The sequence below is a fragment of the Marilutibacter penaei genome, assembly GCF_014145395.1.
In the GTDB taxonomy this organism is placed as follows: Bacteria; Pseudomonadota; Gammaproteobacteria; order Xanthomonadales; family Xanthomonadaceae; genus Marilutibacter; species Marilutibacter penaei.
In genome coordinates this window covers 1-56094 of record NZ_JACHTE010000006.1, presented here as the reverse complement: position 1 = coordinate 56094, position 56094 = coordinate 1, and the positions used below count along the sequence as shown (strand labels likewise).

Annotated in this window: 53 protein-coding genes (1 of these 53 only partly in view); 22 read left to right on the top strand and 31 right to left on the bottom strand. The window is 69.3% G+C overall.

Going from position 1 to position 56094, the window contains the following annotated elements:
• On the top strand, positions 1–1725 hold the 3' portion of the coding sequence (locus H4F99_RS09240; protein ID WP_220481110.1) for an SLC13 family permease. 129 nt of this gene lie to the left of the window's left edge; only the last 1725 of its 1854 coding nucleotides appear in the window; its start codon lies off the left edge, out of view; the stop codon is at positions 1723–1725.
• Between the two features lie 8 nt (positions 1726–1733).
• Here H4F99_RS09240 and H4F99_RS09235 read toward each other — a convergent pair whose 3' ends face one another.
• Complete coding sequence (locus H4F99_RS09235) at positions 1734–2834, bottom strand: PA0069 family radical SAM protein (RefSeq protein WP_182669454.1); 1101 nt, start codon at positions 2832–2834, stop codon at positions 1734–1736.
• 74 nt (positions 2835–2908) lie between these two features.
• On the opposite strand from H4F99_RS09235, the gene cls reads away from it, so the two are divergent.
• The 3 genes from cls to H4F99_RS09220 all read left to right on the top strand — a co-directional run bounded on the left by cls (position 2909) and on the right by H4F99_RS09220 (position 5487).
• Positions 2909–4333 (top strand): cardiolipin synthase, encoded by a 1425-nt coding sequence (gene cls / locus H4F99_RS09230; protein ID WP_182669665.1) that lies wholly within the window; start codon positions 2909–2911, stop codon positions 4331–4333.
• 109 nt (positions 4334–4442) lie between these two features.
• The gene (locus H4F99_RS09225; protein ID WP_246371658.1) at positions 4443–4715 is read left to right on the top strand and encodes a hypothetical protein; all 273 of its coding nucleotides are present in this window, start codon (positions 4443–4445) and stop codon (positions 4713–4715) included.
• A gap of 7 nt (positions 4716–4722) precedes the next feature.
• Entirely contained in the window at positions 4723–5487 is a 765-nt protein-coding gene (locus tag H4F99_RS09220) for a pyridoxine 5'-phosphate synthase (RefSeq protein WP_182669453.1), read from the top strand.
• 79 nt (positions 5488–5566) lie between these two features.
• On the opposite strand, the gene H4F99_RS09215 is transcribed toward H4F99_RS09220, so the two are convergent.
• From H4F99_RS09215 to dnaA, 12 genes are all read right to left on the bottom strand, one after another.
• Entirely contained in the window at positions 5567–5974 is a 408-nt protein-coding gene (locus H4F99_RS09215) for an ExbD/TolR family protein (RefSeq protein ID WP_182669452.1), read from the bottom strand.
• Between the two features lie 226 nt (positions 5975–6200).
• A complete protein-coding gene (locus H4F99_RS09210) occupies positions 6201–6611 on the bottom strand; it encodes an ExbD/TolR family protein (RefSeq protein ID WP_182669451.1) in 411 nt (136 codons plus the stop codon).
• Between the two features lie 12 nt (positions 6612–6623).
• The gene (locus tag H4F99_RS09205; protein WP_182669450.1) at positions 6624–7043 is read right to left on the bottom strand and encodes an ExbD/TolR family protein; all 420 of its coding nucleotides are present in this window, start codon (positions 7041–7043) and stop codon (positions 6624–6626) included.
• 39 nt (positions 7044–7082) lie between these two features.
• Positions 7083–7832: a MotA/TolQ/ExbB proton channel family protein gene (locus tag H4F99_RS09200; protein WP_182669449.1), complete on the bottom strand. Its 750-nt coding sequence runs from the start codon at positions 7830–7832 to the stop codon at positions 7083–7085.
• A 93-nt stretch (positions 7833–7925) separates the two neighbouring features.
• A complete protein-coding gene (locus tag H4F99_RS09195) occupies positions 7926–8603 on the bottom strand; it encodes an energy transducer TonB (RefSeq protein WP_182669448.1) in 678 nt (225 codons plus the stop codon).
• A gap of 152 nt (positions 8604–8755) precedes the next feature.
• Entirely contained in the window at positions 8756–9970 is a 1215-nt protein-coding gene (locus H4F99_RS09190; protein ID WP_182669447.1) for a tetratricopeptide repeat protein, read from the bottom strand.
• Positions 9971–10118: 148 nt separating this feature from the next.
• A complete protein-coding gene (locus H4F99_RS09185; RefSeq protein WP_182669446.1) occupies positions 10119–10961 on the bottom strand; it encodes a M48 family metallopeptidase in 843 nt (280 codons plus the stop codon).
• A gap of 88 nt (positions 10962–11049) precedes the next feature.
• The gene (locus H4F99_RS09180) at positions 11050–11859 is read right to left on the bottom strand and encodes a CPBP family intramembrane glutamic endopeptidase (RefSeq protein ID WP_182669445.1); all 810 of its coding nucleotides are present in this window, start codon (positions 11857–11859) and stop codon (positions 11050–11052) included.
• Between the two features lie 18 nt (positions 11860–11877).
• Entirely contained in the window at positions 11878–14340 is a 2463-nt protein-coding gene (gene gyrB, locus H4F99_RS09175; RefSeq protein WP_182669444.1) for a DNA topoisomerase (ATP-hydrolyzing) subunit B, read from the bottom strand.
• 132 nt (positions 14341–14472) lie between these two features.
• Entirely contained in the window at positions 14473–15576 is a 1104-nt protein-coding gene (gene recF, locus H4F99_RS09170; protein WP_182669443.1) for a DNA replication/repair protein RecF, read from the bottom strand.
• A gap of 216 nt (positions 15577–15792) precedes the next feature.
• Positions 15793–16893 (bottom strand): DNA polymerase III subunit beta, encoded by a 1101-nt coding sequence (gene dnaN, locus H4F99_RS09165; RefSeq protein ID WP_182669442.1) that lies wholly within the window; start codon positions 16891–16893, stop codon positions 15793–15795.
• 315 nt (positions 16894–17208) lie between these two features.
• Entirely contained in the window at positions 17209–18531 is a 1323-nt protein-coding gene (gene dnaA / locus H4F99_RS09160) for a chromosomal replication initiator protein DnaA (protein ID WP_182669441.1), read from the bottom strand.
• Positions 18532–18821: 290 nt separating this feature from the next.
• On the opposite strand from dnaA, the gene rpmH reads away from it, so the two are divergent.
• The 3 genes from rpmH (at position 18822) to yidC (ending at position 21225) form a co-directional block, all read left to right on the top strand.
• A complete protein-coding gene (rpmH, locus tag H4F99_RS09155) occupies positions 18822–18962 on the top strand; it encodes a 50S ribosomal protein L34 (protein ID WP_149351984.1) in 141 nt (46 codons plus the stop codon).
• 25 nt (positions 18963–18987) lie between these two features.
• Positions 18988–19473, top strand: a complete 486-nt coding sequence (gene rnpA, locus H4F99_RS09150) for a ribonuclease P protein component (protein WP_343064182.1) — start codon at positions 18988–18990, stop codon at positions 19471–19473.
• 75 nt (positions 19474–19548) lie between these two features.
• Positions 19549–21225 (top strand): membrane protein insertase YidC, encoded by a 1677-nt coding sequence (gene yidC, locus H4F99_RS09145; RefSeq protein WP_182669440.1) that lies wholly within the window; start codon positions 19549–19551, stop codon positions 21223–21225.
• 84 nt (positions 21226–21309) lie between these two features.
• Here yidC and H4F99_RS09140 read toward each other — a convergent pair whose 3' ends face one another.
• Positions 21310–22722, bottom strand: a complete 1413-nt coding sequence (locus H4F99_RS09140; RefSeq protein ID WP_182669439.1) for a coniferyl aldehyde dehydrogenase — start codon at positions 22720–22722, stop codon at positions 21310–21312.
• 123 nt (positions 22723–22845) lie between these two features.
• Between H4F99_RS09140 and H4F99_RS09135 the strand changes: the two genes are divergently transcribed.
• The 8 genes from H4F99_RS09135 (at position 22846) to H4F99_RS09100 (ending at position 33065) form a co-directional block, all read left to right on the top strand.
• On the top strand, positions 22846–23388 hold the full coding sequence (locus H4F99_RS09135) for a gamma carbonic anhydrase family protein (protein ID WP_182669438.1): 543 nt from the start codon (positions 22846–22848) through the stop codon (positions 23386–23388).
• Positions 23389–23455: 67 nt separating this feature from the next.
• Positions 23456–24160 carry an RDD family protein gene (locus H4F99_RS09130; protein WP_246371655.1) on the top strand — a complete coding sequence of 235 codons (705 nt, stop codon included), beginning with the start codon at positions 23456–23458 and terminating at the stop codon, positions 24158–24160.
• Positions 24157–25182, top strand: a complete 1026-nt coding sequence (locus tag H4F99_RS09125) for a stage II sporulation protein M (protein WP_182669437.1) — start codon at positions 24157–24159, stop codon at positions 25180–25182. Before H4F99_RS09130 ends, H4F99_RS09125 begins: the two co-directional genes overlap by 4 nt.
• A complete protein-coding gene (locus H4F99_RS09120) occupies positions 25179–26783 on the top strand; it encodes a DUF4129 domain-containing protein (RefSeq protein ID WP_182669436.1) in 1605 nt (534 codons plus the stop codon). Before H4F99_RS09125 ends, H4F99_RS09120 begins: the two co-directional genes overlap by 4 nt.
• Positions 26780–28261 (top strand): DUF4350 domain-containing protein, encoded by a 1482-nt coding sequence (locus tag H4F99_RS09115; protein WP_182669435.1) that lies wholly within the window; start codon positions 26780–26782, stop codon positions 28259–28261. Before H4F99_RS09120 ends, H4F99_RS09115 begins: the two co-directional genes overlap by 4 nt.
• Before the next feature lie 107 nt (positions 28262–28368).
• A complete protein-coding gene (locus H4F99_RS09110) occupies positions 28369–29310 on the top strand; it encodes an AAA family ATPase (RefSeq protein ID WP_182669661.1) in 942 nt (313 codons plus the stop codon).
• A complete protein-coding gene (locus H4F99_RS09105) occupies positions 29307–30650 on the top strand; it encodes a DUF58 domain-containing protein (protein WP_343064181.1) in 1344 nt (447 codons plus the stop codon). Before H4F99_RS09110 ends, H4F99_RS09105 begins: the two co-directional genes overlap by 4 nt.
• A gap of 183 nt (positions 30651–30833) precedes the next feature.
• Positions 30834–33065 carry an NADP-dependent isocitrate dehydrogenase gene (locus tag H4F99_RS09100; protein ID WP_182669434.1) on the top strand — a complete coding sequence of 744 codons (2232 nt, stop codon included), beginning with the start codon at positions 30834–30836 and terminating at the stop codon, positions 33063–33065.
• A gap of 168 nt (positions 33066–33233) precedes the next feature.
• Here H4F99_RS09100 and H4F99_RS09095 read toward each other — a convergent pair whose 3' ends face one another.
• Both H4F99_RS09095 and H4F99_RS09090 read right to left on the bottom strand, forming a co-directional pair.
• Positions 33234–34007, bottom strand: coding sequence for a rhomboid family intramembrane serine protease (locus H4F99_RS09095; protein ID WP_182669433.1), 774 nt, complete (start codon positions 34005–34007; stop codon positions 33234–33236).
• A gap of 69 nt (positions 34008–34076) precedes the next feature.
• Positions 34077–35033: a TerC family protein gene (locus H4F99_RS09090; RefSeq protein WP_182669659.1), complete on the bottom strand. Its 957-nt coding sequence runs from the start codon at positions 35031–35033 to the stop codon at positions 34077–34079.
• Positions 35034–35310: 277 nt separating this feature from the next.
• On the opposite strand from H4F99_RS09090, the gene H4F99_RS09085 reads away from it, so the two are divergent.
• Positions 35311–36480 carry a class I SAM-dependent rRNA methyltransferase gene (locus tag H4F99_RS09085; RefSeq protein ID WP_182669432.1) on the top strand — a complete coding sequence of 390 codons (1170 nt, stop codon included), beginning with the start codon at positions 35311–35313 and terminating at the stop codon, positions 36478–36480.
• Between the two features lie 253 nt (positions 36481–36733).
• Here H4F99_RS09085 and H4F99_RS09080 read toward each other — a convergent pair whose 3' ends face one another.
• Together H4F99_RS09080 and H4F99_RS09075 are read right to left on the bottom strand one after the other, a co-directional pair.
• A complete protein-coding gene (locus H4F99_RS09080) occupies positions 36734–37588 on the bottom strand; it encodes a hypothetical protein (RefSeq protein WP_182669431.1) in 855 nt (284 codons plus the stop codon).
• A gap of 112 nt (positions 37589–37700) precedes the next feature.
• A complete protein-coding gene (locus H4F99_RS09075) occupies positions 37701–38435 on the bottom strand; it encodes a hypothetical protein (RefSeq protein ID WP_182669430.1) in 735 nt (244 codons plus the stop codon).
• A gap of 348 nt (positions 38436–38783) precedes the next feature.
• Between H4F99_RS09075 and H4F99_RS09070 the strand changes: the two genes are divergently transcribed.
• On the top strand, positions 38784–39158 hold the full coding sequence (locus H4F99_RS09070; protein WP_182669429.1) for a helix-turn-helix domain-containing protein: 375 nt from the start codon (positions 38784–38786) through the stop codon (positions 39156–39158).
• Between the two features lie 238 nt (positions 39159–39396).
• Here the strand turns inward: H4F99_RS09070 and H4F99_RS09065 are convergent, their stop codons facing one another.
• A complete protein-coding gene (locus H4F99_RS09065; protein WP_182669428.1) occupies positions 39397–39747 on the bottom strand; it encodes a GFA family protein in 351 nt (116 codons plus the stop codon).
• Between the two features lie 104 nt (positions 39748–39851).
• On the opposite strand from H4F99_RS09065, the gene H4F99_RS09060 reads away from it, so the two are divergent.
• Positions 39852–41318, top strand: a complete 1467-nt coding sequence (locus H4F99_RS09060; RefSeq protein ID WP_182669427.1) for a DNA recombination protein RmuC — start codon at positions 39852–39854, stop codon at positions 41316–41318.
• A 47-nt stretch (positions 41319–41365) separates the two neighbouring features.
• Here the strand turns inward: H4F99_RS09060 and H4F99_RS09055 are convergent, their stop codons facing one another.
• The 7 genes from H4F99_RS09055 to H4F99_RS09025 all read right to left on the bottom strand — a co-directional run bounded on the left by H4F99_RS09055 (position 41366) and on the right by H4F99_RS09025 (position 46335).
• Entirely contained in the window at positions 41366–41734 is a 369-nt protein-coding gene (locus tag H4F99_RS09055; RefSeq protein ID WP_182669426.1) for a hypothetical protein, read from the bottom strand.
• Positions 41735–41794: 60 nt separating this feature from the next.
• A complete protein-coding gene (locus tag H4F99_RS09050; RefSeq protein ID WP_182669425.1) occupies positions 41795–42883 on the bottom strand; it encodes an MlaA family lipoprotein in 1089 nt (362 codons plus the stop codon).
• 36 nt (positions 42884–42919) lie between these two features.
• Entirely contained in the window at positions 42920–43204 is a 285-nt protein-coding gene (locus H4F99_RS09045; RefSeq protein ID WP_182669424.1) for an STAS domain-containing protein, read from the bottom strand.
• A complete protein-coding gene (locus H4F99_RS09040; RefSeq protein WP_182669423.1) occupies positions 43204–43860 on the bottom strand; it encodes an MlaC/ttg2D family ABC transporter substrate-binding protein in 657 nt (218 codons plus the stop codon). The genes H4F99_RS09045 and H4F99_RS09040 overlap by 1 nt, the downstream gene beginning before the upstream one ends.
• Before the next feature lie 37 nt (positions 43861–43897).
• Complete coding sequence (gene mlaD, locus H4F99_RS09035) at positions 43898–44446, bottom strand: outer membrane lipid asymmetry maintenance protein MlaD (RefSeq protein WP_182669422.1); 549 nt, start codon at positions 44444–44446, stop codon at positions 43898–43900.
• Between the two features lie 354 nt (positions 44447–44800).
• Complete coding sequence (locus H4F99_RS09030; RefSeq protein WP_182669421.1) at positions 44801–45550, bottom strand: MlaE family lipid ABC transporter permease subunit; 750 nt, start codon at positions 45548–45550, stop codon at positions 44801–44803.
• Positions 45550–46335, bottom strand: a complete 786-nt coding sequence (locus H4F99_RS09025; protein ID WP_182669420.1) for an ABC transporter ATP-binding protein — start codon at positions 46333–46335, stop codon at positions 45550–45552. The genes H4F99_RS09030 and H4F99_RS09025 overlap by 1 nt, the downstream gene beginning before the upstream one ends.
• A gap of 182 nt (positions 46336–46517) precedes the next feature.
• Here H4F99_RS09025 and H4F99_RS09020 point away from each other — a divergent pair, with 182 nt between their 5' ends.
• The gene (locus H4F99_RS09020) at positions 46518–48425 is read left to right on the top strand and encodes a DUF885 family protein (RefSeq protein WP_182669419.1); all 1908 of its coding nucleotides are present in this window, start codon (positions 46518–46520) and stop codon (positions 48423–48425) included.
• Positions 48426–48653: 228 nt separating this feature from the next.
• On the opposite strand, the gene H4F99_RS09015 is transcribed toward H4F99_RS09020, so the two are convergent.
• A complete protein-coding gene (locus tag H4F99_RS09015) occupies positions 48654–49079 on the bottom strand; it encodes a hypothetical protein (protein WP_182669418.1) in 426 nt (141 codons plus the stop codon).
• 184 nt (positions 49080–49263) lie between these two features.
• On the opposite strand from H4F99_RS09015, the gene H4F99_RS09010 reads away from it, so the two are divergent.
• Positions 49264–50277, top strand: coding sequence for an aldo/keto reductase (locus H4F99_RS09010; protein WP_182669417.1), 1014 nt, complete (start codon positions 49264–49266; stop codon positions 50275–50277).
• 55 nt (positions 50278–50332) lie between these two features.
• Here H4F99_RS09010 and H4F99_RS09005 read toward each other — a convergent pair whose 3' ends face one another.
• On the bottom strand, positions 50333–50548 hold the full coding sequence (locus H4F99_RS09005) for a hypothetical protein (protein ID WP_182669416.1): 216 nt from the start codon (positions 50546–50548) through the stop codon (positions 50333–50335).
• 177 nt (positions 50549–50725) lie between these two features.
• Between H4F99_RS09005 and H4F99_RS14495 the strand changes: the two genes are divergently transcribed.
• Both H4F99_RS14495 and H4F99_RS14490 read left to right on the top strand, forming a co-directional pair.
• Positions 50726–51013, top strand: coding sequence for a BrnT family toxin (locus H4F99_RS14495; protein ID WP_182669415.1), 288 nt, complete (start codon positions 50726–50728; stop codon positions 51011–51013).
• On the top strand, positions 51010–51237 hold the full coding sequence (locus H4F99_RS14490) for a BrnA antitoxin family protein (protein WP_182669414.1): 228 nt from the start codon (positions 51010–51012) through the stop codon (positions 51235–51237). Before H4F99_RS14495 ends, H4F99_RS14490 begins: the two co-directional genes overlap by 4 nt.
• Before the next feature lie 39 nt (positions 51238–51276).
• On the opposite strand, the gene H4F99_RS08990 is transcribed toward H4F99_RS14490, so the two are convergent.
• From H4F99_RS08990 to H4F99_RS08980, 3 genes are all read right to left on the bottom strand, one after another.
• Entirely contained in the window at positions 51277–52698 is a 1422-nt protein-coding gene (locus tag H4F99_RS08990) for a carbohydrate-binding protein (protein ID WP_182669413.1), read from the bottom strand.
• A gap of 573 nt (positions 52699–53271) precedes the next feature.
• Positions 53272–54384 carry an alpha/beta hydrolase gene (locus H4F99_RS08985; protein ID WP_182669412.1) on the bottom strand — a complete coding sequence of 371 codons (1113 nt, stop codon included), beginning with the start codon at positions 54382–54384 and terminating at the stop codon, positions 53272–53274.
• 221 nt (positions 54385–54605) lie between these two features.
• The coding region (locus H4F99_RS08980) for an AAA family ATPase (protein WP_182669411.1) at positions 54606–56094 on the bottom strand (1489 nt) is incomplete at its 5' end.

Genomic DNA, 56094 nt, shown 5'->3' with positions numbered 1-56094 from the left:
ACCGCCATGCTGAGCCTGCTGGCGCTGGTGGTGACGGGCATCCTGGACTCGAAGCAGGCGCTGTCGGGCTTCGCCAGCGAGCCGGCGATCATCGTCGCGGCGGTCTTCATCATCTCAGGCGGACTCGCCGCGACCGGCATCACCGAGCGCATCGGCCAGTGGATCGCCCGTGTCGGCGGCCACAGCGAGAGCCGGGCGATCGCGGTGGTGATGCCGGTGGTGGCCGCGCTGTCCTCGTTCACGCACCACGTGATGGTGACGGCGATGATGCTGCCGATCCTCAGCCGGTTCGCGCGGGCGCGCGGGCTGTCGGTGTCGCGGCTGCTGATGCCGATGTCCTTTGCCGCTTCGCTGGGGACGACGCTCACCCTCGTCAGTGCGCCGGCGTTCCTGCTGGCCAACAACCTGATCCAGCGCACCGGCACCGAGGGGCTGGGGATCTTTTCGATCACGCCGATCGGCATCGCCCTGGTGCTGATCGGCATGGTCTACATGCTGCTCACGCACTGGCTGTTGCCCAAGCGTGGCTCCGACAGCAGCGACGACGAATACCTGCGCCTGGACCGCTACCGGACCGAACTGCTGGTCGTCGAAGGATCGCGCTGGAGCACGCGCCCCCTGTCCGACCTGCGCAAGGCGCTGGGCGAGAAATTCCGCCTGGTCGGCTGGATGCGCGACGGCCGGCTGCGCAAGGACCTGGGCGAGTCCAGCCCGCTGATCTCCGGCGACGTGCTGCTGGTGGAGGCCTCGGCCGACACCCTGGCGTCGCTGCACGACGACCCGGGCCTGGACCTCAACGCGGTGGCGCGGTTCGGCAGCACCGTGACCGGCGACGGCGAGGCACAGCTGGTGCAGGCGGTGGTGGCACCGGGCTCGGAGTTCATCGGCCACTCGGTGCGCGAACTGGATTTCTCGCGCCGCTTCCATGCGGTGATCGCCGGGCTGTGGCGACGCGACGCGACGATCGCGCCGCGCATCGCCGATGCCCGCCTCCGCGAAGGCGACCTGCTGGTCCTGTGGGGCAAGCCCGCGCGCTTCGCGGAACTGGCCGCGCATCACGGCTTCCTGATGCTGGTGCCGTTCGCCGGCGAGGCCAAACGACGCATCCGGGCGCCGATCGCCCTGATGGTGATGGGCGCCACCATCCTCGCCGCCGCCACCGAGTGGCTGCCGGTGCCGCTGGCGTTCCTGCTCGGCGCGGTGGCCATGGTGGCCACGCGCTGCGTCGACATCGAACAGGCCTACCGCGAGGTCGACGTGCGCATCTTCGTGATGATCGCCGGCGTGATCCCGCTGGGCATCGCGATGGAGCAGACCGGCACTGCCGCCCTGCTCGCCCAGGGCCTGCTGCAGGTGGTCTCGCAATGGTCGCCACTGTCGATCCTGCTGGTGATGTTCGCCGCGGCCGGGCTGCTGTCGCAGGTCCTGTCGGATGCCGCGACCACGGTGCTGCTCGGGCCGATTGCGATCTCGCTGGCGCAGTCGCTCGGCCTTCCGGTGACGCCTTTCGTGGTCTGCACGGCCCTTGGCGCGGTCGTGACCTTCCTGATCCCGATCGGGCACCACGGCAACCTGCTGATCCTCGGGCCGGGCCAGTACCGCTTCAGCGACTTCATCCGCATCGGCCTGCCGCTGTCGATCCTGCTCGCGCTGACCAGCGCCTGGATCGCCCGCTGGCTATGGCTGGGCGGTCCACTGATGCCCGGTGGCTTCGGCGGGGTCTGAGCGCCGGCTCAGAACAGCTCGCGCTGGGGCGAGTCGGGCCGAGGCGGAACGAAACGGCTGCAGTCGAGCGGCGGCAGGCGGGCATATCCGAGTCGCCGGTGCGCCCGCTTGAAGCGTTGCGCGATCAGCTCGGCGAACGGGCCTTCGCCGCGCATGCGGGTCCCGAAGGTGCTGTCGTAATCCTTGCCGCCGCGCATCTGCTGGACCAGGCTCATGACGTGCGCCGCGCGCTCCGGATAGTGCACCGACAGCCACTCCCGCCACAGTTGCCGGAGTTCGTGCGGCAGGCGGAGCAGCACGTGGCCGGCCGAAGCGGCGCCGGCCTCCCGGGCGGCTTCGAGGATGGCTTCGAGCTCGTGGTCGGTGATGCCCGGGATGACCGGCGCCACCAGCACGCCCACCGGCACCCCCGCCTCATGGAGCGCGCGGATGGCGTTCAGCCGGGCATGCGGGGCGGACGCGCGGGGCTCCATGCGGGCCGACAGGCGATTGTCGAGCGTGGTCACCGACAGGTAGACGGTCGCCAGCCGGTCGCGCGCGAGGTCCGCGAGCAGCGCGAGGTCGTCCAGGACCGCCGCGCTCTTGGTCACGATGCTGACCGGATGCCGGCACTCGGCCAGCACGTCCAGGCAGGCACGGGTGATGCGGTAGCGGCGCTCGCTGGGCTGGTAGGCATCGGTATTGATGCCGAGCGCGATGGGTGCGCAGCGGTAGGCGCGCCGCCCCAGTTCGTCGCGGAGCCGTTCGGCGGCATTGGTCTTCGCGAACAGCCGGGTCTCGAAGTCCAGGCCGGGCGACAGGTCCAGGTACGCATGGGAGGGGCGCGCGAAGCAGTACGCGCATCCGTGCTCGCAGCCGCGGTACGGGTTGACCGACTGGCTGAAGCCGACGTCCGGCGACGCGTTGCGGCTGATGATGGAGCGGGCGCGTTCCTCGCTGACGCGCGTCGCCGGGTTGGGCGTGTCCGCCAGGGCCTCGCCCAGCGAGCCCCAGCCATCGTCGGCGCCTTCCACCCGGGTCACCGCGAAGCGTCCGTCCACCTGCGAGGGCGCCCCGCGCCCCTTCACGCGGCGTGGATTCGGTTCGCGCGGTTTCCGGGCATCATCCATGCACCTAGGCTACGCCGCGCCCGTCGCACCCTGCGCGACCGGGGACGGCTCGTTCATGCACCGGAGGGTTCCCCCTGATCGCATTCTGGCACTCGTTCTTCGAACTTCCGCGCATCGAGCTGTGGCTGGCGATCGGCTGGCTGGTGTACCTGGTGTGGATCGGCGGCTGGATCATCCTGCAGAAGCGGGAGCCGGTCGCGACGCTGAGCTGGCTGATCAGCCTGGCCGCCCTGCCCTATCTCGGCTTCCTGATCTACTACTTCCTCGGTCCGCAGAAGATCCGGCGCCGTTCCGCGCAGCGGCAGCTGTCGCGCGCTGCGCTCCCGGCCCCACCGGCGGGCCTGACGCCCGATCCCGACGCGGTGGAGCTCGCCCGCCTCGGCCAGTCCGTGACCGGCCTGCCGCCGACGACCGCGTCCGAGGTCCAGCTGCTCGTGGACGGCGGGGCCAAGTACGCGGCCCTCATCGACGCCGTGCGCGAAGCGCGGGAACACATCCATCTCGAGTACTACATCTTCAATCCGGACTGCATCGGCACCGAGCTGCGGGATGCGCTGGTCGCCCGCGCGCAGGCCGGCGTCAAGGTCCGCCTGCTGATCGATGCGGTGGGATCGGGGAAGTGCAAGCACACCTTCCTGAAGCCGTTGCTGGACGCCGGTGGCGAGGTGGCCTGGTTCCACCCGATGCGGCTGAAGTTCCTGTGGAAACGGCCGTGGCTGAACCTGCGCACGCACCGGAAGATCGTGGTGATCGACAGCCGGGTGGCCTTCACCGGTGGCATCAACATCACCGACGAGGAGGACGAGCGGCGGCGCGACGACGCCTACCGCGACCTGCACATGCGGCTCGAGGGCAACGTGGTGCTCGAGCTGCAGCTGGTGTTCATCGAGGACTGGGCCTACGCCACGGGCGAACCGCCCCTCCAGCTCGCCCACCCGAACCGGGTGATCGGCAAGGTGCCCGCCCAGGTGGTGGTCAGCGGCCCGGATTCGCCGTGGGAGGCCATCCATCGGCTGCATGTCAGCGCGATCCACGATGCGCGCAGGCGGGTGTGGCTGGTCACCCCCTATTTCGTGCCCGGGGAAGCGGCGCGGATGGCGCTCACGTCCGCCGCGCTCGGCGGACTGGACGTGCGCCTGGTGGTGCCCAAGATGAGCGACAGCCACCTGGTGACCTATGCCGCCCGGTCCTACTTCGACGAATTGCTGCAGGCCGGGGTCAAGATCTACGAGTACGGCCCGCGGATGCTGCACACCAAGGCCCTGCTGTGCGACGACGACCTGGTGCTGCTGGGCAGCGCGAACTTCGACCACCGCAGCTTCCGGCTGAACTTCGAAGTGTCCGTGCTGTTCCGGGACAAGGGGCTGTGCGCGCAGGTGGCGGAGCTGATCGAAGGCGAGTGCGACTATGCCTGCCAGGTCCAGGACGAACGCGACCGTGCCCTGTGGCGCGTGCGCCTGCCCGAGGCCCTCGCGCGGCTGGTGTCGCCGCTGCTGTGAGGGGGAAGCCCGGCGACCGACGGATGGCCGCAGCACCGGGCTGGCCGGGCGCGAGGGCAGGCACGGCCCGGGTACACTCGTGCCCACACCCCGCCCGGATCGCACCGAGATGATGCCCTGGCTGTTCCTGCTGCTCGCTTTCGCCGCGCTGGCGGCGGCTTTCCTGACCAGTTCGCCCGGCGTGCTGGCCCTCTGCCTGCTGCTGTCGCTTGGTTTCACCGTCGCGTGGGTGATGGGGCTGCTGGCACGTCGGGTCGGCGATGCCAGTCGCGACGTGGCCACCATCGTCGATACCGCCGAGCTGCAGCGCCTGCGGGAAGCCGCCGAGGCCCGGCGTCGCGCCGAGGCGGTGACGCCGCCCCCCGCGCCCCCTTCGAACTGAGGGCCGCGTGACCGTCCTCAGCGTCAACGTCAACAAGATCGCGGTGCTGCGCAACTCGCGCGGCGGACGGGAACCGGATGTCGTGGCCGCCGCGCGGGCCTGCCTGGATGCCGGCGCGCACGGGATCACGGTCCACCCGCGTCCCGATGCCCGCCACATCCGCGCTGACGACGTATACGCGCTGGCCGAGCTCACGCGTGCGCGAGGCGTCGAGTTCAACCTCGAGGGCAACCCGTTTGCGCCGCCCCGCCCCGGTTATCCCGGCTTCCTCGCCCTGTGCGAGCGGACCCGTCCGGCCCAGGCCACCCTGGTGCCGGACGGGGATGCACAGCTGACCTCGGACCACGGATTCGATTTCGTGAAGGATGCCGTCCAGTTGCGCCCGCTTGTGACGCAATTGAAGGGCATGGGCTGCCGGGTCAGTCTGTTCGCGGACGCCCATGGCGACCCGGCGACCTGCACCATCGCGCGCGCCAGCGACTGCGGCGCGGACCGCGTCGAGTTGTTCACGGGGCCCTGGGCCGAGGCGTTTGCGCAGGGTGAGCCGGAGCGCATGCTGGAGCGCTTCGCCGGGGCCGCGATGCGCGCGCAGGCCGCAGGTCTGGGGGTCAACGCCGGCCACGACCTCAACCAGGAGAACCTGCAGGCGTTCCTGGCGGCCGTGCCCGGCGTGCTGGAGGTCTCAATCGGTCATGCGCTCGTGGCCGAGGCCCTGTATGCGGGCTTGTCGACCACGGTGTCCCGCTATCTCCGCCTGCTCGGGGACGGCTGAGCGACGCCCCGGGTCCAGACGTCGGCGTCAGCCGGATCGGCTTGGGGGTGGGCACGCCCACCCCGCCACCTCCAACCGGTCAGCGCCCCTGGGCGATGTGGGTGACGCCGGCTTCCCGTGCCGCCGAAAGGGCTCCAGCGAAGGCCTGGTATTCGGCATCGCCACTCGCCGCAATCTGCAGCACGCGCTCGGGATGGCCCGCGAAACGATCCGCCAGTGCCGAGCCCAGCGTCGACCGGTCATGCGCCACGCCGTCGAGCAGGTAGCTCCCGTCCGCCGTCGCGAGCAGCTGGACGGGCGAGTCCGTCGGCGGCGTGGCCTCCGTATTGGGCTGCGGCAGGCGTGTCAGGAGGGTCTGGCTGGCGATGGGCGCGGTGACCATGAAGATCACCAGCAGGACCAGCATCACGTCGACGAGCGGGGTTATGTTGATCTCGGCGAGGGCGGCCTGACCACGGCTGCCGTCGGCGTAGAGCGTGCTTGCCATCGAACACCTCCTTGATCCGTCGGGAACGACGGGCGTGTGCCCGCCTGGATCCACGCTGCGCCCTCGAAGATGAACACGCGCTGGACGAATCCAGGCAGCGCCGGCCAGGGCGAAGGCCGGGCCCCGGTGCCGGGCCGCGGACCCTCGCCATAAAAAACGCCGCCCCGGTGGGGCGGCGTTCAATTCCTGCTACACGACGGTAAGACGTCGATCGGGTTCTGTCTGATCAGTTCTGGACGAACCCGATCTTCTGCATGTCGGCATTCTTGGCCGCGGTCAGGACCTTGGCCAACACGCCGTACGCGGCATCACCGCTGGCGTCGACCTCCAGCAGGGGCTGGTTGGTCGGGTCGTTGGCCACTTCCTGCAACATGCGCTGCTGGAGCTGGGTCAGCGGAACCGGCGAGTCGTTCCAGTAGACCGTGCCGGTGCCGTCGATCCGCAGCCGGATCGGCGGCGGCGGATCAGTGGTGGTGGGTGGCGGATTGGTGCTGCGTTGCGGCAGCGCGATATCCACCGGATAGCTGGCAATCGGTGCGGTGACCATGAAGATGATCAGCAACACCAGCATCACGTCCACCAGGGGCGTGACGTTGATGTCGGCCATCGCACCGCTGCCACCAGTCGTAAAAGCCATGGCTGCGCTCCGTTAGTTTTCGCGATCGGCAATGGTGACGAAGCCGACCTTGCGCATGCCCTGGGCTTGCGCGGTCTTCACGACCTCATCCACGATGCGATAGCGGGTGGTCTTGTCACCACGCACGTTCACCTGGGGCTGCGGGACCTTCTGGGCCTCGACCGACAGACGGCTCTCCAGCATCTCCTGGGTGACCGGCTCGTCGTTCCAGAACAGCGAGCCGTCATCCTGGATGGCGACCGTGATCGGTGCCGTGTCCAGCGGATCCTGCTTCTTCTCCAGGTTGGCCTCCGGCAGGTCCACCTTGACCTTGTGGGTCATCAGCGGCGCGGTAATCATGAAGATGATCAGCAGCACCAGCATCACGTCCACCAGGGGCGTGACGTTGATGTCGGCCATTGCGCCGCCGCTACCACCAGAACTCATAGCCATCGTAGAACTCCCGGATCGCGTGTGTGACGAGTGGACCTATCAGCGCTTGGCGCCGAGGTCGCCCACGCGCGAACCCGTGGCGAAGAAGTCGTGCAGGTCGTGCGCGAACGTGTCGAACTTGTTGTTCGTCACGCGGTTGGCACGGGTGAAGAAGTTGTACGCGAGCACGGCCGGGATCGCGACGAACAGACCGATCGCGGTCATGATCAGCGCCTCACCCACCGGGCCGGCGACGGCGTCGATCGATGCGTTGCCGGTCATACCGATGCGGATCAGGGCGTGGTAGATGCCCCAGACCGTACCGAGCAGACCGACGAACGGGGCGGTCGCACCGACCGAAGCCAGCAGTGTCAGGCCCGACTCGAGGCGCGAGCTCTCGCGGGTGACAGCCTGGCGCAGGGCGCGGTCGACGAACTCGGAGCGGTTCAGCGACTCGACCAGGCGCGAGCCCTCGTGTCGCTGGTGGTGCGACGCGGCCTGCGCAGCGTCCAGCGCGATCTTGGAGAACGGCTCGCTCTTGGGCTGCTCTTCCATGAAGCGGATCGCATCCTGCGCGTTCGGGGTTTCCCAGAACGTCGCCATGACGCGGTCCGTGCTGGAACGCAGGCGCATGTTGCGGACGAAGTTGTAGATCATCCAGTAGATCGACATGGCAGACATGGCGATGAGGGTAAGGAACACGATCCACGCCAGCGGATCGAAGTGCTGGATCATGTTCGCGAAGCTCATCTGCTGGAGGGCTTCGGCGTTGGAGCCTCCGGCAGTGGCGGTGGTGGTTTCCTGCAGCATGACGCTTACCTTTGAAATGTCGTGGAAGGAATAACTGTTACTGGAAAAGGTGTAACGGGTACAGCTCGGGTGTTGCTCGAATCCGACGCAGGCTTACTGCGGAACGAAGTCGACCGGAACGCGGACCTTGGACGGAACGTTGACACCGTTGCGCTGCTCCGGATTGAAGCGCCACTTGCGGGCGGCTTCCATCGCGGCACGATCCAGATTTCGGTTGCGGCTGGACTGCTCGACGGAGACGTCGAGCACGTTGCCCTGGGCATCGATGCTGATGACAAGGACGACGGTACCACCCACGCCCCGGCGCAGCTCCTGCGGCGGATACCGCGGCGGATTGCGCTGGCGCGACGACGGATCGACGCTGGAACCGATATTGGTGGCGGGCGGCGGCGGCGACGGCGGGGCCGGCGGCGGAGCCTGGACGTCGACCGGGCTGGGCTCGTCGAACACCACCGGCGGATCCTCCGGCGGCGGCGGCACCGGGGTCGGCTGCGGCGGCGCGATCTTCGGCGGCGGCTTCAGCTCCTTCGGTGGCTCCGGCGGCGGCGGCGGCGGCGGCGGCGGCGGCGGCGGTGGCTTGATGATGTTGACGAGCGTGACTTCTTCCTTCTCCTGCTTGGCAGGAGGCGGAGCCATCGGCGCGAGCAGCAGCAGCAGGGCTGCTACGTGCACGGTGATCGCCATGGTGATGCCCGCGATGCGGGCCCAGTTCAGGCCGTCGTCGCGATCGTCGTTGTAATGGGCGTGCTGGATTTCGAGGTCTTGCGTCATGCGCCGTCAGCTCGGGGAGGTGTTTCCGCAACGTCTGACGCCGCGGGCGTTGAACCGATCCGGAGAGCGCTTGCACGCTGCCCGAACCTCCTAGGTTATACCAAAATGCGGCGTGATGAACCAGACTGCGTGCCGTCTTTTGGTCGTATTGATCAGCCCCCCGGGAGGGCCAGGATCGTGTCCGCGTCCTTGGCGCTGCGCACCCCCTTGGCCTTGGCCTGGCGGGCGGCTTCCTTGGCCTCGGGAACGCGATCCTCCTGCCAGAGGATGCGCGCGAGGTTGAGGTAGGTCTCGCCGTCGTCGTCCAGCGGCGCAGCCTTCTTGTAGGCCTCGATCGCGGGCGCGACCTGGTCGGAGAAGTAGAGCGACTGGGCGAGGGCGAGGTTGTTCTGGAAGCTGTTCTCCAGGATGCCCTTCTGGAAGCCTTCCTGGATCACGCCGGCGGCCTTGGCCTCGTTGCCGTCCATGTTGAGGTAGGTGCTGTAGAGCTGGCGGTATTCCTGGTCGGTCGTCAGCTGGCCGGACGCGCGCAGGCCCTCCAGGACCTCGGCGGCCTTGTCGAACTGCTCGCCCTGCTGGTAGGTGGCGGCCAGGTTCATCTGGGCGCGCTTGTCATCCGGTGTCTTCGCGGCGATCGACTCGGCGAGCGCGGCGGCCTCGGCCGTCTGCCCGGTCTCGAAGTAGGTCGCCATCAGCATCTGCTGCCAGTCGTTGCGCGGCTCGGGGCTGGCGTCGATGGCCTGCTTGAGCACGGTGGCAGCCTCGGGATAGCGCTCCATGCGGTACAGCGCGTTGCCCTTGACGATGAGGTGCTCGGGATTGGTGCTGCGGGTCTCGGCGAAGAACCGGTCGATGGTGGAGAGCGCGGCGTCGTACTGCTCTTCCTGCAGCTGCAGCTGGGCCATCATCAGCATCGCGCCGTAATGGCCGTTGTTGTCGAGACCGTTGTAATCGATGGCCTGCTGCAGGCTGGCGATCGCGCCGGCGCTGTCGTCCCGGTCGTAGTGGACCTGGGCACTGATCTGCGCGGCGAAGGCCTTGTCGTACTCGTTGGCCTTGTCGCTCGCCATGATCTCGTTGGCGACTTCCAGCGCCTTGTCGCCCTCGTCCTTGTCGTAGTAGTCGACCATGCGCTGGAGACGCTGGCTCATGCGCGAGGACGCCTTCGTGCCGGGCTCCTCGCGCGTGGCGTCGGGGTAGGCGTCTTCGGTGGCCTGGCTGCTGCTGTTCTCGCCCTGGCGCTCGCGGCGCTGCTCGGAACGCTCGCGGGCACTCTGGGCACTGGCGTCGGACACGCTGCCCAGCAACAGGATCGCGCCAACCGCGGCGGCCAGCAGGTTGAGGGGACGGGCGTTGGATGGGCTCATCGGGCTACCTTCTCCATATCGTTCCGGGCGGGGCTTCGAAAAACCCTGCACCGTCGGGGGCGGTCACGCTACCAGAAACGGATGACAGGGTGCTACGGGGTTGCGCTGGCTCGGATTCTGGTGTTGCACGGGGGATTCGTGACTCCCATCAACCACACTTCGGCGTACGGCCGGCGGCCTGGGCCTGGCGGTAGGTGGGCGCGAGGCCATCGGCGCGACGCTCGAGTTCACTGATGCGGGTACCGGGACTGGGGTGCGTGGACAGCCATTCAGGCGGCTGGCCACCCCCTTCTTCCATCATGTGCTGCCACAGGTCGACGGCCTGGTGGGGGTCGTAGCCGGCTTCGGCCATCAGGCGCTGGCCCACGACGTCGGCCTCGCTCTCCTGGGTACGGTTGTTGGGCAACAGGAACACGCCCTGCACCGCGGCACCGCCGAACTGTTGGGTGGCGCTTGCGGCACCCTGGCCGTACTGAGATCCGACCAGGGCCCCCAGCAGGCCCAGGCCGGTCTGGGCGCCGACCTGGCGGGTGATCCGTTCATCATGGTGGTGGGCGATCACGTGCCCGATCTCGTGGGCGATGACCGTCGCCAGCTGGTCCTGGTTCTTCGCGACTTTGAAGATGCCGTCGTTGACCCCGATCTTGCCGCCCGGCAACGCGAACGCATTGGGCGAGGGGTCAATGAACAGGGCCACGTCCCAGCCGCTGGCCTGTCCTGCCGGCAACTGCCGGGTCAGGCTGTCGACCACGCAGCGGACATAGCGGGTCTGCGCGGCGTTGCCGCTGATCCGGCCCTGCTGCTTGGCCTGGTCGAAGGCCTGGATGCCCATCTGCTGCAACTGTTCCTGGGACACCGCGCCCACGACCTGGGTGCGGCCGGTCGGCGAGGTGGTGGTGGCGCAGCCGGCCAGCAGGAGCGTCAACACGCCCCCGACGGCAAGTGCGTACCAGGCGGGACAGGAAGCGGGTTGGGGACGGGCAGGGTGCATGCAACCTCCAGGCAGGGACAGGCCCTTGTAGCGGAAAGCGGATTAACACGGTGTAATCCGCCGGCCGTGGAGGGTGGGTGTAGACCGCTCAGCCGGTACCCGCGACCAGCAGCGCGACGGCGAGCGCGTTGTTCAGGACATGGGCGCCGATCGCCGCCCAGAGGGTGCCAGTCCGTCGGTACACCCAGGCGAACGCCCACCCCATCAGGCCATAGGTCAGCCAAAGCTGCAGGGTGGCCGGCCACGGATTGGCGCTCAGGCCGGGCAGTTCATGCACGAGGGCGAAGCTGACACTGCTCAGTGCATACCCCAGACCGGTGCGACCGGCGCGCCAGAGCCGTCCGAACAGGACGCGGCGGAACAGCAGTTCCTCGTACGCGGGAGCAAGCAGCGCCGCGAACACCACCAGGAAAACCGGGCTCTGGGCAAAGGCGGTCTTGATGAGGGCCTCGTTGGTGGGCACCGGTTGCGAGCCCAGCTGCTCTCCGGCCCAGCCGATGGCGGCGCTCCCCAGCAGCACGCCCAGCCCCACCAGGAGCGTCCAGCCCCATGTCGCCGGTCGGCGCAGGGCCGCTCGCGACGCCTGCCGTTCGGGCGTGCTGGCGCGCCCCCGCAGGGCATACACGATCAGCGCGGCGCTGCCCGTTGCCAACAGGGTCAGCCAGACCAGGGCGACACCGTCGGGTTGGGCCACCTCCTGCAGCAGGCGGTCGATGTCGCCCCGCCCCTCGCGCAGCGCGGCGAACCCTTCCCACACGGCCAGCCCGAGCGTGAACACCATGCTCAGCGCGAAAATGAGGCCGAGCGCCAGGCCCAGGTCGATGAAAAAACCGACGAGCGGCGACTGCCGGTGAACGGGCAGCGGCGGCGGAACCGCGACCGGGGATCCAGCGTCCATGCGCACGTCCGGCACCGGTCAGACGTCGAGGTTGGCGACCTTGAGCGCGTTGTCCTCGATGAACTCGCGGCGCGGTTCCACCACGTCGCCCATCAGGGTGCTGAAGATCTGGTCGGCGGCCACCGCGTCCTCGATGCGCACGCGCAGCAGGCGACGGGTCTCGGGATTGACCGTGGTTTCCCACAGCTGCTCGGGGTTCATTTCGCCCAGGCCCTTGAAGCGCTGGATCTGGCGGCCCTTCTTGGCTTCGTCCATCAGCCAGGCCTGCGCCTGGGCGAAGCTGTCGATCGGCTGCGCGCGGTTGCCGCGGATGATCTGCGCCCCGTCGCGGACCAGGCCGTGCAGCTGGTTGGCCGCCTCGCGCAGGGCGCGCAGGTCGCCGCCCTCGAAGGCCGCCAGCGGCAGCAGCTGGGTGACCGTCTGGCCCATGTGGGTGCGCTCGATGCGCAATGCCGCCGGCTGCAGGTCGTTGGCCGGCTGGAACGCGAGGGCATAGCGCGGCTGGCCGAGGCCGCCGCGGTTGAGGCGGGCGGCGAGGGCGTCGAGCTCATGCTGCTCATCGGTGTTGGCGGCGAGCTGTTCGGCGTCCAGCGGGGTGTAGTCGATCAGCGCCTCGAGCACGCGCGGATCGAAGCGGTGCTGGTTGCGGGCGATCACTTCGCGTGCCGACGCATAGGCCAGCAGCAGCTGCTCCAGCGCCGCACCGCTGATCGGCGGCTCGCCATCGGCAGGCACCAGGCTGGCGTTCTCGACCGCGTGGTTGGCCAGGTAGGCGTCCAGCGCCGCGTCGTCCTTCAGGTAGAGCTCGGTCTTGCCCTGCTTGATCTTGTACAGCGGCGGCAGGCCGATATAGATGTGGCCGCGCTCGATCAGCTCCGGCATCTGCCGGTAGAAGAACGTCAGCAGCAGGGTGCGGATGTGGCTGCCGTCGACGTCGGCGTCGGTCATCAGGATGATGCGGTGGTAGCGCAGCTTGTCCGGGTTGTACTCGTCCTTGCCGATGCCGGTGCCGAGCGCGGTGATCAGCGTGCCGACCTCGGCCGAGGACAGCATGCGGTCGAAGCGCGCGCGCTCGACGTTGAGGATCTTGCCCTTGAGCGGGAGGATCGCCTGGGTCTTGCGGTTGCGGCCCTGCTTGGCCGAGCCGCCCGCCGAGTCACCCTCGACGATGAACAGTTCGCTGAGCGCCGGATCCTTCTCCTGGCAGTCGGCAAGCTTGCCGGGCAGCCCGGCGATGTCCAGCGCGCCCTTGCGGCGGGTCAGGTCGCGGGCCTTGCGCGCGGCCTCGCGGGCACGCGCCGCGTCGACCACCTTTTCGCAGATGGCACGGGCTTCGTTCGGGTTTTCTTCCAGGAACTCCTGCAAACGTGCGCCGAACGTGCTCTCAACGACCGGCTTTACATCGGAACTGACCAGTTTCTCCTTGGTCTGGCTGGAGAAACTCGGGTCCGGCACCTTGACCGACAGCACCGCGATCATGCCTTCGCGCATGTCGTCGCCCGACAGGCTGATCTTGGCCTGCTTGGCAATGCCGTTCTGTTCGATGTAGTTCGACAGGGTGCGGGTGAGGGCGGCGCGGAAGCCGGCCAGATGGGTGCCGCCGTCCTTCTGCGGGATGTTGTTGGTGAAGCAGAACATCGTTTCCTGGTAGGCGTCGGTCCACTGGATCGCGACGTCGACGCTGATGCCGTTCTGCTCGCCGGACACGGCGATCACGTTCGGGTGCAGCGGGGTCTTGAGCTGGGCCAGGTGCTCGACGAAGGAGCGGATGCCGCCTTCGTACTGGAACACGTCGCGCTTGCCCTCGCCGCGCTCGTCGATGAGGGTGATCTTGACGCCCGAATTCAGGAACGACAGCTCGCGCAGGCGCTTGGCCAAGATGTCGTAGTGGAATTCGGTGTCGGTGAAGATCGCGGCCGCCGGCTTGAAGCGCAGGCGGGTGCCGCGCTTGTCGGTGGCTTCCAGCTGCTTGAGCGGGTAGAGCGGCTCGCCCAACGCGTACTCCTGCTGGTAGTGGTGGCCGTCGCGCCAGACGTCGAGCCAGAGGTGCTCGGACAGCGCATTGACCACCGAGACGCCGACGCCATGCAGGCCGCCGGACACCTTGTAGCTGTTGTCGTCGAACTTGCCGCCGGCGTGCAGCACGGTGAGGATGACCTCGGCCGCCGAACGGTTTTCTTCCTTGTGGATGTCGACCGGGATGCCGCGGCCGTTGTCCGAGACCGAGACCGAGCCGTCCTCGTGGATGGTCACCACGATGTCGTCGGCATGGCCGGCGAGGGCCTCGTCCACCGAGTTGTCGACCACCTCGAACACCATGTGGTGCAGGCCGGTGCCGTCGTGCACGTCGCCGATGTACATGCCGGGACGCTTGCGCACCGCCTCAAGGCCACGGAGTACCGTGATCTTGCTGGAATCGTAGGCGGGGTTGGCAGCGTCCTGCGGGGTTTCGGTCTGGGGGTCGTGCTCGGATGAAGTCATTGCGGCAACAGGCTCCGGGCGACACGTCATGGCGACGGCGCAATCAGGACAACGGTGTCGAAAAGGCGACACTGGAGTATAGCAGGCGGGACCCTCCCGACGCCGGGGCGCAGCCCCCGCAGACACGGCGGTTCAAGTACCCGCGGGGCTCGCCCGCACCGTGCCATGTTCCACGTGGAACCGGGCTACCGTCGCGGCCATCGCGCCGAAGCCGGATGGGGCTTCCGTGCCGGTGATGAAGACCTGCGCACCCACTGTGGCCAGCCACTGCAGGACCCGCCCCTGATGCTGCCGGTCGAGCTCCGAGCCCAGGTCATCAAGTGCAATGACCGGCCACCGCCCGTGATGCCTGGCGAGTTCCGCCCCCTGGGCCAGGATCATCGACAGTGCGCTGAGCTTCGCTTGCCCCCGGGAGAGCGCTTCCCGACCGGGCAGGGTGGGGTATCGCACGCGTAGATCCGCGCGATGAGGCCCGACCGAGGTGAAGCCCGCCTGGAGATCCCGCTCTCTCGACAACAACAGTGCATCGCCGAGGGCGAGGCTCTCCCGGCGCCATCCGGGCAGGTATTCGAGCTCCAGCTGACCCAGGCTCGGCGCCAGCGCCTTCACCACCGGACCCAGTTGATGCTGGAGGTCGTCCAGGTGCATCTGCCGGCGTCGGGTCAGGACTTCGCCCGCCTCGCTCAGCTCCCGCTCCCAGGCGTCCAGGCCGTCCTGTATGCGGCCGGTCTTCAGCAACGCATTGCGCTGTTTTAACGCCCGATTGTAACGACGCCATACGGGCAGGAACTCATGTTCCACGTGGAACAAACCCCAATCCATGTAGCGACGCCGCATGTCGGCCGCGCCGGTGACCAGGGCATGGCTTCCAGGCTCGAAACTCACCACTGCCAGCGCCGCGCAGAGATCCCCGAGCTGGGCGACGGTTTGCCCATCCAGGCGGCCGCTCCAGGCCTGTCCACTGTGGCGAAGGCCGGCCTTTCGCTCTCTGAGCCCGGTGGGCGTGAGCTCGTTCCATTGGACGAACACCTCCAGCGCATCCGCCCCGGCCCGCAGCACGCCGTCCCGCACGCGACCCCGGAAACTCCGGCCGTGCGCCATCAGGTGCATGCCCTCCAACAGGGAGGTCTTGCCCGCACCGTTCTCTCCCAGGATCAGGTTGATCCCATCGGCCGGTTCGAAGCGGACGTGTTCGAAGCGACGGAACTGATGGAGGTCGAGGCGGGTGATCTGCATCGTCACAGCTTAAGCGGTCAAGGCGGGCCGGAAGCCGACCCGGCAGGGTTGTGACCCAGGGTGATTGGGCCCTGGAATCGGGAATCGGATGGTGGCAGGGCAGGGATGCGATGGAGCAGGGAAGCCCAGTCGCCCCCTCCGAACGTCACCACGCTGGAAACGGAAACGCCCGGCAAGAAGCCGGGCGTCTCGATGTTCCACGTGGAACAGGGATGTTCAGAGTCGCAGCGGCATCACGACATGGCGGCTGCGCTCGTTGCCGGCCTCGCGAATCAGGGCCGAGGAGTTGGCGTCCCGCAGCGCCAGGACCACCTGCTCGTCGCGCAGTGCCGTCAACGCGTCCATCAGATAGTTGACGTTGAAGCCCACCGCCAGGTCATCGACCTTGGTATCCGCTTCAACCTCTTCCTGCGCCTCTTCCTGCTCGGGGTTGTGGGCACTGATCTTCAGCTGGTTCGGGGACACTTCGATCCGCACGCCGCGGTACTTCTCGTTCGACAGGATGGCTGCACGCTGCAACGAGGCCCTCAGCACTTCCCGGTCAATGCGGATCTCGCGATCGGCGCCAATCGGAATCACCGCTTCGTAATCCGGGAAGCGGCCGTCGATGAGCTTGCTGGTAAAGGTCACGTCATCGCGCTTGATACGGATATGGCCACGGCCCATCTCGATCTCCACTTCGCGCTCGCCCCCCTCAAGCAGGCGCTGCAGCTCGGTGACGCCCTTGCGGGGCACGATGATCTGACGCTTCGTGCCGTTCCCACCTTCCAGAGCGGCTTCGCAGAGCGCCAGTCGGTGGCCGTCGGTGGCCACGCAGCGCAGGCTGCCCTCACGCAGGTCGAACAACAGACCGTTGAGGTAGTAGCGGACATCCTGCTGCGCCATCGCAAACGCGGTCCGCTCGATCAACTCCTTGAGGGAGGCTTCCGGCACGCGCACGCGCTCGGTGGCTTCCACTTCGTCGATGGCGGGGAAGTCGTTGGCCGGCAGGCTGGCCAGCGTGAACCGTGAACGGCCGGCCTGGACGGTCACCTTCTCGGCGGTCTGGCTGATGGTGACTTTGCTGCCGTCGGGGAGCGCACGGACGATATCGAACAACTTGCGCGCAGGGATCGTGGTCTCGCCGTCTTCGGCATCGTCCACCGGGATCCGCGACACCATCTCGACTTCCAGGTCCGTGCCCGTCAGCGAGAGTTGGCCGTCCTGCACCTGGACCAGCAGGTTGGCCAGTACGGGCAGCGTCTGGCGCCGTTCGACCACGTTGACGACCTGCGCCAACGGCTTGAGAAACACTTCACGTTGCAGGCTGAAACGCATGCTCAACCGCTCCCCTATGCCCAAGACAAAAGATTGGATAAATCAAAAGCGTGGTGGTGGTGGTGTCCCGAAAACCACTGGAAAACCGATGTAAATACTTGTTTTTACTAAGTTTATTTGGAACATGAAGCCCGGTAGAACTGGGCGATGGCCTTGGGACATGTTGTGGACAACTTTTCGGCCCTGCTGTCGGACTCCACTTGTCCACAGTTTGTACCGCGTCCGTCCAGACCTTTTCGCTTTCCCTGTTCATGATGGACTGTCCACGGCTTCCGGCGCGGCGCAGATGCGCCAGCTCGACGGTGCCTGACAAGCCTATTCGCTCAACTTACGGATCAGCTTGTCCCAATCCTCGCGCATCTTGCCGTCCGTCTCCATCAGGGTGCGGATCTGCCGGCAGGCATGCAGCACCGTGGTGTGGTCGCGCCCGGCGAAAGCGTCGCCGATTTCCGGCAGGCTGTGCTCGGTCAGCTCCTTGGTCAGCGCCATCGCCATCTGGCGTGGGCGAGCGAGCGAGCGGGTCCGCCGTTTCGACAACAAATCCTTGATTTGCAGGCCGTAGTAGTCTGCCACGGTCTTCTGGATGTTGGGGATGCCGATGGCCTGCTGCTGCGCCCTGAGCAGGTCGCGCAGGGTCTCCTGGGCAAACTCCACAGTGACGGCCCGTCCGGTGAAGTTGGCGCGGGCCGTCAGGGTATTCAACGCGCCCTCGAGGTCGCGCACGTTGCTGCGCATCTTCTTGGCCAGCAGGAAGGCCACGTCTTCCGGGATCTGCGCCCCCCGCTCGCGGGCCTTGCTGAGGACGATCTGTGCGCGGGTCTCGAAATCCGGCGGTTCGATCGCGACGCTCAATCCCCAGGCCAGGCGCGACTTCAGGCGCGGCTCCAGGCCTTCGACCTCGCGGGGATAGCGGTCGCAGGTCAGGATGATCTGCTGCTTGCCGTCGAACAGCGCATTGAAGGTGTGGAAGAACTCTTCCTGGGTGCGGTCCTTGCCGGCGAAGAACTGGATGTCGTCGATCAGCAGCGCGTCGACCTGCTGGAACTGGCGCTTGAATGCGTCCATGGTCTTGTCCTGCAGCGCCTTCATCATGGCGCTGAAGAACTGTTCGCTGCGCAGGTAGAGCACGCGGAAGCCCGGGTTGTTGGCCCGCATCTGGTTGCCGGCCGCGAACATCAGGTGGGTCTTGCCAAGGCCGGTGCCGCCGTACAGCAGCAACGGGTTGTGGGCGCGGTCGCCCGGCTTCAGGGCCGCTTGCCAGGCCGCGGCGCGTCCCAGCTGGTTGCTGCGGCCTTCGACGAAGTTGTCGAAGGTGTAGTGGTTGTCCATGTGCCCGTTGAAAGGGGCGGCGGGACTGGTGATCGCAGGGGCCGCCCGAGGGGCCGGCGCGGCTGCATGCGCGCGCGGCAGCTCACCGACTTCCAGGCTGACGTCCGGGCTTCCCGCGAAGTACTCGAGCAGTTCGCGGATGCGCGCGAGATAACGATCGCGCACCAGCTCCACGACGAACGCGTTCGGCGCATAGAGCACGGTGACGTCGTCCCGGCGGGTGGATTGCAGCGGTTTCAGCCAGGTCTGGACATCCTCGAGCGGGAATTCGGCTTCAAGGCGTTCGAGGCAGCGGGGCCAGGCGTCCATAGGGTGCGAGCGGTGTTCCGGTGATGCGTGGGCGCGACGTCCACCGGCGCGCGTGCCCGCGGGCGACGCGACACGGCAGGGGACGGGGGTGGGCCAGACTATCACCCGCCCGGGGGCCGGAACAGCGTCCGCGCGAGGCCAGCGCAGCCGAAGCGACGGATGGCACACCGGCGGGAATGCCTGAACGGCCACCCGTAGTACAGACGCGTTGGTGGCGACGAACTTGACCGGGGGAGGTCACCACGTTAAAGTTCGCGGTTCATTTCGCATCCGATTGCAGAGTCGCCACCATGGCCACCAAGCGCACCTTCCAGCCCAGCAACCTCAAGCGCAAGCGCGACCACGGTTTCCGTGCCCGCATGGCGACCGCCGACGGCCGCAAGATCCTGGCCCGCCGCCGCGCCAAGGGCCGCAAGCGCCTGACCGCCTGAGGCCGTCGGGCCTCCGGCCGACACGGTGGATACCACCGACCGGCCGCCGTCCGCGTTGATGGCGTCGCGATTCCCGCCCAGTGCGAGGGTCCGCGCCAAACGGGACTTCGACCGCATCTTCAAGCACGGGCGACGCGTGGCGTTGCCCGTGCTTGCGTTGCACTACAGCTTTGACGAGGCGTCCACGCCGGCAGCGGCGGCGGACGCTTACGCGCGCCCGGCTGGCGCCCGCCTGGGCCTGGCGGTATCGCGCAAGGTCGATCCGCGCGCGGTCGGCCGCAACCGCATCAAGCGGGCGCTCCGCGAAAGTTTCCGCGGCCACCGGCACCGCCTGCCCGCCGGAGACTATGTCGTGGTGGCCCGTCCCGCCGCCGCCCGTGAGACGGGGGACCGCTTGCGGCAGGCGTTCGAGAACCTCCTGCAGCGGGCCGGCGCGTTGCCGCGTCCGGGGCAGGGCGGCACAATGCGCGCCGACCGGGTGTCCCCGGATGCCCCGCGCCAGGACCCCTGACTTGTCCCGGCCCCGTCGCGACCGCATACCTCAGGTTCGGGCCGCGCGCTCCTCCTTTCCATTTCCCGAGTCGCTATGAACCAGACCCGCATCTTCCTGATCATCGCCTGGCTGATGGTGGCCACCCTGTTGTGGATGGAGTGGAACAAGGAGCAGGCGCCTGCACCGGCCCCCACGACCACCGCCACGACGGCGGCGGGCGTGCCCTCGGCGGGGACGGTCCCGGATGCGGTGGATGCCAGTGGCGTGCCCAGCGCGACGCCGGGCACGCCAGCTGCGGTCAGTGCCGCCCCCGTGGCCGGCACCGCTCCCGTGGTCACCGTGACCACCGACGTGGTGCGCGCCGAGCTGGCCGGTGGCGAGCTCCGCCAGGTCGACCTGCTGAAGTACGGCCAGACCGCGGACGACAACAGCCCGCCGGTGCAGCTTTTCAACACCGACCCGACGCAGTACTTCGTGGCGCGCAGCGCCTGGGCCAGCGAGCAGGGTGCGCCCGACGCGCAGGCCTTCCGCCTGGAGGGAGAGGCGCGCGACTTCGTGCTGGCCGACGGCCAGGACCAGGTCGTCGTCCCTTACACCTGGACCGGCGCCGACGGCGTGACCATCCGCCGCGAGGTCATCTTCAAGCGCAACGACTACGCGATCGAGGTGCGTGACGAAGTCCGCAACGCAGGCGCCAGCCCCTGGACCGGTTACATCTACCGCGAGCTCGACCGCGTGCCGGCCGCGGAACAGGGCGGTGGCCCGATGAACGCCGCCAGCTACAGCTTCCAGGGCGCGGTCTGGTACGACGGCGAGTACGACCGCCGCAAGTACGACGACTTCATCGACGACGGCCCGCTGAACCGCACGGTCACCGGCGGCTGGGTGGCGATGCTGCAGCACCACTTCTTCGCCGCATGGATCCCGCAGCAGGACCAGGCGTCGCTGTTCGTGCTCGAGAACGCGGGCGGCCGCTACGGCATCGAGTCACGCGGACCGTCGTTCACGGTCGCCGGTGGCGACAGCGTGGTGACCGACGCCCGGCTCTGGGTCGGCCCCAAGCTGGTCGAGGGCATCCAGGCACAGGGGGTCAAGGGCCTCGACCGCGCCGTCGACTACAGCCGCTTCGACATCTTCGCCGCCCTCGCCAACGCGCTGTTCTGGCTGCTGGAGAAGATCCACGGCCTGGTCGGCAACTGGGGCTGGGCGATCATCGGCCTGGTGGTCGTGATCAAGCTGGCGATGTTCCCGTTGTCGACCGCGCAGTTCAAGTCGATGGCGCGCATGCGCAAGTTCCAGCCGCGCATCCAGCAGCTGAAGGAGCGCTACGGCGACGACCGCCAGAAGTTCCAGCAGGCGATGATGGAGCTGTACAAGAAGGAGAAGATCAATCCGGTCGGCGGGTGCCTGCCGATGCTGGTGCAGATGCCGGTGTTCCTGGCGCTGTACTGGGTGCTGCTGGAGTCGGTGGAGCTGCGCCATGCACCGTGGATCCTGTGGATCCAGGACCTGACCGCGCGCGATCCGTTCTTCGTGCTGCCGGTGTTGAACGCCGCGGTGATGTTCGCGACCCAGCGCCTGACACCGATGACCGGCATGGACCCGATGCAGCAGAAGATGATGCAGTTCATGCCGCTGGTGTTCGGCGTGATGTTCGCCTTCTTCCCGTCGGGCCTGGTGCTCTACTGGGTCACCAACGGCGCGCTGGGCCTGCTGCAGCAGTGGTACATGATCCGCAAGTACGCGGACGCGCCGCCGGCCAAGGCCTGATCGCTGCATTCGACTGGTTGAAACAGAACGGCGGGCCTGGGCCCGCCGTTCTGCATTCCGCTGTCCGCGGCGGAACTTACCCGGTTACTTCGACAGCCAGCGGATCAGCGTATCCACGCGACCGGTGTACGGCGGCCGGATCATGTCGCTGCCGGCCCAGCGTGCCTGGTGGACCACCGGCAACAGCTTGCTGAAGGTGTCGAAGCCGTGGCGGCCGTGGATGCTGCCGATGCCGCTCGGCCCGACGCCGCCGAAGGGCAGGTCGTGCACGCCGAAGTGCAACAGGGTGTCATTGACCGTCACGCCGCCGGGTAGCGCGGCATCGAGGATGCGCCCGACGTCCGCCTTGCGATCGGTGAAGGGATACAGCGCCAGCGGCCGGGGCAGGCATTGCAGGGTGGCGAGCGCCTCGTCGAGCGTGCGGTAGGAGAGCACCGGCAGGATCGGACCGAAGATCTCGTGCCGCATGACCTCGCTTTCGAGCGGTGGGTCGACCACGAGGGTGGGGGCCAGCAGCCGCTCGACGCCTTCCGTGCCATCGAAGGGTTCGATGACCCGGGCACCGCGCTGGCGCGCATCGTCGATATAGCCGCGCAGGCGGCCCAGCTGCGCGTCATTGATGATCCGCGTGTAGTCGGGCGACGCCGAGATGTCGCCATAGCGGTGATGCAGCTCGTCCAGGACCGCGTCGATGAAGGCGTCGCGTCGCGAGGCCTCCACCAGCACGTAGTCCACGCCGATGCAGGTCTGGCCCGCGTTGATCCACTTGCCGGTGGCGATGCGGGCGGCCGCCTTCGCCAGGTCGAAACCGGGACAGACGACGGCGGGCGCCTTGCCACCCAGCTCCAGCGTCACCGGGGTCAGGTTCGGCGCGGCCGCGGCCATCACCTTGCGGCCGACCGCCGTCGAGCCGGTGAACAGCAGGTGGTCGAAGGGCAGGGCCGCGAAGGCAGCGCCGACATCGGCCCCCCCAAGAGCGACGGCCACGCGGTCGGCGGGAAATACGCGGGCCAGCAGGTCGCGCAGCCACGCGCTCGTGGCCGGCGTGTGCTCGGAGGGCTTGAGATAGACATGGTTGCCAGCGGCGATCGCCGACACCAAGGGCATCAGGGCGAGGTTTACCGGGTAGTTCCAGGGCGACAGGATCCCGACCACGCCAAGCGGGCGCGGCTCGATCCACGCGCGCGCCGGCCAGAAGCGCCAGCCGCTGCCCACCCGCCGCCGCCGGCTCCAGCGTCGCAGGTGCTTCAGCACATGATCGATCTCGGCGAGTACCACCATCGACTCGGAGATCAGGTTCTCGTGCTCCGAACGATGGCCGAAATCCGCACGGATCGCCGCGTCCATCGCGGCCTGCTCGGCACGGAAGGCGTCGCGCAGCCGCTGCAGGTCCGTGCGGCGCTGCGCCAGGTCCGGCACGCGTGCCTGCCAGGCGTCGCGGAGGGTCCGAAGGGTGGCCGGGAGGCGTTCGCCGGTGTTGTCGGTTCGGGTATCCATGCGGTCCAGTGTAGTGGCCATGTACCGCGGGATAAGGGGCAATCCGGTCGTCCATTGCTGGCCGGTTTTGCCCGCCGGCGCGGCCGCCCACCACCGACCACGCGCCGGCGATAGAATCGGGCCATGACCCTGCGCCCTTACCTGGACACCTTTCCCGCGCTCGGCGAGCGCGTCTACGTCGATCCTGCCGCCACCGTCATCGGCGACGTGCGGCTTGCTGACGACGTCTCCATCTGGCCCGGCTGCGTGGTGCGCGGCGACGTCAACCACATCGAAGTCGGCGCACGCACCAACATCCAGGACGGGACCATCGTCCATGTGACCCACGAAGGGCCGTTCACGCGCCCGGGCGGCCTGCCGACGGTGATCGCGAACGACGTGACCATCGGCCACGGCGCGATCGTCCATGCCTGCACCATTCACGAGTTCGCCCTGATCGGCATGGGCGCGACCCTGCTGGACGGGGCCACGGTGTCGCGCTTCGGCTTCGTCGGCGCGGGTGCGGTGGTGTCGCCCGGCAAGACGGTCGGCGAGGCGGAACTGTGGTTGGGCAACCCGGCGCGCTTCGTCCGGACACTAAGCGAGCGCGAGATCGAACAGTTGCAGTACAGTGCCCAGCACTACGTGCGGCTGAAGAACCGCTATCTAGAGGGCGGTGGCGCCTGAGCCGGACGCGCAACGCCACCAGGGACGGGCAGCAGGGGGACGCGTGCTGGGTACAGCGGAAGGCGGCATGACGAACGCGGGTCACGCGAGGCCCATGCTGGATACCTGTCGTGAGGTGGTGACGCCCGAAGGCGTTGCGCTGCGGCTGCCCGCCGCCGGACCGATGCCGCGCGCGCTCGCGTGGCTGGTGGACTTCGCGATCCGCCTGGCGCTGGTGTTCGCGATCGGCGTCGTGCTGGGCCTGATGGGGCGCAGCGGCACGGGCGTGTACCTGATCGGCCTGTTCGTGGTGTTCTGGTGCTATCCGATCCTGTTCGAATGCCTGTGGGACGGCCGCACGCCGGGCAAGCGCCTGCTGCGGCTGCAGGTGATCGCCGGCAACGGGGCACCGGTCGGCTGGCTGGCGGCGATCGCGCGCAACCTCCTGCGCGTGGTCGACATGCTGCCGTTCGGCTACACCGTCGGCTTGCTGGCGAGCTTCGCCGATCCGTGGGGCCGACGCCTGGGCGACATGGTCGCGGGCACGCTGGTCGTCCACGAGGTGCAGGATCGCGACGCGCCCACCCTCCCTGCCGCCGAAGCGTTTCCCGCGCCGGTCACGTTGTTGCCGGCCGACCAGGCGGCGCTGGTCGCGTTCGCCGAGCGGGCCGCCCACCTGACGCCGGCCCGCCAGGTCGAGATCGCCGAGCTCGCCACGCCGTGGCTGGGCCTGCGCGGCCATGCCGCCGTGCAGCGCCTGTTCGCCATCGCCAACGGATTGCTCGGCCGATGAAGCAGGCGCAGTTCGTCCGGCGCCACGAAGCGGAGTGGCAGGCCCTCGAGCAGTGGTTCGATGCACGGGCGTCCGCGCGCAAGGCGCGCCGGGATCCCAAGCCGTGGAATGGCCTGCCCGACCATGAGGTGCCTGCCCGCTACCGTCGTCTCTGCCAGCATCTCGCGCTGGCGCGGCGACGCGGCTACAGCCCGGTCCTGACCGCGCGCCTGCAAGCCATCATGCAGCGTGGGCACGCGGTGCTGTACCGGCCGCCGCCGCCCCGCTGGCGCCTCGTGCTGGAGTTCCTGGTGTCCGGGTTCCCGCGCCTGGTACGGGCCGAGCGCGGTTGCATGCTGGCCTCGTTGCTGCTGTTCACGGTGCCATTGGTTGCGATCTACGTGGCCATCCAGGTGCGACCGGAAATCGCATCGAGCCTGTTCGATCCGGCGCAGCTGGCCGAATTCGAACGGATGTATGACCCCAACGACCCGGACCGCGCGCTCGGCCGCGACAGCGGCACGAACCTGCAGATGTTCGGGTACTACATCTGGAACAACATCAGCATCGGTTTCCGCACGTTCGCCAGCGGCTTGCTCGCGGGACTGGGCAGCGTGGTGGTGCTGCTGATGAACGGGGTGCTGTTCGGCGGGGTGGCCGGCCACCTGCAGGCGGTGGGGCATGGCGATCCGTTCTGGCGCTTCGTGTGCGGCCACGGCGCCCCGGAGCTGACCGCCATCGTCATCGCGGGCGGTGCCGGGCTGCGGCTGGGACTGAACCTGATCGCGCCGGGCCGGCGCCGGCGGATCGACGCGCTCGTCGATGGCGGCATGCGGGGCGCGCGGCTGTGCCTGGGCATTTTCGTGATGCTGCTGTTCGCGGCCTTCGTGGAGGCCTTCTGGTCCTCGATCGCGTGGATGCCGGCGTGGATCAAATACACAGTCGCGGCCCTGCTGTGGGGCGGGGTCCTGGGCTGGCTGTTCTTCGGCGGTCGCCACCTCGGCCCGACGTCGACGGACGATGCGGCGGCGGGCGCGGCATGAACGTCGAGTCGATCACCGTCGCGTTGCGGCCACGCACCGCCTGGGAGGCGGTCGAACTGGGCACCGCGCTGACCCGGCGCCATGCCGGCGCGATCTGGCGGCCCTGGCTGGTGCAGAGCGTCGGGGTGCTGGCCGTACTGCACCTGCTGGGCTGGGCGCTGCAGGCGATGTGGCTGGTCCCGCTGCTGATGTGGTGGCTGAAGCCGGTGTTCGACCGAATCCCACTGTACGTCCTGTCGCGCGCGGTGTTCGGCAGCGTGCCCGGGACGGGCGAGACCTTGCGTGCGCAATGGCACTGGGGCCTGCGCTGGATGCCGGCCTACCTCACCTGGCGACGCCTGAGCCCGGTCCGGGCGCTGAACCTCCCGGTGGACCTGCTCGAAGGCGGCAACGCCGCATCGGCCCGGCAACGCCGCCGCGCCCTGGTCGGTCCGGCGTACGGGGTGGCGACGTTGACCACGCTGCTGTGCCTGCATTTCGAGCTTGCGCTGTACCTCGGTTTCAACTTCCTCGCGGTGCTGTTCATCCCCGCCGAACAACTGGCTGAAACGGCACATACGCTGTGGGAGGCCATGCTCCAACCCCCGACCTGGCTGGACGTGGTGCAGAACCTGCTCACGTGGCTGGCGATCACGCTGGTGTCGCCGTTCTACGTGGGCGCGGGGTTCGGCCTGTACCTCAATCGCCGGACCGAAATCGAAGGGTGGGACATCGAAGTGGCCCTGCGGCGCCTGGCGGCCCGGCTGGCGCGCACCGGCGCGGCAGTGGTGCTGGTGCTCGCGTGCCTCGCGCCGCTGCAGTGGGCGCACGCGCAGGACACGCCCGGGCCCGCGCGTGCACCCGCGCCGGTCGAAACGCGCGATGCGGACGATGACGCAGGCGCGAAGGAAGCCCCGCCCACCCTGCCGCCGGTGTTCGGCACCCTGGCCGATGACGCGGCCCTGCGCGAAGGGGTGGAACGCGCCATGGCCGATCCCAGCGTCACGCCGAAACGCACCGTGCAGCGCTGGAAGCGGATCGATCGCGAAGAGGAAGACGAGGCCGAGCTCGATACCGGCCCCCTCCAGCGATTCTCGCGTGCGATGGGGAAGGCGCTGGGCCTGCTGGGTGAGATCGGCCTGTGGGTGGTGCTCGCTGCCGTGGCCCTGCTGCTCACGCTGACCGCGCGGCACTGGTGGCCGTGGCTGCAGGGCGCCACGCGTCGCGAACGCCGGCCCGATGCCGAGGCGGTCCAGGCGGCCCTGCCCGAACACGCGCCGCTGCCGGATGACGTGCCGGGTGCGGTCCGCGCGCTGTGGCAGGACGGCCGTCGCCGCGATGCACTGGCCCTGCTCTATCGCGCGAGCGTGGAAAGCATGGCGGCGCGGGCGCGGGTCGACCTGGTGCCGGGCGCGACCGAGGCGACCTGCCTGCGCGCCGCACGCCGCCTTCCCGACGCCGCCGACCGCGACGCGTTCGAGACCGTCGTGCGCACCTGGCAATATGCGGCGTACGCCGACCGCTGGCCGGACACGCCGCATGTCGAGGCAATGCTCGACCGCATCGCCGCCCGCTTCGGCTGGGGCCACCGCGCACCCCCGCCCGTCGAGGCTTCCGCGTGAGCCGTCGCATCCTGCTCTACGTGGCCGGCTTCGTGCTGCTCGCAGTCGCGTTGCTGCTCGGTGCCTGGTACTGGTCGACCCACTTCGAGCGGGTCGAGGAAGACGTCGACCTGCCGCGCATCGGCGAGATCACCTACAACCCCCTGTACGTGCTGGGTCTTTCCCTGCGCGAGACCGGCTGGACCGTGGACATGCGCCAGCGGCTGACGCCGGATACCGTCGCGCTGGGCGCACGTGACACCGTCCTGCTGCTCAACGATCCGCGCCGCCTGTCCGGGGCCGACACGCGCGCCCTGCTCGACTTCGTCGAAGGCGGCGGACACCTGGTGATGCGCACGCCGCCGCCCGAGACCTTCACCCCCGAGGCCAATGCCGCGTTGCTCGAGGCGATCGGCGTGGCGCTGGAGGGCAGCTCGGGCTGCACGCCGATGCAGGTGGCCGGCGAGGATCCCCATGTCGAGTTCTGCCAGGGCCAGGGCTTCGTGGTGGACGCGCCGGTGCAGCATGCGTGGCATCCCGCCCGTGAAGAAGCCGCGTCCCGCTTCATCGCGCGCGTAGCGGGGGCGAAGGACGGCAGCGAGTCGGACGACAAGGCCGGCGATCTCGCCGACCTGGCACCCGTGCCGACGCCGACGCGGCCCCGCCCGGCACCGGTGCGCGACACGCACGCGCCGAAGCGCGATACCGCCCTGCGCAAGGACGTGGGCAAGGACGCAAGCAAGGACACGGATCGCACGGCGACCGGCGACGATGCCCCCGCGTCCAGCCGTTTCCGGGAACGCAGCGACGCGGGCGATGCCCCTGTCGATGCAGGGAGCGATGGCGCAAGCGAAGCCGGGAGCGAGGTCGGGAGCGACGACGCCGAGGCCGAGGCCGACGCCGGCGAAGTCCTGGTCTATGCCCGCGTCAGCCATGGCGAAGGTACCGTCGACGTACTGGCCGACCTCGACTTCCTCACCAACGACAGCCTGGCCGAACCGCCGCACGTCACCCTGACCCGCCAGCTGTTCGAGCCCAACCACGGGGCGGGCACCGCGCACCTGCTCTACGCCGCCGAGATGCCGTCGCTGTGGCGTTGGCTGTTCGAGAACAGCTGGATGGCTTGGGGACCGGCGTTGCTGGCGTTGCTGGCATGGCTGTGGGCGCGCACGGCCAGACTCGGTCCGCTGCGGCCGTCGCCCCCGCAGGGCCGGCGCTCGTTGATGGAACACGTGACCGCCACCGGCGAGCACGACTGGCGATATGGACAGGGCGCCGTCCTGCATGCCGCCGCCCGCGAAGCCTTCCTGACCCGCCTGCGTCACCGCGATCCGCGCCTGGCGGCGCTGGACGGCGACCTTCAGGCCCGCCTGCTGTCCGAACGCTTCGGCCTGCCTTCGGACGAGATCCGCCAGGCCCTCTCGACACCGCCCCGGCGCGATGCGCTGGCCCTGCACACCCGCATTGCCACCCTGATCCGGTTGAGGAATCAGCTATGACCTCCAACGACCTGCCCCTGCCTCCCGACACCCCGACCGCACCGCCGGTGCAGGACCCACCCTCGATACCCGCTCCGGGCACTGTTCCGGAGGCCACCCGCGTCCTGATGGAGCGGGCGGCGGCCGTGCGCGAACAGGTGGGCCGGGCCTTCATCGGCCAGCCCGAGGTGCTCGACCAGATCCTCGTCGCACTGCTGGCCGGCGGCCACGTGTTGCTGGAAGGGGTGCCCGGGCTTGGCAAGACCCTGCTGGTGCGGGCCCTCTCGCAGGCGCTGGATTGCAGCCATGCCCGCGTGCAGTTCACGCCCGACCTGATGCCGAGCGACATCAGCGGCCATGCGGTGTGGAACCCGAAGAGCGAGACGTTCACCATCCGTCGCGGCCCGGTCTTCACGAACCTGCTGCTGGCGGACGAGATCAACCGCGCACCGGCCAAGACCCAGTCCGCGCTGCTCGAGGCCATGGCCGAACTGCAGGTGACCATCGAGGGGAAGAGCTTTCCGCTGCCGCCGCCGTTCATGGCGATGGCGACGCAGAACCCGGTCGAACAGGAAGGCACGTATCCCTTGCCCGAAGCGCAGCTCGACCGCTTCCTGCTGAAGGTGCTGATCGACTATCCCGACCGCGAGGACGAGAAGCGCATGGTGGCTGCGGTCAGCCGCGGGCGGAACGCGGCCGATTTCGACCTGTCCGCCGTGCAGCGCGTGCTCGGGCCGGAGGACATCGTTGCGCTGCAGGCGGGGACGGCACAGGTCGCCGTGGACGATGCGGTGATCGACTACGCCGTACGCATCGTCGCGGCCACGCGCGACTGGCCCGGCATCGCACTGGGCGCTGGCCCGCGCGGCAGCCTGGCCCTGGTGCGGGCCGCGCGCGCGCAGGCGGTGCTGTCGGGCCGCGACTTCGTCACCCCGGACGACATCCGCGAAATCGCGTTGCCGGCGCTGCGGCACCGCATCGCACTCGCTCCGGAGCTGCAGATCGAAGGGCAACGCCCGGACGACGTGCTGAAAGCCCTGCTGGCCAAGGTCGAGGCGCCGCGCCAGTGAGCTGCACGGCCGCGCGCCGCGCGCTGCCGCGTCCTGCCCCGGCGCTGCTGGGGGCCCTGGGCGCATGGGCAACGCTCGGCCTGGTGGCGAGCCTCCACGCCGCCTCCACGCCGGTCTGGAGGTGGAGCGGCGTCGCGTTGGCCGTCGTCGCCCTGCTCGACCTGCTGCGCCTGTGGCGCGCGCCCGCGCCCGGGGTCCAACGCCACGTGGCCGACACCTGGCCGATCGGCATCGAACGCCCCGTGAGCCTGGAGCTCCAACCGGTGCGCTCCCAGCGCGTGGAGGTGTTCGATCTCCATCCGGAAGGCTGGACGGCCCACGGGTTGCCGCGATACCTGCGGCTGCGCCGGGGCGAATCGACCCGCTTCGACTACCGCCTGCGCGCCGGCGAACGCGGCGACTTCGCCTTCGATGGCGTGCAGCTGCGCCTGCATGCGCCATGGCGCCTGTGGTGGCAGGACCGCATCGTCGGCGAAGCGCAGCCGGTGCGCGTGTTCCCCAATTTCGCGCCGCTGGCGAAGTTCGCGATGTTCTCCGCCGAGCAGGCCTCGCGGCTGGTCGGCGCGCACCTCAAGCGGCGGCGTGGCGAGGGCACCGACTTCCACCAGATGCGCGAGTACCGCCTCGGCGACAGCCTGCGCCAGGTCGACTGGAAGGCCACCGCGCGGGCGCGCAAGCTGATATCGCGCGAGTACCAGGACGAGCGCAACCAGCAGCTGGTGCTGCTGCTCGACACCGGCCGCCGGCTGCTCGCCCAGGACACCGGCGACGACGGCCGCGGCCTGGCCCATTTCGACCATGTGCTCGACGCGGCGCTGGTCGTGGCCTACCTCGCCTTGCGTCAGGGCGATGCGGTTGGCCTGCTGGCCGCCGGCGGCGACCATGCGTGGGTCCCGCCGCGGCGCGGTGCCGGCGCCATCGAGGGGCTGCTGCGCGGCAGCTACGCGCTGCAGCCCAGCGCGGTCGCCACCGACTTCCTCGCCGCCGCCACCGAGCTCTCGGTGCGCCAGCGCCGGCGTTCGCTGGTGATGCTGGTGACCAACCTGCGCGACGAGGACATGGACGATGTGCTCGCAGCGGTCCAGCTGCTGCGCAAGCGCCACCTGGTGTGCGTGGCCAGCCTGCGCGAGAAGGCGCTCGACGACGCGCTGGCCCGCGAGGTGGAGGACCTGCCCGGCGCCCTGCGTGCCGGTGCCACCGCCCAGTACCTGCAACAGCGCAGCGCGGCGCACGAGGCGCTGCGGCACCACGGCGTACTGGTGCTCGACGTCACCTGCGACCAGCTGGCGGCTTCCCTGGTCGAGCGCTACCTGGCGGTCAAGCGCGACGGCCTGCTCTAGCCGCGCAACGCCATGGTCTGTGCCTGAATGGCCCGGGTCATCACCCCGCGTCATGCCGCCATGCCATTCAGCCAGACCCTGCCCTTTGCCCCGAAACCGTACGGTTGCGACAATGGCGGGCCTGATCCGCGCCCACGGCGCGTGCCCGCGGCTGCGGCCGCCCCCCCTCAGCGAGTTCCCTGCATGGCCAACACCCCGAAGATCATCTACACCCTGACCGACGAAGCCCCGCTGCTGGCGACCCAGTCGCTGCTGCCCGTGATCGAGGCCTTCGCCGGCACCGCGGGCGTGGCGGTGGAGACGCGCGACATCTCGCTGTCGGGCCGCATCCTGGCGCAGTTCCCGGAGCGCCTGTCGGACACGCAGAAGATCGGCGACCACCTCGCCGAGCTGGGTGAGCTGGCCAAGACGCCCGAAGCGAACATCATCAAGCTGCCGAACATCAGTGCCTCCGTGCCGCAGCTGAAGGCCGCGATCAAGGAACTGCAGGCGCAGGGTTACCCGCTGCCGGATTACCCGGAAGAGCCCAAGGGCGAGGAAGAGGCCGACATCAAGGCGCGCTACGACCGCACCAAGGGCAGCGCGGTGAACCCGGTGCTGCGCGAGGGCAACTCGGACCGCCGTGCGCCGGCCTCGGTCAAGAACTACGCGAAGAAGCACCCGCACCGCATGGGCACGTGGAGCGCCGGCTCGAAGTCTCACGTCGCGCACATGGAGGATGGTGACTTCTACGGCAGCGAGCAGTCGGTGGTCATCGCCGACGCGGGCACGGTGAAGATTCGCCTGACCGGCACCGACGGCCGGTCGAACATGCTCAAGACCGGCATCAAGGTCGGCGAGGGTGAGGTGATCGACGCCACCCGCATGAGCCAGAAGGCGCTGGCCGCGTTCGTGCGCGCCCAGATCGAGGACGCGCGCGCGCAGGGCGTGCTGTTCTCGCTGCACCTGAAGGCGACGATGATGAAGGTCTCCGACCCGATCATCTTCGGCGTGGTGGTCAGCGAGTTCTACGCACCGGTGCTGGCCAAGCATGCCGCGGTGCTGGACGAGGCCGGCTTCGACCCGAACAACGGCATCGGCGACCTGTATGCGCGCCTGCCGTCGCTGCCGCAGGACGTCGCCGCGCAGATCACCGCCGAGATCGACGCGCTGTACGCCGACCGTCCGGCGCTGGCGATGGTCAACTCCGACAAGGGCATCACCAACCTGCACGTGCCGAGCGACGTGATCGTCGACGCCTCGATGCCGGCGATGATCCGCGACTCCGGCGGCATGTGGAACGCCGAGGGCAAGCTGCAGGACGCCAAGGCGGTGATCCCCGACCGCAACTACGCGGGCATCTACCAGGCCGTGATCGAGGACTGCAAGGCGCACGGCGCGTTCGACCCGGCGACCATGGGGAGCGTGCCGAACGTCGGCCTGATGGCGCAGAAGGCCGAGGAGTACGGCAGCCACGACAAGACCTTCCAGATCCCCGCCGACGGCGTGGTCGAGGTGCTCGACGATGCCGGCCAGGTGCTGATGTCGCACGAGGTCGAGGCCGGCGACATCTGGCGCATGTGCCAGACCAAGGACGCGCCGATCCGCGACTGGGTCAAGCTGGCGGTCACCCGCGCGCGCCTGAGCGGCACGCCCGCGGTGTTCTGGCTGGACCCGCAGCGCGCCCACGACCGCAACCTCGCGGCCAAGGTCGAGCAGTACCTCAAGGACCATGACACCGCCGGCCTCGACATCCGCGTGCTGTCGCCGGTCGAGGCGATGCAGCTCTCGCTCGAGCGCATCCGCCGCGGCGAGGACACCATCTCGGTCACCGGCAACGTGCTGCGCGACTACCTCACCGACCTGTTCCCGATCATGGAGCTGGGCACCAGCGCCAAGATGCTGTCGATCGTGCCGCTGATGGCCGGCGGCGGCCTGTTCGAGACCGGCGCCGGCGGCAGTGCGCCCAAGCACGTCCAGCAGTTCGCCGAGGAGAACCACCTGCGCTGGGATTCGCTGGGCGAGTTCCTCGCGCTCGCGGCCTCGTTCGAGCACCTGGCGGAGACCACCGGCAATGCACGCGCCAAGGTCCTCGCCGACGCGCTGGATGCCGCCAACGGCCGCTTCCTCGACGAGAACAAGTCGCCGTCGCGCAAGGTGGGCGAGCTCGATAATCGCGGCAGCCACTTCTACCTGACCCTGTACTGGGCACAGGCGCTGGCCGCGCAGGACGGGGATGCCGACCTGAAGGCGACGTTCGTCCCGGTGGCGAAGGCGCTGTCGGAGAACGAGGCGACCATCGTCGCCGAGCTCAACGGCGCGCAGGGCGGCGCGGTGGAGATGGGCGGCTACTACCACCCCGACTTCGCGAAGCTGGCGAAGGCGATGCGCCCGAGCGCGACCTTCAACGCGGTGATCGACGGCCTGGCCGGCTGATCCCGCGCGACGCCGGCCGCGAGCCCAGGCACGTACCCGCCGGCCAGCACGCCGGTCCGATGCCGCCTCTCCCGCCCTCGTCGGGAAAGGCGGCGTCCTTTCGGGCGGCGCGCCAAGGCCGTGCGGTTGCCGCGAGCCCGCCGGAGACGGGCCTGGCGGGAGGTGTGTTCAGTCGCGCCGCGGGAACGGCAGCACCTTGCCGCGCTCGTCGGCGGGCGTTGGCCGCTGCCAGATCACCGGCACGTCGCGTGGGCCCTCGGGCTCGAACTCGCGGCGGTCGGATTCGGCCACGGGATCGAGCTCATCCTCGTCTTCCCAGCTGTAGCGCTTGCGCGGCGGCTGCGGGTCCAGCCGGCGGAACAGCCATGCCGCCAAGACGCCGCCGAGTGCACCGCCCAGGTGGGCCTGCCAGGACACGCCGGGCTCGCGTGGCAGCACGGTCAGCAGCATGCCGCCGTAGAACAGGAACGCCGCCATCGACGCGGCAACAGCCGGGCGGTCGCGCCGCAGCAGGCCCAGCAGGAACACCATGAACATCAGGCCGTGGGTCAGGCCGCTCGCGCCCAGGTGATGGGATCCGGCATCGCCCAGCAGCCAGGCACCGAGGCCCGAACCCAGCCAGATCAAGGGCAGCGCGCGCAGCGTCGCCTTGGGGTACATGCCGCCGGCCAGCGTGCCGAGCATCAGCAGGGCGACCGCATTCGCGGCGAAGTGTTCGAACGAGCCGTGCAGCAGCGGCGCGGTCAACACGCCCAACAGGCCCGACAGCTCGCCCGGGTTCACCGTCCAGCGGCTGACATCGAAGTGCGGCTGGGCGAGGAACACGCCCAGCAGCAGGCCTACGAAACCCAGGCTGAGGTTGAAGGCCCGCAGCCAGCGGCGCTTGTCGGCCTGGCGCTGGTCGGGGGTGTCGGCGATCTCGGCGTCGGTGGGCAGGTGCATGGAATCCAGATGGCAGCCCGCGGGCGGGTTTGCAAGTCCCGCCCACGGGCGACTGTGTCCCGCCCGGGGCTAATGGCCCTTTTCGCGCGCGGGCACCAGCACGCTGAGGAGCATCGTGGCCGCCAGGATCACCGCGACCACGGCCAGCGACACCAGGACCGGGATCTTGTACAGGTCGATGACCAGCATCTTGGTGCCGATGAACGCCAGCACCAGCGCCAGGCCGTAGGGGAGCAGGTGGAAGCGGTCGGCCATGCCGGCGAGCAGGAAGAACATCGCGCGCAGACCGAGCACCGCGAAGACATTGGACGTCAGCACGATGAACGGGTCGTAGGTGATCGCGAAGATCGCCGGGATGCTGTCGACCGCGAAGATCACGTCGGTGATCGCGATCATCACGATGACCACGAACAGCGGCGTGTACAGGCGCCGCCCGCCCCGGACCACGGTCAGCGCGTTGCCCTGGTACTGCTTCAGCAGCGGCAGGTGCCCGCGCATCCAGCGCAGGACGGGGTTCTCCGCGAGGTCGGGCTCCTGGCCCGCGGCGATCCACATCTTGACGCCGGTGACCAGCAGGAACACGCCGAACACGTAAAGCATCCAGTGGAAGCGGGCCAGCAGGGCGGCGCCGGCGAAGATCATGATCGCGCGCAGCACGATCGCGCCGAGCACGCCGATCACCAGCGCGCGCTGGCGCTGGATCTCGGGGACGGCGAAGAAGGTGAAGATCGTCAGGAAGACGAAGATGTTGTCGACTGCCAGCGACTTCTCGACCAGATAACCGGTCAGGAACTCCAGCCCGATCCGGTTGGCGACCTCCGGCCCGGCGGTGCCCTTCAGGTACCACCACAGACCGGCGTTGAAGGCCAGGGCCAGCACCACCCAGCCCAGGCTCCACCAGGCCGCTTCGCGCACGGTGACCTTGTGGGGTCCGCCATGCCGCATCAGCACCAGGTCGGCCTGGAGCGCCAGGATCACCAGCACCGCGAATACACCCCAGAGCAGGGGACTGCCGATCGTTTCCATTGCCATGCGTCTCCGGAAAAAGAAAAGCCCGAACCGCGTGGCTCGGGCTGTTTCGGTGGGTTCCGGACAGACCTCCGCCTTGCGGCGAAGGTCTTGCTCGCGAGCCCGCTCCTGCAGGAGCCGGGTCGCCTTCGGGCCGGAGTCGCGCGGATGAAACCCGGCAACTCGTAATGACGACGGCGAAGTTGGGAGCTACTCCCCTTCTGTGGCCGCGATTCTGGGCGCCCGCGGGCCCTGCGTCAATCGGCGGTGCAGGTCGCGCCGGTACAATGGCGGGATGAATGCGCCGCTCCCCACCGTCCATCTGAAGAACGCCTGGAAGTCCAGCCACCCCTGGATCTTCCAGCGCCTGGTCGACAAGCCGAATCCGAGGCCGAAGCCCGGCAGCATCGTCGACGTCATCGGCGTGGACGGCGAGTGGATCGGCCGCGGGTTCTACAACGGCCACTCGCGGATCTCGGTGCGGATCCTGGAGACCGACCCCAACGTGCCGGTCGACGCCGCCTGGTTCGCCCGCAAGATCGGCGAGGCTGTCGCACTGCGCCGCGACACGCTGAAGCTGGACGCAACCAGCAATGCCTGGCGGGTGGTCCACAGTGAGGGTGACGGGCTCTCAGGCCTGGTGGTCGACCGCTATGACGATCTCGTCGTGGTCGAGTTCTTCAGCGCCGGCATGTTCCGCCACCGCGAGTGGATCTACGACGCACTCTCGGCGCAGTTCCCCGGCTGCCGTTTCTACAGCTTCGCCGACGAGCACGTGCAGAAGCAGGAGAGTTTCGACTTCCGCGGCAACCCGCCGGTGCCGCCGGCCGTCATCACCGAGCATGGCATCCGCTTCCGCGCCGATCCGGCCGGCGCCCACAAGACCGGCTTCTTTGCCGACCAGCGCGAGAATCGCGAGTGGCTGTCGCGGCAGGCCGAAGGTCGCCGGGTGCTCGACCTGTGCTGCAACACCGGCGGTTTCGCTGTGTACGCGGCCGTGCGTGGCGCCAGCGAAGTCGTCGGCATCGACATCGACGCCGACGTCATCGAGATCGCCAAGGGCAACGCGAAGTTGAACAACGTGCGTCCGCGCTTCGTGCAGGCCGACATCTTCCCGTGGCTGCGGGATGCCGCGAATGCGGGCGAGCAGTTCGACATGGTGATCCTCGACCCGGCCAAGATGACCCGCGACCGCGACCAGGTCATCCCGGCGCTCAAGAAGTACCTGGACATGAACAAGCTCGCGCTGGGCGTGGTCAAGCCGGGCGGACTGTTCGCGACCTTCTCCTGCACCGGCCTCGTCAGCGAGGAGCAGTTCCTCGACATGCTGCGCCGCGCCGCCTTCTATGCCGGCCGCACCGTGCAGGTGCTCAAGGTCGCCGGCGCCGGTCCAGACCATCCGTGGATCGCGGGCGTGCAGGAGTCCCGTTACCTCAAGGCGGTGTTCTGCCGCGTGGTCGACTGAGACCCGCTACAGACGCACGCGTCCGCTGGAAGAAAAAGGTTCATCTCCCGATGGGCGGCGACGCCTTCCGAAGCCGTCTCCCCGGAGTGGGGAGATGAACCAAGAAAAAAGGCCGCGCGATGCATGCGCCATGGGACGCATGCAGGCGCGGCCAAACGTCGCTGGCGCCTGTGAGGGGTTGCGGGGGCGTACCCGGTCCTGCAGTGACGGCGTGTTGCAGTACCGGTGCGTGCGGGGGTCCAGTCCGCGCGCGTCAGTAGAACCGGCAGGTCAGCCGGTTGCCGTCCCAGCTGCAGGACATGCGGTTGCTGCGCGTGCCGCTGACGGGGATGCCGTACTGGCTGGCGGTATTCACCCAGTCCTCGATGGTGGACTCCCGGCGGAAGGTGTAGCCACCGATGTAGTTGTCACCGTCATGGATGGCACTTGCGTCGGGCAGCCGGTTGCCGTCCCTGTCGTAGCTCTTGCCGCGCACATAGGCGGCTTCGGTGGTGTGATCGCCTGACATGCTCATGACGGTCCGGCTCCCGTCGTTCCAGACCAGCGTGATCGTGATGCTCTCGAAGCCGACCGCCGCCCCCATGAAGTCGATGCCGAGGGAAATCAGCTCGAAGGCAAGGTCGTTGATCGCGACGGAACTGGTGGTGGCGCCGACGTAGTTCGCGGCCAGTGCGCGCCCAAGGGCGGCCTGGAGGTTCACGTCACCGGCCACCAGCGCGGCATTGGCATTCTCGAAGCCGTCCGGGAACAGATTGGCGTTCCGCCCCGTGCCGTCCTGCCGGATGATGACTTCGGCCCCCGCGGGATTGGGAATGTTGACGACCCGGCCGTACGAGGACGAGACGCTGCCGGGCACCTGGCGCGGCATCGGCATCAGCTGCCCGGTCTCGCGATCGCGTTCGTTCTCGAACGCCCAGAGCTTCTTGTTCCGGAAATCCGGCACGAACACCATGCCGGGACCGCCTTGCCGCGCGGCCTGTTGGGGGGCGGCGCAGTTGTTGCAGACCACGACCCCTGCTGCCTCGGCGGAGATGGGGTTGCCTGCCAGGAGCGCAGCGGCGACCGCGACCTGCAGGATGGGGTGTGTGAAGGGGGACGAATGACGCATGGAAAGCCTCCTGTTCCTTTTGAAGGGCGTGTGGGTGAATCGAAGGGCGTGTGGGTGGAACGCGGGGTGGAACGCAGTGAACGCTGGTCCGGATGACGGGGGCGGCGTCTGCTCAGCCCGGCATGCCGTGACGGCGACCGGTGGGTGGACGACAGGGTTCGAGGGTCGGGGGAACGGCGTGCTTCGCGTGGGGACTGCGCTGCGGCGCGGCGCGTGGGACGGGCAGCAGCGTGGCCCGGGCACTGCGGCCGCGACGGATCGCCATGGGAGAGGTGCTGCCGTCCCGCCAGTGCACGGCGAGGGTGACCTGTGTGATCGCGTGATGGCCGGCGAGCCAGTTGAGCGCCAGCGACTTCAGTGACATCGCCAGGTCGTTCCAGGCCGCGGACGACGTGATGGCGCCGGCATAGGCTGCCGCGAGCGCCTGGCCGAACCGGACCCGCATGCGGTTGTCGGTGGCCACGTCGTGCGCGGTCCAGCCGTCGAAGCCGTCGGGAAACGGGAAGGCATTGCCGCTGGGATCGCCCTGCCGCAGCACGAGGTCGGCCTGGGCACCCGCGGCCGCGGCGAGAGTGAGCGCATGGCTGTGGCGGATCGGGGCGGGAATCGCCGCCGGCAGCGGCAGGTGCTCGCCGGTGCCACGGTCGAATTCGTTGCGGAAGCCCCAGAGCTGGCCACGGCTGAAGTCGGACACGATGACGATCCCGCTGCCACCCTGCCGTGCCGCACGGGTGACCGACGTGCAGTTGTTGCAGACCACCACGCCGCCCGCGGGCACGTCGCCCGAGGCCGCCATGAGGCCCAGGAAGGCCAGCAGGCCGGGAGTGAGATAGGGGCGTTCTCGCATGTTCGAACTCCTTTTCGAGCGGGGTGGGTCTCCGTGGACCGGGTGGCCTCCATCCAGAGGCCCGCGCACCGGCCTCGCGCGCGGTCCCGGCAGGTCGGGGGGCTGTCCCACCCCGCGTGCCGGCATCCGCGGAGCAGGGCGGGGACGGTCAGTCCGGTCGGGTGCCGGCGAAGCGCCAACGGCCAGGGGCACCGCCCGGCGGGGCCGGCGGCGTCGCGACGTGGCGGATGTCGAGCGGTCCGTGCATTGCATCGATTCCCTGAAGCCAAGCCTGATGTTTCCATAAAGAAACATCCAGTGTCAACAAGTAGAAACGACACGCCGTGGCGATGGCCACAGAATCCGGCCATGGAGCACTTCGGCGTGCGGCTGAAACGCTTCCGGGACGATCAGGGCTGGTCCCAGGAGCAACTCGGTTTCGAACTCAACGTTTCCAAGGCCACCGTCTCCAAATGGGAGAGTGGCCAGGCACAGCCGCGCCTGGAGAGCCTCGCCGAGATCCGTGCCCTGCTGGCCCGACACGGGCTCAGCCTGGATACGCTGATCGAAGGACTGGCGGGAGAGGTAACGGGCGCGTCGTCCGCCGGACGCCGTGTCCGCGAGCGGGCCACCCCCTATCCGGCCCACGCCGTCCGCACGGCCGAGGAGGCCCTGCTGCTGGACCGTTTCCGCGCCCTCAAGCCGGCCCGCCGCAAGGGCCTGCTGGCCTTGTTGGGCGACTGACCGTCGCTGCCCGCGCGTGGCCGGCCGGGCGGTTCAACGCGCTGGCTACAGCCCAGGCACATCTTCGCGTCCCGGTCGCGTCAAACCATCCCGTTGAGGGCGAACGCGCGTCCCGCTTCGCGCCGGCTCCCGCTGCAGTGGATGCCATGGACGACCCGCGGCGCGGCGTCGGCGCGGAAGTGGACCTCGTCGCAGGCGCAGGGGCCGGCAAGCGGGCGGGCCCGCGTGCCGCCGGGGTTCACAAGGCGGCGCCGTCGTAGTGGTGGACCTTCAGTGCCTCGAGGTCGACGCCATCCACGCAACGCAGGTTGATCGCGGCCATCTCACGCCCATCCGGTCCCGTGCCATGGCCGAACGCGTGGATGCCGCACGCAGGACAGAACGTGTGGTGGATCACGTGCTTGTTGAACGTGTAGTCCTTCAGCTTCGCTTCGCCCGCGGTGACGCGCAGCGCCTCGCGCGGCACGAACCACAGCAGCGCCCCCTTGCGCCGGCAGATCGAGCAGTTGCAGGCCATGCCCGCGTCGATCGTGCCCTCCACCTCGAACGTCACGTCGCCGCAGTGGCAGCTGCCGGTATGCGTCGCCATCCTCGGACTCCTTCCTCGTTGGGGTCTGCAGACCATACGCCTCGTGCCGGCGGGATCACAGGGGCCGTCGCAGCCCGTGCGATGGCGGCCGTTACACTGGGCGCATGCCCGACCTCCACGCCCTCGTGCTGATCCTGCTGGTGGCCGTCGCCGCCGCCATTGTCCTGTTGCTGGTGCTGTTGCGCCGCCGCCCGGACACCGCCGGCGATGGCGAGCGCCAACGCCTGCACGCGGAGCTGCAGGAGGAACGCAGCGCCCGGCACGCGCTGGCCGCGGACGTCGCCCGCCTGCAGGAACGCCTTCAGGCCCGCGACGCCGAACTGCAGCCGCTGCAGGCCCGCCTGGATGAGTCACACGCACGCATCGCCGCGCTCCAGGACGAAGCCCGGCAGCTGCGCGAGGCGCGCGCCGCGCTCGACAGCGAGCTGTCCGCGGCCCGCGCCCACCTTGAACACCGCGAGCGTGCGCATGCACAAATGCAGGCGTTCCTGGACCAGGCCCAGCAGAAACTGTCCGCCGCCTTCAGCGAACTGGCCGGCAAGACCTTCGCCGATACGGTGAAGACCAGTGCCGAGCGCTCGCGCAGCGACATCGAAGTGCTGCTCAAGCCCTTCGCCGAGCGCATCGGCGAGTTCCGCAAGCGGGTCGACGTGCTGTACGCCGAGGAGGCGAAGGAACGTGCCGCGCTCGCGGGCGCCGTCAACGAGCTGAAGTCGCTCAACCAGGACATGGCCGAGCGTGCCCACGAGCTGACCCGCGCCCTGCGCGGCAACGCGCGGGTGCGCGGCGACTGGGGCGAACTGATGCTCGAGAGCGTGCTGCGCGGCTCCGGCCTGGAGGAAGGCGAGCACTACGAGCGCCAGCACAGCACCAGCGACGAGGACGGCCGCACCCTGCGTCCGGACATCGTGGTCCGCCTGCCCGACGAGCGTCGCATCGTCGTGGACAGCAAGGTCAACCTGATCGCCTGGCAGGACGCGATGAACGCCGAGGCGCCGGAGGTCCAGCAGGAGGCGCTGCGTCGCCATGCCGTGGCGCTCCGGCAGCACGTCAAGGACCTGGCCGAGCGCGACTACCCGAGGGCGCTGGGCGAGGACACGCTGGAGGTGACGGTGCTGTTCGTGCCGATCGAAGGCGCGCTGTCGGCGGCGCTGGGGGCGGACGGCGAGCTGCAGGCCTATGCGTTCGACCGGCGCGTGGTATTGGCCTCGCCCAATACCCTGATGGCGGTGCTGCGCGTGGTCGACCGGTTGTGGACGCGCGACCGCATCCAGAAGCAGGCGATGCAGATCAGCCGCAGCGGTGGCCTGCTGATCGATGCGCTGAACGGTTTCCTGGCGGACTTCGACAAGGTCGACGAGCGCCTGAAGCAGGCACGCGACAGCTACGACAGCGCTCGCCGACGCCTGCACGAATCGCCGCAGTCGGTGCTGGAACGCGCGCGCCGGCTGGAGGCGATGGGTGCACGCGGTCGCAAGGCGCTGCCTGCCGCGGCCGACACCGGTGCCGGCGGCGCGTCGGGTCTCGTCGCACCGGACGAAGCCGAGCCGGACCAAGCCGAGCCGGACTGAACGCTACGGCGCAGAACCGCGCGCTGCGGGCCTGCGCCCGGGGGACCTCAGCCTGCCGCGCAGGTCTCCGGCAGGGTGTCGGAGAGGCGGTCCGCGGCAGTGGCGCGCAGCTTCTGCGGATAACCGACCGCGTCACTGGGTTCCAGCACGCCGCTGACCTCGGCATACACGCCCTGGTTGGGCAGGCCCACCGCCATCGACTTGGCGGTCGAGCGCGTGCGCAACGGCTCCAGCGCGTCCTCGTCGCCCACCACCCAGAGCGCGGTGGCATTGCCGCACGGCCGCAGCACGTGCGAACCGTCCATGTAGACGTACTGGCCACGCACCGTCGTCGTCGGAGCGGGCGGCGTCGTGGCGCAGGCGGTGGTGGTCGCGGCAAGGCCGGCGACGAGCAACAGCGGGCGGGCGGCGTTCATGAGCATCATCCAGGTCCTTCTAGGCAGGGTGGGGGCCAATCCGGGTGCCACCTTAGCAGCTCAACCGCCTACGTCGGGTGGCAGCACCGGCATCGCATCGATGGGGACGGTGGGGTTGTTCTCCTCGCGCAGGTATTCCGGCAGCGAGTCGTCCTCCTCCAGCGTGCGGTCGCCGAAGATCTGGTAGTTGCGGCGCTGCAGCCAGGCATCGCGCACCAGGCTGTAATCGTCGGCCGCGCCTTCGCGCAGGCTGTCGGTCGCCAGCAACTGCGTGCGTACGTCGACCAGTTGCAGGCCCTGCAGCGGGATCCGCACCGCGTCTTCCTCGACCTGGCGCAGCGGGCTCAGCGGTGCGTCGGCGGCCATGCCCAGGCTGTCGCGCAGCGTGCGTGGACCGAACAGCGGAAGTTCGACATAGCGCGAGCGTTCCCAGCCCCATACGCCGAGGGTCTGGCCGAAGTCCTCGCGGCGATTGGGCAGCTTGGCGTCGCTGGCGGGATCGAAGATGCCGCCGATGCCCAGCGTGGAGTTGAGCAGGAAACGGCTGAAGGTCTGGCCCGCCTGCCGGGGCTTGCCCTGCAACAGCGCATTCACCGCCGAAACGGGCTGGCCGAGGTTGTTGAAGAAGTTGCTGATGCCCAGCCGCAGCGGACGCGGCACGACCTTCACGTAGCCCCGGGCCAGCGGCTGGGCGATATGGCGGTCGACTGCATTGTTGAAGCGGTGCATCGGCCGGTTGAAGCGCTCCCACGGGTCGTAGGCCGCGGTCATTTCCGCGGGGGCCGGCAGGGTCGGGTCGGCGACCGGGTCGTAGGGGCTGCCGTAGATCGCCTGGTAGTCGAGTTCGGCCTGGGTGGGCGCGTCCGGGGCGTCGGCGGGATCCACCGCATCCGGCCCCTCGGGCGGCAGCGGTGTCTCAGGCGGTGTGCTGGGGCGCGCGGTGGGCGGGGCGTCGCCCGCGGCTTCGTTCCAGCAACGCTGGAAGGCCTCCTGCGCGTTGCCGGCCGCCTCCATGCACTGCTGGAAGGCGATCTGCTGGCGGGCCGACGCCGGCGGCAGGACGATCTGCGCGCTGGCCGCCGTGGCGGCCAGCGTCAGCAGCAGGCCCGCCAGCAGGCGGGCGGTGGGGTGCGAGCGGGGGATTCGCATGGGGGCAGTCTAACGGTCCGTGTCGGGGGCCGGGGCTCAGCCGGCGTAACGCAGCGTCGCGCGGTCCAGGCGATAGGCGTTGCAGAGCGGCGCGTAGCCCTCGGGTTCGCCGTCGATCGCCGTTGCGGAGGCGTGGCCCGCGAGCTCGGCGAGCAGGGCCAGGCCGGCACTGTCGATCCGCTCGACACCTTGCAGGTCGAAGCGGTCGGCGCCCTCGGCCAGCGGCCGTGCGCGCGCCCACAGCGTGGCGCAGACATCGCGCAGCAGCGCACCCTCGAACACGAGGCGCGCCCCGTCGCGACGGACGCCGGCCCCGGCCATCAGCGTCCGGCGCCCGGGCTCAGCGTGCCGGCGCGCAGGTCGGCGGCGACCTGCGGGATCGACTTCTGCCGCAGCGGCGCGTCGAACTGGTTGCGGAAGGTCTGGATGAAGCTCACGCCTTCGACCATCACGTCGAACAGCTTCCACTGCCCGCCGCTCTGGCGCATCAGGTAGTCGACCGGGATCGGTTCGCCGGCCGGCCGCACGTACTCGCTGGACACCTTGACGATGGCACCGCCGCGGATCGGGGTCTCGGACTTCACGCGCACCTGCAGGCGGGTGTTGAAGTCGAGCAGGGAACTGCCGTAGCGCTGCATCAGGCTGTCGGCGAGGGCGTCGGCGAACAGCTTCACGTCGGCGTCGGAGGCGCCGCGGCCATGCGTGCCCAGCACCAGGCGCGCCGCATAGTCGCGGTCGAACACAGTGTCGAACTCGCTCTTCATGAAGTCGCGCAGCTTGCTGCGGTCGGCGGTGAATTCGGCGCGGCGGGCCTCGAGCGTGTTGAGGATGCGGGTGCTGTTGTCAAGCACCAGCTTGCTGGGCGAATTGGCCGGCGCCTGCGATACCGCGGTCGCCTGGGCGAGCACGGCGGTGGGGGCGGCGAAGGCCAGCGCGGTGGCCAGCAACAGCGGAAGGGGACGGGCAAGGCGGGTCATGGGCGGCTCCTGTGGGGAGGGCTCGTGCGGGAAAGGGTCACTTCAGGTAGTCGGGGACGTCGTCGTCGCCCGCATCGGCGGGCGTGGCGTTCCCTTCACCCGTGGCGGCATCATTGCCGGCGCCGGCCGCACCGCCGCTGAACATGTACTTGCCGACCATCTGGATGATGTCGACCGAGGACTGGGTCAGGAAGATCTCGTCGCCGTCCTTGAGCGGGTCGGGGTCGCCGCCGGGCGCGAGGCCGATGTAGCTTTCGCCGAGCAGGCCGCTGGTCAGGATGGCGGCGCTGGTGTCGGCGGGGAGGTCGTCGTAGCGGCTGTCGATGGCGAGGGTGACGACGGAGTCGAGCTTCACCGGATCGAGCCCGATGTCGGCCACCTTGCCGATGGCGACGCCACCGACCTTGACCGGGGCGTTGGGGCGCAGCGGGCCGAGGTTGGTGAAGCGGGCGGTGACTTCATAGGTGTCGCCGCCGAAGCCGAAGCGGCCGTTGGTGGAGGCGAGGGCGAGCACCAGCAGCGAGGCCAGGGCCAGCAGGAGGAAGGCACCGACGGCGAACTCGATGCGGGGGGCGCGGGTGCTCATTTCAATTCACCTTGTGGATGCGGGTTGACGCGGCCGGGCTTGGCTCTGCACGACACGCCGTAGATACCTCCTTGTAGGCTCGAATGCGGCATCCATGCCGCATACGGTCGTGCAAAGCCAAGCCCGGCCGCGTCCTGATGCTTGGCGAAGCGCGCAATGCGGTCGACGCGGGGGCAGAGCGAAACTCTGGTAGGTGGGGTGGGCTGTGCCGTGACAGGACCGTGTGCGGCATGGATGCCGCACCCGAGCCTACATGGACGTATTCACGGCGAGTCCTGGCATGGCATGGCCCGCCCCGCCAGCCGACAAGGCACCAGAATTCTTTTCCCACGTTTCCATTAGCCGGGCGCATGTTCACTGGAACAGCAGCGCCGACATGACGAAGTTGAACATCAGCACCAGCAGCGAGGCGTTGACCACCGCGCGGGTGGTGGCCACCGAGGTGCCCTCGATGGTCGGCTCCGCGTGGAATCCGACGAAGGCGGCGACCAGCGAGGCGATCGCGCCGAACACGCCGGCCTTGGCGAAAGCCATGCCGAAATCCTTGCCGAAGTCGACGCTGTCCTTCAGCACCTGCCAGAACACGCCGCCGTCGATGCCGATCACGTGGACCGCCTCGAAATAGCTGGCGGTGATCGCGAAGCTGCAGAAGAAGCCGGTCAGCAGCGGCACGCACAGGACCGCCGCCCAGAACCGCGGCGCGACCGCCTTGCCGACCGGGTCGATCGCCATCAGGCCGAGCGCGGTGATCTGGTCGGTCGCGCGCATCAGGCCCAGTTCGGCGGCGATCGAGCTGCCGGCGCGGCCGATGAACAGCAGGGCGGTCAGCACCGGGCCCAGTTCGCGGTACAGGCCCAGGCCGAGCATGGCGCTGACCTGGTTGGCCGCGCCGTAGGTGTCGAGGGCCCGCCAGCCCAGAAGGGTCACGGAAAGTCCAACGAACGCGCCGCCAACGGCGATGATCGGCAGCGAACGTGCGCCGATTTTGTAGATTTCGCGCACCAGTTCGCGGAAAAAGTCCGCGGTCGGCTTGGAGGCGCGCAGGACCGCCAGAGAGAACAGGCCGGCGCGGCCCACGGCGCGGGTGGCGTCGATGAAGGGCATCAGGCGGCCTCCGTCCGGGGGGCGGCGTCGAAGCCGATGGGGCCGTCGGGCTGGCCGTCGAGGAACTGCCGGACCAGCGGGTCGGTAGTGGCCTGAAGCGCCTCCGGCGTGCCGGAGAACACGATGCCGCCATTGGCGATCACCAGCGCGTGGTCGGCCACTGGCAGGGTCTCGTGGACGTGGTGGGTCACCACGATGCTGGTCAGCCCCAGGGTGTCGTTGAGCCGGCGCACGAGGGCCATGACCACGCCGCTGGCGATCGGATCGAGGCCAGTCAGCGGCTCGTCGTAGATCATCAGCGGCGGGTCCAGCGCCAGCGCGCGGGCCAGCGCGACGCGGCGGGCCATGCCGCCGGACAGCTCGCGCGGATAGGCGTCGCGGGCGGCGCGCAGGCCGACGGCGTGCAGTTTCATGTCGACCAGGCGCTCGATCACCGGCTTCGGCAGCCGCGTGTGCGCGCGCAGCGGCAGCCCGACGTTCTCGGCGGCGCTGAGGTCGGTCAGCAGGCCGTTGCCCTGCAGCAGCACGCCGATGCCCTTGCGCAGCTCCAGAAGTTCGCGATGGCGGGTCGGGATCGGCCGGCCGAACACCTCGACGGTGCCGGCGGCGGCGTCCAGCTCGCCGGTCAGCGCCGCCAGCAGGGTGGACTTGCCGCTGCCCGAGGGGCCGAGCACCGCCACCACCTGGCCCGGCGACACCGACAGGTCCAGCCCACGCAGGATCGTGCGCCCGCCACGGTCGAGGCGGACGTCCTGCAGGCGGACGATGGGGGCGGGCTGGGTCATGGCGGCTTGGGAGCGGGACGACCGCCGAGCATGGCGGCGCGGAGCTGAACGAAGGATGTCATGGATTGTGGCAGGCGCGGCCGCCACCCGCATGCGTCATGCCGGTGACATGACGATCCACAGGGGGCGCCCCGGTGTCGGACACGCCAGAATGGGCGACGACCCGACACCGGAGCTTCCCCGTGCGCGCACTGCCCCTCCGTACCACCCTTGCCGTTGCCCTGGCCCTCGGGCTGGCGGCCTGCAACCCCTCGCCGTCCACGCAGGGTGCCGATGCACCGGCCGCGACGGCCGCCCCGGCCAGCGCCGAGGAGATCGCCGCCGAGTCGCAGCGCCTCAACGCCTGGTTCGACGAGCAGTACGAAGCGCAACTGCAATTCAGCCCGATCCAGCTGACCTTCCAGGGCCGCAAGGACCTGTACGACCAGATCGACGACCTGTCCGAAGCCGGCGCGCGCAAGCAGGTCGAGTGGCTGGCCGCCTCGGTCGCGCAGATGGAATCGCAGTTCGACTACGACAAGCTCGACGACGAGACGAAGCTGTCCTGGGACCTGTGGAAGCACCAGTCCGAGGAGGCGACCGCCGGCCTGCCCTTCCTCGGCAACGGCTACGCCTTCGACCAGATGAACGGTGCACAGAACATCGTTCCGATGTTCCTGATCAACTTCCACAAGGTCGACGACGAGTCCGACTACCTCGCCTACGTCAGCCGCCTGCAGAAGTCCGCGACCGCCTTCGACCAACTGCTGGAGCGTGCGCGCGCCGCGACCGCCAACGGCGTGCGCCCGCCGAAGTTCGCCTATGAAGGTGTCATCGACCAGTCGAAGAAGGTGATCGCCGGCGCACCGTTCACCGACGGCCCCGACAGCGCCCTGTGGGCCGACGCGCAGGCCAAGGCCGACGCACTGGCCGAGGCCGGCACGGTCACCGCCGAGCGCGCCGCCGAACTGAAGGACCAGGCCCGCACCGCCCTGCTGGAGTCGATCAAGCCCGCCTACGAGCGCGTCATCGCCTTCGCCGAGGAGGAGCTGCCCCAGGCCGCCGACAATGCCACCGGCGTCGGCAGCACCCAGTCCAACGGCGCCGCGTACTACGCCTACCAGCTCAGGCAGAACACCACCACCGCCATGAGCGCCGAGGAGATCCACCAGCTCGGCCTGTCCGAAGTCGCGCGCCTGCGCGGCGAGTTCGAGGCCCTGCAGCAGCAGATCGGCGTCGAGGGCGACCTGCAGGCCTTCTTCGCCCATGTCCAGGCCGACAAGGCGCGGCTGTTCCCCAACACCGACGAAGGCCGCCAGGCCTACATCGACGAGGCCACCCGCGTCATCGACAACATCAAGCAGCACCTGCCGGAGTACTTCGGCCTGCTGCCCAAGGCCGACCTGGAGGTCAAGCGCGTGGAGCCGTTCCGCGAGCAGGACGGCGCCGCCCAGCACTACTACCCGGCGACGCCGGACGGTTCGCGCCCGGGCATCTACTACGCGCACCTGTCCGACATGAACGCCATGCCGAAGACCGAGCTGGAGGTGATCGCGTACCACGAGGGCCTGCCGGGCCACCACATGCAGATCTCCATCGCGCAGGAGCTGACCGGCATCCCGAAGTTCCGCACCCAGTACGGCACCACCGTCTACTCCGAAGGCTGGGGCCTGTATTCGGAGTGGCTGGCCAAGGAGATGCCGGGGACCTACCAGGACCCGTACTCGGAGTACGGCCGCCTGACCTCGGAGATGTGGCGCGCCATCCGCCTGGTGGTCGACACCGGCCTGCACGCGCAGGGCTGGACCGAGCAGCAGGCGATCGATTACTTCCGTGCCAACAGCTCGATCCCGGAAGCCGCGATCCAGTCCGAGGTGCGCCGCTACCTGGTCAACCCAGGCCAGGCGACCGCGTACAAGGTCGGCATGATCCGCATCCAGCAGCTGCGCCGGCAGGCCGAAGAGGCGCTGGGCGAGGGCTTCGACATCCGCGGCTTCCACGACGCCGTGCTCGGCGGTGGCGCGATGCCGCTGGACCTGCTGGAGAAGCGCGTCCAGCACTGGGTCGATGCCGAGAAGGCCAAGGCCGGCAGCACGGCCGAAGCCGCCTGAGGCCAGTCGCCGCGGGCTTCAACAGGGAAGGGCCGGATGATCTCCGGCCCTTCTTCTTTCCATATAGCGAGGAAGGAGGAGCCCCGGGGATTGGCGTGACACGCCGTAAACCCATCCATGGGGGCTCGGGCGCGGCATCCATGCCGCGCACGGTCACGCCAATCCCCGGGGCTCCCCCTTCTGGTCAGCCACCCGGCCCTTGAAAGAACAGGCCGTCGAACGGGCCGACTACCCGCGCCGCGGCCCGAACCGCCCGGCGATCCAGTGGCCGAGCCAGGCCATCGGCAGGTAGGCCAGCAGCAGGTCGAGGGCGATGAACCAGGCCGGGGCCGGGATCATGGTCGCTGCGGCGATTCCGCCGGCCAGGAAGAACACACCGACCACGGCGGCCATCACGCCCTTGCGGCGGGCGGCGACGGCACTGGCGATCGTCGCGCCGACCAGGGTACCCAGCGCATGGGCGAGGAAGGGCACGAGGAAGTGCTTCGGCTCAAACAGGTGCATGCCCTGCGCCAGGCTGTCAGGGTCCATGACGTCGACCCCGGCCGGCGGTGGCACCAGCATCGGGCCGAAGCTGATGATCGCCATGTTGACGGCGCTGCCGACGACCAGGCCCAGCACGACGCCGAGCACGTTGCGGACGATGGGATGCATGGCCTTCCTCCCCGAATTGGACGGTGACCGGCGACCCCCGCCGGCGTCGGGTCGAGCCTAGGCCCGTGGCGGGCGCACGGCAAGGCGTGCCGAGCGGGCCCCGCAACACAGCGTGCCGCCGCCGGGGTGGCGCCGGCAGGGCGGCAGGCGGACACTGCCAGTCCCCCTCCCCCAAGGCCTCGCCATGTCCCTGAAATCCCTGCTCCCCGGCAAGCTCGGCTTCGGCACCGCGCCGCTGGGCAACATGTTCCGCGACATTCCCGAGGTCGAGGCCCTCGCCACCGTCGAGGCGGCCTGGGACGACGGCATCCGCTACTTCGACAACGCCCCGTTCTATGGCGCCGGCCTCGCCGAGTTGCGCATGGGCGAGGCGCTCGCCGGCAAGCCGCGCGATGCCTACGTCATCAGCACCAAGGTCGGCCGGCTGGTGCTGGACGAGCACGAAGACCCCGCCGCGCGCGACCAGGGCGAGAAGGGCGGCGTGTTCCTGCACGGCCGCCGCAACCGCGTGGTCAACGACTACTCCGAGGACGCCACCCTGCGTTCCATCGAGGACAGCCTGAAGCGCCTGCGCACCGACCGCATCGAGATCGCCTGGGTGCACGACGTCGCCCAGGACTTCTACGGCGACGAATGGCTGGGCGTGTTCGAAAGCGCGCGCAAAGGCGCCTTCAAGGCGCTTGACCGCCTGCGCGACGAAGGCGTGATCCAGGCCTGGGGCTTGGGCGTCAACCGCGTCGAGCCGATCGAGCTGCTGCTCGAGCTCGAAGGCCCGCGGCCGGACGGCTTCCTGCTCGCCGGCCGCTACACCCTGCTCGACCATGCGCGCGCGCTGCAGCGGGTGATGCCGAAGGTGGCCGAGCGCGGCCTCGGGATCGTCGTCGGCGGGCCCTACAGCTCCGGCGCGCTGGTCGGCGGCCCGAACTTCGAATACGCCCCGGCGACCCCGGCGATCCTCGACAAGGTCGCGCGGATCAAGGCGATCGCCGACCGCCACGGCATCAGCATGAAGGCCGCGGGGCTTCAGTTTGCGTTGGCCAACCCGGCCGTGGCTGCGGTGATTCCCGGCGCGAGCAAGCCCTCGCGGATCGCCGAAGACCGCGCCGCGCTGGACGAGGCCGTGCCGGCCGGCTTCTGGCAGGACCTGCGCAGTGCCGACCTGGTGGCGCCCGACGCGCCCCTGCCCGGCGGCGCGTGAGGCGCGCCCGCGCGTGACGCAAAACGGGTCGGCGCGAAGACGCCGGCCTGCGAGCTCAGCCGGCGACCGCCGGCCGGCCACCCAGCATGCGTGCAGGCAGCATCAGCACCGCATGCAGGAAGGCGAACAGCGCCGAGAAAGTGATCCCGACCAGCCGGAACGGCAACAGCAGGAGCCACACCAGCGGGTAGAGCACCAGTACCAGCAGCGCCAGCGGCCAGCACAGCACGAACAGCACGCACCAAGCGACCAGGGCGAACAGCGTGTTCATCGACATCCTCCACGGGGAACGGGCGCGGGGGCACGAAACCCCGCGCCTCCACCCTGCGGGTGACCAGACGGGGCGGCAAGAGGGCATGCGACGGACCGGGGTGGGGGGCGATGAAACGGGGAATGAAAGGCGCCGACCCGCGCTTGCAGACGGTTGCTCGGTCCATACAATGTATGGATGATCACGTTTGAATGGAATCAGACGAAGGCCGCGTCGAATCTCAGGAAGCATGGCGTCTCATTCGAGGAGGCACAGACCGTCTTCCGCGACGAGTTCGCCGTCCAGTTCTTCGACGGAGACGACGACTCGGGAGAGGACCGCTTCCTGATGCTCGGCATGAGCCGCGACGCGAACCTGCTCCTCGTGTGTCACTGCGAACGCAGCAGTGGCGACGTCATCCGCATCATCTCGGCACGGAAAGCCACGCGGCGGGAAAGCACCCACTACGGGCAGACATCACCATGAAAGCCGAATACGACCTCTCCAGCCTGAAGTCCCGAAAGAATCCCTACGCCGCGAAGCTCAAGAAGCCGGTGTCCATGCGCCTGTCGGAAGACGTGGTCGAATACTTCAAGGGCATGGCCGGCGAAGCTGGCGTTCCCTACCAGAGCCTCATCGACCTGTACCTGCGCGACTGCATGGTGAACCACCGGAAGATCCGGATCACCTGGCCCAGCGACCGGGCCTGAGCCCACCCCCGCGGGCCCTCCCTGGCCCGCGGGTGCCGTTCAGAGCCGGGTGATCCGCAGCCAGTTGAGGTTCCATCCGCCCTGCGACGCGTACAGGCCGAGGTCGTGGGTGCCGGCGGGCACGGTCACCGTGTGCGACACCGTGGTCCAGTTCTGCCATCCGCCGGTGGCCGGGACGGCGCGGCTGCCGAGCACGACGCCGCCGGCGTTGAGGTCCAGCCACAGGCTCCCGCCGGACGGGCTGGCCACGCGGTATTCGACCCGATACGTGCCGCTGGCCGGGAAGCTCACGCCGCCCCAGGACAGCCAGTCACCGGTATCGATCCAGCCGACGTTGAGTCCGCCTTCGGAACAGGCTTCGGTCTGCACCCCCTGCTGCGCGCTGAAACTCTCCGCCTCGATCGTCCGCGACCAGCCCTGGGTGAAGGGCGCGATGACCACCGAGGACGCCCGGTCGTTGAAACCGTCCGCGACCAGGCAGGCGGTGTCGGCGGTCCTGGATACGCTCGCGCCGTTGAAGTGGTCGTCCGCGAACAGCGTGGCCTGGTGGCCGGGCGTGACCCGCAGCGACGAGATCGCATCGTTGCCGATGCCGCGCGCCTGCAGCTGCGCCAGCGTGTAATTGCCGACCGGCAACGACACCCCCTGGCCGCCGAAGTTGCAGTGCTCGTGCACCGACGCCACCCCCGGCGTGCCGCCGCCGGCCGAGTACACCCTCACGTAGTCGACGAGCATCTTCGCCGGCAGCCGGCTCTCGTCCACGTTGAAGCCCGGCCAGTTGCCGCCGATCGCGAAGTTCAGCAGCAGGAAGTGGTCGGCGTGGAACTCCTCGGTGCCGTTGACGCCGCCCTGGATGCTGGCCTCGTGGAACTTGTCGCCGTCGACGTACCAGCGGATCGCGTTGGCGTCCCACTCCACCGAATAGACGTGCCAGTCCTGCACGCTGACGTCGGTGTGCCCGCTGTACTGCGCGTAGGTGCCGGTGTGGTCGCGCCAGTGGATCGTGCCGTAGCTGCGGTCCTCGTTGTTGACGTGCTCCATCACGTCGATCTCGCCGGACGCGGGCCAGCCGACCTGCGGCAGGTTCGCCCCCAGCATCCAGAACGCCGGCCACGCGCCCATGAACGAGGGCAGCTTCATCCGCGCCTCGATGCGGCCGTAGCGGAACGTCCTGCGCCCCTGCGTCTTCATCCGCGCCGAGGTGTAGCGGAATCCGCCCATGTCCTCGCGGCGGGCGGTGATCGCCAGGGCGTTGTTCTCGATGCCGGCGTTCTCGCGCCGGTAGTACTGCAGCTCGTTGTTGCCCCAGCCGCCGCTGCCGTTGCCGGTCTCGAACACCCAGTCCGGCCCGATCGCGCCGTTGAACTCGTCGCTCCAGACCAGTTGCCAGTCCTGCGCCAGCGCGCCGCCGGAGGCCAGGGATGCGAGCAGGAATGCCATGCACTGCTTTCGGAACTTCATGTTGCCGTCCTCCTTCCTTTGGATGGGATCGTGCATTTCGATAGGGATGCGGCGCCTGCACGGGGCGGTGGGGGCGCATCGATGACAACGCTATCATCCGGACCCCGTCACAGTGCCTGCCGGGGGTCACATCCCGCGCGTGAAGGCCGCCCACCGGTCGCCGGGCGGCCTTCCGGCCCTGTCCGGCGGGCCCCACGGGCCTTTTTGCCGACTTCGCGCAGCAAAAAGCCGAGTCGATGGTGAAAAACCCGCCACCGTTGGACAAAGTTTCACCATCGATGGACAAAATATCGCCACCGGTGGAGCAAAAAGCCGGCCCGCTGGACAAAACATCAGCAGCGCCGGAGCAAAAAGGCGACCCGGTGGACAAAAGATCACCGGCGACGGCTCAGAAAGCCGACCGGGTGGACAAAAGACCGCCACTGACCGGGCCCGGCGGCGAGCGGGGGGACGCACCCCCGCCGCGGGCGGGGCGGAAAGGCGCCCGGCCGAGGCCTCCTCCTTTATTTCGCCCCCAAGGGCACCGGACACCGGCATTGCCGGAGGTCAGCGGTGGGCAGCAAGGTCACACCCTCACCGCCCCAGCCGGTGCAGGTTGCGCGAGGGGTCGTAGGCCATCGCGGCTTCGGCGTTGAGGCCGTTGAAGGCGTCGAGGAAGAAGCGCCGCACCGGCGGGTGCTTGAGCGCGTTGCCCTCGAAATAGGCATGCGAGTCGGCGACCCGGGGTTCGCCGGTGAAGTCGACGTAGACGACGCGGCGGGCGCTGAGTTCGTAGGGGTAGTGGCCGAGGCGGGCCTTCTGGTGCTCGCCCATCTTCATCCGCGAGGCCTTCAGCGCCGAGTCGTTCTCGTTGAGGGTGACGTAGATGCGGTTGCGGTAGGGCATGCGGTCCAGCCAGTGGGCGTGGTCTTCGTTGTTGGTGTCGGCGGCGACCAGCACGACGTTGTCGAAGATCAGCTCCTTCCAGCGGTACACGGTGGACATCAGCAGGTGCTTGAACAGGTAGGTGCCCATGCTGTGGGTCATCAGGGTGAGCTTGAACGGGCAGGCCTTCTGCGACTGGCGGGTGAAATGGCGGTCCCACTTCTCGGCGTCGTCGGGGTACAGGCGCCAGGCCTCGGCCTCGATCCGGGCGACGTTGGCGCGGTGGGCTTCGTCCATGTAGTGCTTGATGCGGCCGAAACAGCGGTCGAGCGCGCCGACCGACGCCAGTGCGTCGCGCTTGTCGGACTTGTAGCTGAGGGTGCCGCGGACGCCGCCGCCGCCGTTCGCCGGCCACGAGTACACCAGCACTTCGACGCCGTAGGCCTTCTCCAGCCGCTCGGCGCGGTCCAGCGCCGCGGCGACGTCATTGTTGAAGCCGTGGATGAAGAACAGGAAGTTGCGCCTGGCGACGGTGCCGTTCGCGTCGATGGAGCGGTTGATGCGTTCGAGGATCTTCGAAGCGACGTAGCGGCTGGAGGGAACCGGCTCGCCGGTGCCGGGCACGGTCAGGCTGTCGAGGCCGATCTCGCGCGCCATCGCCGGGGTCATCAGGTCGGGCAGCACCTGCACGTGCCAGCCGCGGCCCTTGCGGGTGGCCTCGGCCAGCCGGAGTTCGTTGGGGCCCTTGGGGTTGGGCGTGTCGCCGAGTGCGCCGGGGTCGTTGCGGCTTTCGTCGACGTCGCGGTTGGTGACGATGAACATCGGTGGCTCCTTGCGCGGGGGAAAACCGGGGTCGAAAACCGGGGTCAGAGTCGACTTTTCCCCCGGGGAACACCCGCAGCCGGGGCATCTCCAGGGAAAGTCGACTCTGACCCCGGTTTTCCGCAGCCGGGGCATCTCCAGGAAAAGTCGACTCTGACCCCGGTTTTCCCGGGTCTTTCGGAGCGAACGAAGGCCGGCCGGGCGGGGGGCCAGCGGTGCGGTCAGTCGCGCGCGCCGGCCCCCAGCCGCCAGTCCAGGCCCGAGACCCGGCTGACGTGGCGGGCGAGGGCGGCGCGGAGGACGTCGGCGGTCGCGGCGAGGTGCAGGCGGCGCTTGGCGCGGGTCAGGCCGGTGTAGACCAGTTCACGCGAGAGCACGCGGCTGTCGCCGGCGGGCAGCTGCAGCCAGACCTCGTCGAACTCACTGCCCTGCGCCTTGTGCACGGTCATCGCGAAGGCGCTTTCGTGGGCAGGCAGGGCGGCGGGGTGGAAGGGGCGCGGCGGCGCCGGGCCGCCGTCGGCGTCGGCGGCGTGGCCCGGGAACCAGGCGGTCAGGGCGCCGCTGCCGTCGGCGAGGCAGACGCCGATGTCGCCGTTGAACAGGCCGTGGCGGTAGCTGTTCTCGGTGACCAGCAGCGGCTGGCCGTGGAAGTGCCGGCGGCCGTCGCGGCGGGTGCCGCCGCCGCTGCCGGCCTCGGCGAGCAGGGCTTCGATGCGGGCGTTGAGGGTCAGGGCACCGGCGGGACCGTCGCGCAGGGCGGTGAGCAGGCGCAGGCGGCCGGCAATCGCGAGGGCGTCGGCGGGGCCGTCGGCGTCGGCGAGGGCGCGGGCGTGGGCGAGCAGGCGCTCGCGGTGGACGGCCAGCGGGTCGGGCTGGCCTTCGTGGAAGTCGATGCCGGCGAGGCCGCCGCCGCGCAGCAGGGCGAGGGCGCGGCCGGTGTCGCCGGCGCGGACGGCGTCGGCCAGCGGCGCGAGTTGCAGGCTGTCGTGCTGGCGGTAGCCGCGTTGCAGGTGGACGCGGGCGCCGGGGAAGCCGGGCGCGGGCGGATGGGCCACTGCGGCCACCGGTTCGGGCGCGGGGGCCGGCGGCGCGAACAGGTCGCCGCTGTGGCCCGGAACCGGATCGGCGGCGGCCTCGGGGCCGGGACCGGGACCGGGCATGCCACGGCCGAGCAGCGGGCGCAGGGCGTCGGTGTCGTCGGCCGCCAGCGCCTCGCCGTCGCCGGCGGCGCGCAGGATCCCGCCGAGCACGTCGCCGGCTTCGACCGAGGGCAGCTGGTCGGGGTCGCCGAGCAGGACCAGGCGGGCGCCGTCGGCCACCGCGTCGACCAGCTTGGCCATCAGCGGCAGGTCGATCATCGAGGCTTCGTCGACCACCACCAGGTCGAAGGGCAGCGGATTGTCGGCGTGGTGGCGGAAGCGCGGGCTGTCGGGCAGCGGGCCGAGCAGGCGGTGCAGGGTGGTGCCGGTGAGCGGCAGGCGTTCGAGCAGGGCGGGGTCGATGCCGTCGTCGGCGAGCCGCGCGCGGGCGGCGTGCAGGCTGCCGGCCATGCGTTCGGCGGCGCGGCCGGTGGGGGCGGCCAGGGCAATGCGCGGCGCCGGCCGGCCTTCGCCGTCGGCCTGGGCGGCGAGCAGCACCAGCAGGCGGGCGATGGTGGTGGTCTTGCCGGTGCCGGGGCCGCCGGTGACCAGCAGCAGGGCGTGGCGCAGG

Coding starts and splice junctions, on each gene's coding strand:
- H4F99_RS09235 (WP_182669454.1), bottom strand. CDS start 2,834: ATGGATGATGCCCGGAAACCGCGCGAACCGAATCCACGCCGCGTGAAG.
- H4F99_RS09225 (WP_246371658.1), top strand. CDS start 4,443: ATGATGCCCTGGCTGTTCCTGCTGCTCGCTTTCGCCGCGCTGGCGGCG.
- H4F99_RS09215 (WP_182669452.1), bottom strand. CDS start 5,974: ATGGCAAGCACGCTCTACGCCGACGGCAGCCGTGGTCAGGCCGCCCTC.
- H4F99_RS09210 (WP_182669451.1), bottom strand. CDS start 6,611: ATGGCTTTTACGACTGGTGGCAGCGGTGCGATGGCCGACATCAACGTC.
- H4F99_RS09205 (WP_182669450.1), bottom strand. CDS start 7,043: ATGGCTATGAGTTCTGGTGGTAGCGGCGGCGCAATGGCCGACATCAAC.
- H4F99_RS09200 (WP_182669449.1), bottom strand. CDS start 7,832: ATGCTGCAGGAAACCACCACCGCCACTGCCGGAGGCTCCAACGCCGAA.
- H4F99_RS09195 (WP_182669448.1), bottom strand. CDS start 8,603: ATGACGCAAGACCTCGAAATCCAGCACGCCCATTACAACGACGATCGC.
- H4F99_RS09190 (WP_182669447.1), bottom strand. CDS start 9,970: ATGAGCCCATCCAACGCCCGTCCCCTCAACCTGCTGGCCGCCGCGGTT.
- H4F99_RS09185 (WP_182669446.1), bottom strand. CDS start 10,961: ATGCACCCTGCCCGTCCCCAACCCGCTTCCTGTCCCGCCTGGTACGCA.
- H4F99_RS09180 (WP_182669445.1), bottom strand. CDS start 11,859: ATGGACGCTGGATCCCCGGTCGCGGTTCCGCCGCCGCTGCCCGTTCAC.
- gyrB (WP_182669444.1), bottom strand. CDS start 14,340: ATGACTTCATCCGAGCACGACCCCCAGACCGAAACCCCGCAGGACGCT.
- recF (WP_182669443.1), bottom strand. CDS start 15,576: ATGCAGATCACCCGCCTCGACCTCCATCAGTTCCGTCGCTTCGAACAC.
- dnaN (WP_182669442.1), bottom strand. CDS start 16,893: ATGCGTTTCAGCCTGCAACGTGAAGTGTTTCTCAAGCCGTTGGCGCAG.
- dnaA (WP_182669441.1), bottom strand. CDS start 18,531: ATGGACGCCTGGCCCCGCTGCCTCGAACGCCTTGAAGCCGAATTCCCG.
- rpmH (WP_149351984.1), top strand. CDS start 18,822: ATGGCCACCAAGCGCACCTTCCAGCCCAGCAACCTCAAGCGCAAGCGC.
- yidC (WP_182669440.1), top strand. CDS start 19,549: ATGAACCAGACCCGCATCTTCCTGATCATCGCCTGGCTGATGGTGGCC.
- H4F99_RS09140 (WP_182669439.1), bottom strand. CDS start 22,722: ATGGATACCCGAACCGACAACACCGGCGAACGCCTCCCGGCCACCCTT.
- H4F99_RS09135 (WP_182669438.1), top strand. CDS start 22,846: ATGACCCTGCGCCCTTACCTGGACACCTTTCCCGCGCTCGGCGAGCGC.
- H4F99_RS09130 (WP_246371655.1), top strand. CDS start 23,456: ATGACGAACGCGGGTCACGCGAGGCCCATGCTGGATACCTGTCGTGAG.
- H4F99_RS09125 (WP_182669437.1), top strand. CDS start 24,157: ATGAAGCAGGCGCAGTTCGTCCGGCGCCACGAAGCGGAGTGGCAGGCC.
- H4F99_RS09120 (WP_182669436.1), top strand. CDS start 25,179: ATGAACGTCGAGTCGATCACCGTCGCGTTGCGGCCACGCACCGCCTGG.
- H4F99_RS09110 (WP_182669661.1), top strand. CDS start 28,369: ATGGAGCGGGCGGCGGCCGTGCGCGAACAGGTGGGCCGGGCCTTCATC.
- H4F99_RS09100 (WP_182669434.1), top strand. CDS start 30,834: ATGGCCAACACCCCGAAGATCATCTACACCCTGACCGACGAAGCCCCG.
- H4F99_RS09095 (WP_182669433.1), bottom strand. CDS start 34,007: ATGCACCTGCCCACCGACGCCGAGATCGCCGACACCCCCGACCAGCGC.
- H4F99_RS09090 (WP_182669659.1), bottom strand. CDS start 35,033: ATGGAAACGATCGGCAGTCCCCTGCTCTGGGGTGTATTCGCGGTGCTG.
- H4F99_RS09085 (WP_182669432.1), top strand. CDS start 35,311: ATGAATGCGCCGCTCCCCACCGTCCATCTGAAGAACGCCTGGAAGTCC.
- H4F99_RS09080 (WP_182669431.1), bottom strand. CDS start 37,588: ATGCGTCATTCGTCCCCCTTCACACACCCCATCCTGCAGGTCGCGGTC.
- H4F99_RS09075 (WP_182669430.1), bottom strand. CDS start 38,435: ATGCGAGAACGCCCCTATCTCACTCCCGGCCTGCTGGCCTTCCTGGGC.
- H4F99_RS09070 (WP_182669429.1), top strand. CDS start 38,784: ATGGAGCACTTCGGCGTGCGGCTGAAACGCTTCCGGGACGATCAGGGC.
- H4F99_RS09065 (WP_182669428.1), bottom strand. CDS start 39,747: ATGGCGACGCATACCGGCAGCTGCCACTGCGGCGACGTGACGTTCGAG.
- H4F99_RS09060 (WP_182669427.1), top strand. CDS start 39,852: ATGCCCGACCTCCACGCCCTCGTGCTGATCCTGCTGGTGGCCGTCGCC.
- H4F99_RS09055 (WP_182669426.1), bottom strand. CDS start 41,734: ATGAACGCCGCCCGCCCGCTGTTGCTCGTCGCCGGCCTTGCCGCGACC.
- H4F99_RS09050 (WP_182669425.1), bottom strand. CDS start 42,883: ATGCGAATCCCCCGCTCGCACCCCACCGCCCGCCTGCTGGCGGGCCTG.
- H4F99_RS09045 (WP_182669424.1), bottom strand. CDS start 43,204: ATGGCCGGGGCCGGCGTCCGTCGCGACGGGGCGCGCCTCGTGTTCGAG.
- H4F99_RS09040 (WP_182669423.1), bottom strand. CDS start 43,860: ATGACCCGCCTTGCCCGTCCCCTTCCGCTGTTGCTGGCCACCGCGCTG.
- mlaD (WP_182669422.1), bottom strand. CDS start 44,446: ATGAGCACCCGCGCCCCCCGCATCGAGTTCGCCGTCGGTGCCTTCCTC.
- H4F99_RS09030 (WP_182669421.1), bottom strand. CDS start 45,550: ATGCCCTTCATCGACGCCACCCGCGCCGTGGGCCGCGCCGGCCTGTTC.
- H4F99_RS09025 (WP_182669420.1), bottom strand. CDS start 46,335: ATGACCCAGCCCGCCCCCATCGTCCGCCTGCAGGACGTCCGCCTCGAC.
- H4F99_RS09015 (WP_182669418.1), bottom strand. CDS start 49,079: ATGCATCCCATCGTCCGCAACGTGCTCGGCGTCGTGCTGGGCCTGGTC.
- H4F99_RS09010 (WP_182669417.1), top strand. CDS start 49,264: ATGTCCCTGAAATCCCTGCTCCCCGGCAAGCTCGGCTTCGGCACCGCG.
- H4F99_RS09005 (WP_182669416.1), bottom strand. CDS start 50,548: ATGAACACGCTGTTCGCCCTGGTCGCTTGGTGCGTGCTGTTCGTGCTG.
- H4F99_RS14495 (WP_182669415.1), top strand. CDS start 50,726: ATGATCACGTTTGAATGGAATCAGACGAAGGCCGCGTCGAATCTCAGG.
- H4F99_RS14490 (WP_182669414.1), top strand. CDS start 51,010: ATGAAAGCCGAATACGACCTCTCCAGCCTGAAGTCCCGAAAGAATCCC.
- H4F99_RS08990 (WP_182669413.1), bottom strand. CDS start 52,698: ATGAAGTTCCGAAAGCAGTGCATGGCATTCCTGCTCGCATCCCTGGCC.
- H4F99_RS08985 (WP_182669412.1), bottom strand. CDS start 54,384: ATGTTCATCGTCACCAACCGCGACGTCGACGAAAGCCGCAACGACCCC.